Origin of the sequence: Serratia sp. CC22-02 (genome assembly GCF_900182895.1) — a bacterium.
GTDB classification, from domain to species: Bacteria; Pseudomonadota; Gammaproteobacteria; order Enterobacterales; family Enterobacteriaceae; genus Serratia; species Serratia nevei.
This window is the reverse complement of sequence record NZ_FXUD01000008.1, coordinates 174,433-232,103: the sequence shown is the minus strand read 5'-3', so window position 1 is coordinate 232,103 and position 57,671 is coordinate 174,433. Positions and strand designations below refer to the sequence as shown.

Sequence of the window (57,671 nt, the reverse complement as noted above, 5' to 3'; positions counted from 1 at the left end):
CGGTCGGCACCGTCCAGCCGAACCAGCGCCGATCGACGAAGTGATCGATAAACAGGCTGATGGAGCTGCCGCCCTGCTGGGCGAAAGCCCAGAACAGCGTGCCCAGCAGCATCAGCACAACGATCTGCCACAGCCCCCGGCGCTGGCCGGCGTCCGCACGCAGCATAATGCGCGCCACCAGCACCACCGCCGCCACGCATACCAGCCCGAGCAAATAGCCGGCCCAGTCGTGCACAAACAGCAGCGTGAAGAACAGCGGCGATGCCAGCAGCGCCGCCAACAGCCAACCCCAGTGCGGCAAACCCAGGCTTTTGGCGCGCATCAGCGGTGCATTCACGCCGCGGGTATGGCGGAAGTGGCGCCCGCCGAGCAGGAAGATCGCCAGGCCGGCGAACATGCCGATCCCGGCCAACGCAAAGCCGACGTGCCAGCCATAGCGCTCGGCCGCCAACCCGCAGGCGATCGGCGCCAAAATGGAACCGACGTTGCCGGCGGCGTACAGCAGCGAGAAGCCCCCTTCGCGGCGCGAGTCCTGCGCCGGATACAGCTCGCCCAGCAGGCAGCTGATATTGGATTTGAACAGGCCGTAGCCGCAGATGATGATGGCCAGAGCCAGATAGAGCGACTGGGCGGAGACCGCACTCAGGCCGAGCACGATATGCCCCAGCGTCATCAGCGCCGCGCCGGCAATCACCGCGACGCGATTGCCCAGCAGGCGGTCGGCGAGCCAGCCGCCCAAAATAGGAGTGACATAAACTAACGAAGCGTAAGCGCTGTAGAGATCGATGGCGTGGCTGTCGGTATAGCCGAGTTGGTGGGTCAGATAGAGAATCAGTAACGCACGCATGCCGTAAAAGCTGAAATATTCCCAAATTTGTATGGCTACGACATAGTAGATTGCGCGCGGCTGTGAGGGTGTTTTCATGGAGGTCTCCCATCAGTCGGTGAACGACAAAGGGGAAGCGCGAGCGCCTCCCCTGTTATTGGCTGCGGTTATTTCGCCTTCAGCACTTTCACCCGATAACGTCCGTCGGCCTGACGATAGGCGCCGTGAATGTCGGTTTCAAAGCCCGGATAATGCGCGCCGATTTCGCACAGCATCTGCAGGAACTCCAGCACCGGCCGGCTCTCCTCGGTCAGCATTTCGCCCGGCATCACCAGCGGCACGCCCGGTGGGTATGGGAGGATCATATTGGCGTTGACCTTGCCGACCATCTCTTCCAGATAGACTTCTTCCACTTCGCCGTGCAGCTCTTTCTGGAACGCCTGGTACGGGTTCATCACCATGGTTGGCAGCACTTCGAACGCGCGATACATCAGGTCCGGCAGGTTGTGTTGCTCCACCAGGCGGTGAATGTTCTGCGCCAGATCCTGAATGCGCATGTTTTCATAGAAATCAGGCGCTTCCTGATACAGCGAAGGCAGCATGTTTTTCACCCGCAGGTTCAGATCGAACGAGCGTTTGAAGTCGGTCATCGCGCGCAGCAGGCTGAGCGCCTTGGTTTTGTCGATGCCGATGCTGAACAGGAACAGCAGGTTGTACGGCCCGGTTTTCTCGACGATGATGCCGCGTTCGTCGAGGTATTTCGCCACGATGCTGGCCGGGATCCCGAACGGCTGCATCTCGCCTTCCTTGCTCATCCCCGGCGTCAGAATGGTGACCTTGATCGGGTCGAGATACATGTGTTCGTTATCGATGTTCTTGAAGCCGTGCCAGGCGCTGTCGGAGCGCAGCGGCCAGCATTCCGGCTCATCGATATGCTCCGGCTGCCAGACGTCGAAGAACCAGCCGTCGGATTCGACTTTCAGGCGTTTGATCTCTTTGCGGAACTTGATCGCGCGTTCGATAGAGCCGTTGATCAGGCGCTTGCCGGCGTTGCCTTTCATCATCGCCGCGGCGGTTTCGGTCGACGCCACGATGCCATAGTGCGGCGAAGTGGTGGTGTGCATCATGTAGGCTTCGTTGAAGGTCTCTTCGTTGATGTCGCCCTTCACGTGAATCATCGAAGCCTGCGAGAAGGCCGCCAGCAGCTTGTGGGTAGACTGGGTTTCATAGATCACCTTGCCCTCCACACGGCCGCCGCTCATGCCGCACTTGCCTTTATAGATCGGGTGGAAGTTGGTGTAAGGCACCCAGGCGGAATCGAAGTGGATAGACTTCACGTCCAGGGTGTTCTTGATAAAGTCGGTGTTGTACAGCAAGCCGTCATAGGTGGAGTTGGTGATCACCGCGTGCACCGGCCAGGTGGCGTTCGGGGTCTCCTTCACGCGTTTGGCGATGGTGGCGCGCTGGAACTCGCTCTGCGGAATACCGCCGAGGATGCCATAGGCGTTGCGGGTCGGACGGAAGTAGATCGGCGTGATGTCGCTCATCATCATCAGGTGAGTCAGCGACTTGTGGCAGTTACGGTCAATCAGCACCGTGCTGCCCGCCGGCGCCGAGTACATGCCGACGATCTTATTGGCGGTGGAGGTGCCGTTGGTCACCATATAGCTGCGTTCGGCGTTGAACACGCGGGAAATGTACTCTTCCGCTTCTTTGTGCGGGCCGGAGTGATCCAGCAACGATCCCAGTTCGGACACCGAAATCGAGATATCCGACTTCATGGTGTTCGGGCCAAAGAAATCGTAGAAGATACTGCCCACCGGACTTTTCTGGAACGCGGTACCGCCCATGTGGCCCGGCGTACAGAAGGTGTATTTGCCTTCGCGCACGTATTTGAACAGCGCCTTGGTCAACGGCGGCAGGATGGTGTCGATATACTCGTCGGTATTCTGTTTGATCTTGGCGGCGATGTCGGTTGCCGCGCCGAGCGCATATTCGAAGAAGCGCACCTGCATGCGCAGATCGTTCAGGCTGACGTCCAGCGTCGAATAGGTGTTGGCGAACGCGTACAGCGGCATGTACTCGTTCAGCTGGCTGATCTCTTCGCACAGCTCCAGGTTGTATTTGTCCCAGTCGAAGATCACCCCGCACAGACGGGCGTTGTTCTCGATCAGTTTCAGCAGGTCTTCGCGATCGTTAGGGTAAACGATGCGGAAATCCAGACTTTCCAGCGCCTGATGCAGTTCACGGATAGGCTCTTCTTTGAAGTAGACACCCATGTGATTCATGATGGCGATAACGTTCATATGCATTTCTCCTGGCAAAGCAAGCCCCTTCCCGTCGCGGCTGACAGGTCGGAAAGAAAGGGGCTGGGTAAATTCAGTCGGTCAGCGGACGCGAATCAGTGCGCTTTGGCCGTGGTGTTTTCATCGACCGCCGCTGCGTTGGCAGCCTGGCGGGTATTCATTTTCCGGGCGTAGAACATCAGGATAATCAGGCTGATGATAAAGGTGCCGGACAGTTCGAATGAGTTGGCGCCCATCAGCGCGATGAAGCAGAAGCCGCAGCCGCACACCGAAGCGATCAGGCTCAGCAGGTTGCGCACGTTGACCCCTTCGAAGCGGATCAGGTCTACGCAGGAGTAGAAGTAAGGCAGCATGGTCAGCAGCACCGCGATGCCGGTCAGCTCGCCGAACAGGTCGGACGCTTTACCGCCGGCGGAGCTCATCAGGGTGATCAGCACCATCAGCGCGGTCATTTTGCAACCGGCCAGCAGCAGGCCTTTCTTCGGAATGCCGTTTTTATCCAGCTCGCCGTACACTTTCGGGAAGTTGCCGTCGTTGGCGGCACGGACCCCGGCCTGGCCAACCAGCATCATCCACGAACCCAGTGACGTCAGGCAGGCGAAGGCGGTGAAGGCGGAAACCATCGGTGCGGCCCAGTTGCCCATAATCGCCGAGGCGCTGATGGCGAACGGCGCGCCGCTGGCGGCCATTTCAGACGCCGGGAACATACCGCTGATCACCTGGGTGGCAGCGATGTAGATAATGCCCGCCAGGCCGGTGCCGAGCATGGTTGCCAGCGGCACGGTGCGTTTCGGGTTTTTCACCATGCCGGTGCTGACCGCTGCGGATTCCACGCCGATAAACGCCCACAGGCACAGCAGGATACTTTTGATGACCGCATGGCTGTCGGTGGTGCCGGAGGTATTCCAGTTAGCCTGATAGGTGGCGGCGTCAAACCAGTGCCAGCCGACGGTGGCAGTCACGATCACCGGGATCAGCACCAGCACCAGGCCCAGGGTGGTCAAACGGCTGACCCAGGTTCCGCCCAGCATGTTGACGAAGGTGAAGATCCACACGATAGCGATACAGGCGATGCCGGCAGGTACCGGGTTGTTCAGCGCCGGGAAGAAGGTGGAGAGATAAGAAACGGCGGTAATGCCGATGGCCAGGTTACCGATCCAGTTGGCATGGTAATAAAGCACGCCGGTCTGGAAACCGAAGGCCGGGGAAATTTCACCCGCGTAGGCGATAGGGCCGCCCTGCTGCGGGTTTTTGGTGGCGAGGCGGGCATACACATAGGCCAGCGACATCGCCCCGATAATCGAGATCACCCATCCCCAGATGGCGATAGATCCGAGACTCGCCAGGTTGGCGGGCAATAAGGCAATCCCGCTCCCCATCATATTACCGGCGACGACGCCGGTGCAGGCAATAAGCCCTATTTTCTTGGGTGAAGCCATGGTCAGTTTCTCCTGATTTACGTTTCTTATAAGCCACACCCATAAATAAAAGATTTTAATGAGCCGGCTTGATAGTCAGGATGCTAACCATCGGGGGGAATAAAGTCCTAAAGATAAAGTGAGATTACGCTCATGATCATACAAATGATAACCTGAGGTTTTTCATTAACACATCAAGATAAAAAGATAAGCTAAAGAAAAGATAAACATCATTTAAAAACAACAATATGACAAGGTTAATGACGCATAACAAACGGCAAAAAAGAAATAATATCGCGCAGCAAAATAATACATTCACGCAACATGCCTTCACCAATAAATAACGCCGCCATGATTCCCGGAGAATAATGGCGGCGTGATATCGGTTAATTATTGGCGCTGATAGTTATTTAAATAAGGCACCACGTTGGTCAATGACGTCTGGAATACGCCATTGGTGATCCAATGCAATGTGTCTTCGCCGGGGCGAAGATTGAATGCGGTAATATAAGAATCCGCCGCCAAATGGTTCTGCCCCTGCATTTCATACACCTTGCCCAGCAGCACATAATTCAGCCACGACATTTGCAATTCAATCCCCAGATCGATCGCCCGGTGCGCCTCGTCAATGCGCCCCTGTGTCAATGCATCTACCGCCAGAACTTGCTGCATGATTGGCGTGTTTTTCAATTCGGGGATCGTCGCCAGATGGCTGATATCGGCGCGCAATTGCGCCAGGGCCTGGCTGTCGAACGGTTGATAAGAATTACGCAGCAGATCCACCAGCGCCTTTTCGGCCAGCAGGTAATGGAAGTTCGGCGCGCTTTTAATCAGCTCGCTCAGCTGGGCGCTGGCGCGGGTCAACGAATCGGCGTCGCCGTGGATCAGCAACTGGTGCGCCTGGTAGAAACGCTGCAGCAACGGCCCGTTGTCGGGCAGCAGCTGCGCCAGGCGCTGCTCCAGCTGTGGCGGCCAAGGCTGCTTCAGCGCAGCGGACAGGCTGGAGAGGAAGTCGGTCTGGATCTTCAGCTGGTTATCGGCGGTAATAAAGTAACGCTTGTCCAGCATGACTGAGCTGTCGGCGTTATCCACCAGCCGCACGGACAGGAAACACTGCTGGGCGCGGTAGTGGCGCTGATTGACGAACTCGATATACAGCGACTTGCCCGAGTTGCTGGGGCCGGAATAGTTGTAGTTGGTCTGGTCGTGTACCAGGAAGGTCGAGTAGGTGTTCAGCGAATCGGTGATCAGCTCGCTGACGCCCACCACATAAGAGAGCTGCGGCATCCAGTTACTGCAGCTCTCGCCGCCCTGGATGCGAATATCGATATCGCGCGGGTTGAGCAGCACCGGCATGGTGGATACCGGCACGCGCTGCGACAGCGTGGCGATGCCGACAAACGCCACGCAGACGCTGAGCGCCGCCAGAAACGCCAGCCACACCCAGAAGGTCGAGCGACGATAAAAACGCGGCTTCTTTTCGCCGGGCGCGGCAGGCGGTGCGCTTGTCCGGCGCGGCGGCACATACGGCGTCTCGTCTTCCTCGCTGCCGTCTTCCGGCTCATGCATGATCACCGCGATCTGCGGCGCCTGTGCGGGAGCGGGTTGCGTCTCCCCTTCTTCACACCAGATCACCGACGTCGCCAGCTTATACCCGCGCTTGGGCACGGTGATAATGTATTCCGGGCTGTCGCTGTCGCCGTCTTTCAGGTATTTGCGCAGCTCTGAAATACATTGGGTCACCACATGGTTGGTGACGATATTGCGCTTCCAGACGTTGTCGATCAGCTCGTCGCGGCTCAGCACCACGTCGGGATGCCGGGCGAAATAGCACAGCATATCGATCAGGCGCGGTTCCAGCGTTTTTTGGCGTCCGTCGCGGCTGATGGTGTTGTCGGCAGGGGTAACCAGCCACTCCCCGACGCGAAAAGCAGGCTCTTGCATGGCGGAAATAACTCTGTAGGCATGTAGGGCAAGGGCGCGATCATAGCATAACCGTCCCCGGCTGTGGCCGCCGGGAGGCGATTAAGCCGTTAACTCTCGTATAATTCTAACGGTAAACCATCGGGATCGCTGAAAAAGGTAAAACGGGATTGGGTATAAGGATCGACGCGTACCGGTTCGCAGGCGACGCCGGCCGCCTGCAGATGGGCGATGGCCTGGCCAATGTCGTCAACGCTGAACGCCAGATGGCGCAGGCCGCAGGCCTCCGGGCGGCTGACGCGGGCCGGCGGCGAAGGGAAAGAAAACAGCTCGATAGTGTACTGCCCGTTGAGCGCCAGATCGGCTTTCCAGGAGCCGCGCTCCTCGCGGTAGACTTCGCTCAGCAAGGTAAATCCGAGAATGTCGCAGTAAAAATGCTTACTGGCGGCGTAGTCCGCGCCAATGATCGCGATATGGTGTACCTGACGTAACGCCAGCATGGCAGCCTCTCCTGTTCGGTCTGATGAGGCAAGGTATCCGGCGGCGGTGATGACGTCAATGAGAACGCCCGGCATATCTTCCAAACCGCCGGGCGTGTTATGCATTACGGCTGCGGGGCCTTCAACACCTTCACCAAATAGCGCCCGTCCTCCGTCAGTTTGGCGCCGTGGATGTCGGTTTCAAAACCGGGATAGCGTTCGCCGATCGAGCACAGCATCAGCAGAAAGTCGAGCACTGCCCGGCTCTCTTCGGTGATCATTTCCCCCGGCATCACCAGCGGCACGCCCGGCGGATACGGCAGGATCATATTGGCCGCCACCTTGCCCACCAGCTGATCCAACTCACAGGTTTCCACGTTGCCGCGCACCTGCTCCTGGAACATCTGGTGCGGCGTCAGCTTCATTTCCGGCAGCACGTCGAACGCCCGCTGCATCAGGCGCGGCAGATCGTGTTGGCAAATCAGGCGGTGAATGCCGGCGGCCAGATCCTGAATGCGCATGTTGCGGTAGAAATCCGGATCCTCGGCGTACAGATCCGGCAGCATGTTCTTCACCCGCAGGTTGAGATCGTAGGCGCGCTTGAAATCGGTCAGGCCGCGCAGCAGGCTCATCGCCTTGGTTTTGTCGATGCCGATGCTAAACAGGAACAGCAGATTGTACGGCCCGGTCTTCTCCACCACAATGCCGCGCTCGTCGAGGTACTTCGCCACCAGCGCCGCCGGGATCCCCTCCTCCTCCAGCGTACCCAGCTCGTTCATGCCCGGCGTCAGGATCGTCACCTTGATCGGATCGAGGTACATGTGATCGCGATCGGTCTGGCCAAAACCGTGCCAGTTGTCGTCCGGATCCAATGGCCAGCATTGCGCCTCATCGATCTCTTCCGGCTGCCAAATGTCGAAGAACCAACTGTCGCTCTCCTCGCGCAGCCGCTGCACTTCACGGCGAAAATGCAGCGCACGCTCCACCGAGCGGTTGATCAAGCGGCGCCCCGGATTGCCGCGCAGCATGGCGGCGGCGGTTTCCATCGACGCCACGATGCCGTAGTGCGGCGAAGTGGTGGTGTGCATCATGTAGGCTTCGTTGAAGGTGCTCTCGTCGTAATCGCCCTTGATATGAATCATCGAAGCCTGCGAGAAGGCCGCCAGCAGCTTGTGCGTCGATTGGGTTTCGTAAATCACCTTACCGGGCACCCGCTCGCCGCTCATGCCGCTTTTGCCGTCGTAAATCGGATGGAAGTTGGTGTAAGGCACCCAGGCGGAGTCGAAGTGGATCGACGGCACCTCCAGCGTCTGCTTGATGTAGTCGGTGTTGTACAGCAGGCCGTCATAGGTGGAATTGGTGATCACCGCATGCACCGGCCAGGTGGCGTTCGGGGTCTCCTGCACCCGCGCGGCGATGCTTTCGCGGGTAAACTCGCGCTGCGGAATGCCGCCGAGGATGCCGTAGGCGTTGCGCAGCGGGCGCAGATAGATCGGCACGATATCGCTCATCATCAGCAGGTGACACAGCGATTTGTGGCAGTTGCGGTCGATCAGCACCGTGCTGCCGGCCGGCGCCGAATACATGCCGACGATCTTGTTGGCGGTGGAGGTGCCGTTGGTGACCAGATAGCTCTGCTCGGCGTTGAAGGTGCGCGCGATATACTCTTCGGCCTCCAGGTGCGGCCCGGTGTGATCCAGCAGCGAACCAAGCTCGGTAACCGAAATCGAGATGTCGGCCTTCAGGGTATTGGCGCCGAAGAAATCGTAGAACAGGCAGCCCACCGGGCTTTTTTGAAACGCGGTGCCGGCCATGTGGCCCGGCGTGCAGAAGGTGTACTTCCCTTCGCGCACATAGTTGAATAACGCCTTGGTCAGCGGCGGCGTAATGGTGTCGATGTATTCCGCGGTGTACTGCTGGATGCGCTGCGCGATATCATCCGCCGCATTCAGGCCATACTCGAAGAAATAGAGCACCATGCGCATTTCATGCAGGCTGACGTCGAAGGTAGAGTGGGTATTGATAAAGGCATACAGCGGCAGGTATTCGTTCAGCTCGTTGATCTCGCTGCACAGCTCCAGGCTGTAGTCGTCCCAGTCGAAGATCACCCCGCAGATGCGGGCGTTGGCTTCAATCAGCTTCAGCAGGTCGCCGCTGTTTTTGGGGTACACCAGCTGGAATCCCATGGCGGCCAGCGCCGCGTGGAGCTCGCGGATCGGCTCATCTTTGTAGTAGACGCCCGTCGGGCCCATGATGGCGATGATATTCATCGGCAGCTCCTGTCAGTTAACGGCCAAGTCTCTATAACACCACGAAAATCCGGCGGTGTGTAGCCAAAAAAAAACCGCCCGAAGGCGGTTTCTTGCAGCTAAGAACAGAACTCAGCAGTAGCCGTAGTTCATCAGACGCTGGTAGCGGCGGTTGAGCAACTCTTCGTCGTTCAGACCGTCCAGATCTTTCAGATCGGCCAGCAGCTGCGCTTTCAGCGCGGCCGCCATCGCCGGCACGTCACGGTGCGCGGAACCCAGCGGCTCCGGGATCACCGAGTCGATCAGCTTCAGCTCTTTCAGGCGCGGCGCGGTGATGCCCATCGCTTCTGCGGCCAGCGGCGCCTTGTCGGCGCTCTTCCACAGGATGGAAGCACAGCCTTCCGGCGAAATCACCGAGTAGGTGCTGTACTGCAGCATGTTCACCTTATCGCCCACGCCGATCGCCAGCGCGCCGCCGGAGCCGCCTTCGCCGATGACGGTGCAGATGACCGGGATATTCAGACGCGACATCTCACGCAGGTTGCGCGCGATGGCTTCGGACTGGCCGCGCTCTTCCGCTCCCACGCCCGGATAAGCGCCTGGGGTGTCGATAAAGGTGATGAGCGGCATCTTGAAGCGGGCGGCCATTTCCATCAGGCGCAGCGCTTTACGGTAGCCTTCCGGCGCCGGCATGCCGAAGTTGCGGCGGATCTTCTCTTTGGTTTCACGGCCTTTCTGGTGCCCGATGATCATCACCGGGCGGCCATCCAGGCGAGCAATACCGCCGACGATCGCTTTGTCGTCGGCGTAAGCGCGATCGCCCGCCAACTCTTCGAAGTCGGTAAAGATGTGTTTGATATAATCCAGGGTATAAGGACGGCGCGGGTGGCGTGCCAATTGGGCAATCTGCCAAGCCCCAAGATCGGCAAAAATCTTGCGCGTCAGCTCAACGCTCTTTTCACGCAGGCGCTGAACCTCTTCGTCCAGATTAATATCTAATTTTTCGTCTTGACGGCTGACTGCAGTCAGCGAGTCAATTTTCGCTTCCAGCTCTGCAATCGGCTGTTCAAAATCAAGAAAATTCAGACTCATAGCATTCCTATTTTAGTCAAATTCCAAGTCCACCTGCTCATTGCCTACCAACGTCCGCAAGTCGATCAACAAGCGGTCGGTGGGCGTCACGCGCCAGGTTGCGCCAAAACGCAGCTTGGCTCGTGCATCTTCCCGTTGATAGTAGAGATGCACTGGAATCGTCCCCGATCGATGGGGTTCCAACGACTGACGGAGACGGTTCAAAAGCTGGTCATCAATTTGCCTGTCAGTCAGCGAGATAGCAAGCCCGCGAGCGTATTTTTCCCGGGCTTCACTGATGTCCATTACCTCGCGGGCCATCATTTTAAGCCCGCCGCTAAAGTCATCAAAGCTGACCTGTCCACTGGCGATAAGGATACGGTCTTTTTCCAACAAATGCTGGTATTTTTCTAACGCTTCGGTGAATAACATCACTTCCAGGCGGCCCGAACGGTCATCCAATGTACAGATACCGATGCGGTTGCCGCGCTTGGTCACCATCACCCGCGCGGCGACCACCAGCCCGACGGCGGTGGTCATTTTGCCCCGATCCGTCGGGTGCATGTCTTTCAAACGCTGGCCACCGGCGTAACGTTCGATTTCCTTCAGGTACTGGGTGATCGGGTGGCCGGTCAGGTACAGCCCCAGCGTCTCCCGTTCACCGTCCAGCACCACCTGCTCCGGCCAGGGGGCGATATTGGCGTAGGACTGCTCCACCTGCTCCGGCGCCTCCGCCAGCACGCCGAACATATCTACCTGGCCGATAGCTTCGGCTTTCGCATGCTGATCCGCCGCTTTCAACGCGTCGCCGAGCGAATTCATCAGCGCGGCGCGGTGCGGCCCGAGGCGATCGAACGCGCCGGACATGATCAGTTTTTCCAGAATGCGGCGGTTCAGTTTCTTGATGTCGGAGCGCGCGCAGAGATCGAACAGGTCTTTGAAGTACCCCTGTTCGCCGCTGTTGCGCGCCTCGATAATGGCTTCGATCGGCCCTTCGCCCACGCCCTTGATGGCGCCGATGCCGTAAACGATCTCGCCGTCGTCGTTGACGTGGAAGTGATACAGACCGCTGTTGATGTCCGGCGGCAGGATCTTCAGCCCCATGCGCCAGCATTCGTCCACCAGCCCCACCACTTTGTCGGTGTTGTCCATATCGGCGGTCATCACCGCCGCCATAAACTCGGCCGGATAGTGCGCCTTCAGCCACAGCGTCTGATACGACACCAGCGCATAGGCGGCGGAGTGCGATTTGTTAAAGCCGTAACCGGCGAACTTCTCTACCAGGTCGAAGATTTTCACCGACAGTTCGCCGTCGATGCCGCGTGATTTTGCGCCGTCTTCAAAGCCGCCGCGCTGCTTGGCCATTTCGACCGGGTTCTTTTTACCCATCGCACGGCGCAGCATGTCCGCGCCGCCCAGGGTATAGCCGGCCAGCACCTGGGCAATCTGCATCACCTGTTCCTGATACAGGATGATGCCGTAGGTCGGTTCCAGCACCGGCTTGAGCGACTCGTGCTGCCACTGGATATCCGGGTAGGAGATCTCTTCGCGGCCGTGCTTGCGGTCGATGAAGTTATCCACCATGCCCGACTGCAGCGGCCCCGGACGGAACAGCGCCACCAGTGCGATCATGTCTTCGAAGCAGTCGGGCTTCAGACGTTTGATCAGGTCTTTCATGCCGCGCGATTCAAGCTGGAACACCGCCGTGGTTTCCGAGCGCTGCAGCATGTCGAAGCTTTTCTTGTCGTCGAGCGGAATGGCGGCGATATCGATCGGTTCCAGCCCGGTCTTGGCGCGCCGGGCGTTGATCATCTCCAGCGCCCAGTCGATGATAGTCAGGGTACGCAGACCGAGGAAGTCGAACTTCACCAGCCCGGCGTATTCCACATCGTTCTTGTCGAACTGGGTCACCGGATGGTGCCCTTCGGCGTCGCAGTACAGCGGCGCGAAGTCGGTGATTTTGGTCGGCGCGATCACCACGCCCCCGGCGTGTTTACCGGCGTTACGCGTCACCCCTTCCAGCTTGCGCGCCATGTCGATCAGCGCCTTGACCTCTTCGTCGGCCTCGTAAATTTCCGGCAGCTGCGGTTCGGCGGCGAAGGCTTTTTCCAGCGTCATGCCCGGATCCGGCGGCACCAGCTTGGAGATGCGATCAACGAAGCCGTACGGATGCCCCAGCACGCGGCCCACGTCGCGGATAACCGCTTTCGCCGCCATGGTACCGAAGGTGATGATCTGCGATACCGCTTCGCGACCGTACATCTCCGCCACGTGCTCAATTACCTGGTCGCGCTTCTCCATGCAGAAGTCGACGTCGAAGTCGGGCATCGAAACACGTTCCGGGTTCAGGAAGCGTTCGAACAGCAGGTCGAATTCCAACGGATCGAGGTCGGTGATTTTCAACGCATAGGCCACCAGCGAACCGGCACCGGAGCCACGCCCCGGCCCCACCGGCACGTTGTTGTCCTTCGACCACTGGATAAACTCCATCACGATCAGGAAGTAGCCGGGGAACCCCATCTGGTTGATCACCTTCAGCTCGACGTCCAGACGCTCGTCGTATTCCGGGCGGCGCTGCGCGCGCACTTCAGGATCGGGGAACAGGAACTCGAGACGCTCTTCCAGCCCCTCTTTCGATTTAAGTACCAGGAAGTCCTCGGTGCTCATGTCGCCGGTCGGGAACTGCGGCAGGAAGTATTCGCCGAGGCGAATGGTGACGTTGCAGCGCTTGGCGATCTCGACGCTGTTCAGCAGCGCTTCGGGGATGTCGGCGAACAGCTCGCACATCTCGTCTTCGCTGCGCATGTATTGCTGCGGGCTGTAGTTGCGCGGCCGCTTGGGATCGTCCAGCGTAAAACCGTCGTGGATGGCGACGCGAATCTCATGGGCGTCGAAGTCGTCTTCCACCAGGAAGCGTACGTCGTTGGTGGCCACCACCGGCAAACCGCGTTCGGTGGCCAGCGCCACCGCCGCATGCAGGTAGTTCTCTTCGTCCGGGCGGCCGGTGCGGATCAGTTCCAGGTAGTAACAGTCCGGGAAGTGCTGCTGGTAGAAGTCCAGACACTGATCCACCTGCGCCTGGTTGCCGCGCAGCAGAAACTTGCCGACGTCGCCCTGACGCGCGCCGGAGAGCAGAATCAGCCCTTCACGATGTTCAATCAGCCAGTCGCGATCGATGGTCGGGCCGGCGGCCCCGTAGCCACGCTGATAGGCGCGGGAAATCAGCAGCGTCAGGTTCTGGTAGCCTTCGTTGTTGCTGGCCAGCACCGTCAGCTGAGCCAGCTCGTCGCCCAGCTCTTCGCTTTGCACATGAAAATCCGCGCCGATGATCGGTTTGATCCCGGCGCCGTGCGCGCTGCCGTAGAACTTCACCAACCCGCACAGGTTGGTGAAATCGGTGATTGCCAGAGCAGGCATGGCTAACGCGGCGGCTCTTTTCACCAGCGGCGCCGTCTTGGCCAATCCATCAATCATGGAGTAGTCACTGTGGACGCGCAGGTGAATAAAACGAGGTTCGGCCATCTCCAGATACCTGATTGAAGGGGCTCAGCAGGCTGAGCCCGGGTTAATGCTATCGTCGAGCCTGGTCAACCAGGCCCGCAGACTACAGCGCCAGCGCCCTTTTCACCGGCGCGAAGCTGCGGCGGTGATGCTCGGTGGCACCCAGCGCGGCCAGCCGCTCCAGGTGGAGGGCGGTCGGGTAGCCTTTATGCTGCGCGAAACCGTAGTCCGGGAACTCGCTGTCCAGCTCGGCCATTTCACGATCGCGCGTGACCTTTGCCAGAATGGAGGCCGCGCTGATCTCCGCCACGCGGCTGTCGCCCTTCACCACCGCCTGCGAACGCATCGGCAGCTTCGGGCAACGGTTACCGTCGATTAAAACCATGTCCGGCGCGATATGCAACCCGGCCACCGCGCGCTGCATCGCCAGCATGGTGGCGTGCAAAATGTTCAGCTGGTCGATTTCCGCCGGCTCGGCGCGCCCCAGGCTCCAGGAGAGCGCCTTGGCGACGATTTCGTCATACAACGCCAGGCGGCGTTTTTCACTGAGTTTCTTGGAGTCCGCCAGCCCGACGATCGGCTGCGCCGGATCGAGGATCACGGCGGCGGTAACCACCGCGCCAACCAACGGGCCGCGGCCCACTTCGTCCACACCGGCAATCAGCGTGGCAGCGGGATAGATAAAGGGTTCAATCATGCTTTCGCCAGCTCCAACACAGCCTGAGCGGCCTGTTCGTCCGCACCGCAACGGATGCTTTGGTGCAAGGTAAGAAAAGTCTGTTTCAGCGCCTCGGTTTGCGGGCTCTCTTCAAGCAGCGGCATCACGGCGGCGGCCAGTTTGTCCGGCACGCAGTCATGCTGCAGCAGCTCGGTGACGATCTCGCGCCCCGCCAGCAGATTCGGCAGCGAAACGTAAGGCGTTTTCACCAGCTTCTGCGCCAGCCAGAAAGTGAACGGCTTCATGCGATAGCCCACCACCATCGGACACTTGGCCAGCATGCACTCCAGCGCCGCCGTGCCGGACGCCAGCAGCGCCGCGTCGCTGGCAATCATCGCCTCGCGCCCCTGACCGTTCAGCAGGTGTACGGTCAGATCCGGCGCCACTTCCGCCTTGATGCGCTCAAACTGCTCGCGCCGTTTGGCGTTGACCAGCGGCACCACCACTTCCAGCTCGGGATAACGGGTGCGCAGCAACTGCGCGGTTTTGAGGAAGTCGGCGCTCAGCATCTCGACTTCGGCGCCGCGGCTGCCCGGCAACAAGGCCAGACAGCGCGCCTGCGGATCGATGCCAAGCTGAGCGCGCGCCGCCAGCCGATCGGGTTGCAGCGGCATGGCATCTGCCATGGTATGGCCGATAAACCGGCAAGGCACGTTGAAGCGATCGTAAAACGCTTTTTCGAAAGGGAGAAAGGCCAGCACCAGATCGGTGGCTTTGCCAATTTTGAAAACGCGCTTTTGCCGCCAGGCCCACACGGAAGGGCTGACGTAGTGAATGGTGCGGATGCCGCGCTGCTTGAGGCGGCCTTCCAGCGTGATGTTGAAGTCCGGCGCGTCAATGCCGACAAAGACGTCCGGTCGCAGCTCGCCGAAGCGGCGGGTGAGATCCTTGCGGATCTTCAACAGGCGTGGCAAACGCTCGAGCACTTCCACCACGCCCATGACCGCCAGCTCTTCCATTTCGTACCAGGCTTCGCACCCTTCGGCCTGCATCAGCGGGCCGGCGACGCCAACGAAACGCGCGTCGGGGATCTGCGCCTTGAGCGCGCGGATCAAACCGGCGCCGAGAATATCACCGGAGGTTTCTCCGGCGACCAATCCGATAGTCAATGGACGATTCGACATAACTCAGCGAATGATGCCACGGGTGGAACGGGTGAAGAAATCGAGGTACTGCTGCACCACCGGCTGTTCTTTGGCCAGGGCTTCGATTTCCGCTTTCGCTTCATCCAGCGTTTTCTCGCTGCGATACAGGATCTTGTAGGCGTTGCGGATCGCCTGCATTTCATCCTTGTCGAAACCGCGACGCTTCAGGCCGACCGCGTTGACGCCGAACGGCGTCGCGTGGTTACCCTGAGCGATGACGAAAGGAGGCACGTCCTGAGCGACGCCGGAACAACCGCCTACCATCACATGCGCGCCGATAATGCAGAACTGGTGGATCGCCGTCATGCCGCCGATGATGGCGTGATCGTCGATTTCCACGTGCCCCGCCAGCGTGGCATTATTGGCCAACACGCAAGAATTGCCGACCACGCAGTCGTGGGCAACGTGCACGTTGACCATCAGCAGGTTATCGTTGCCCACTTTGGTCAAGCCGGTGCCCTGCGCGGTGCCGCGGTGAATGGTGACGCTTTCGCGGATGCGGTTGCGATCGCCCACTTCAACGCGCGTCGGTTCGCCCGCGTATTTCAGATCCTGATTCACTTCACCGATGGAGGCGAACTGATAAATCTGGTTATCGCAGCCGATCTTGGTAATGCCGTTCACCACCACGTGGGATTTCAGCACCGTGCCGGCGCCGATTTCCACCTGGGAACCGACGTAGCAGAAAGGGCCGATATGCACGTTGGCGCCGATCACGGCGCCTTCTTCGACTATCGCGCTAGGATGGATAAAGGCGGTTTGGTCAATCACGGATTAAGCCTCCCGGCTGCGGGCACACATCATGGTTGCTTCGCAGACAATTTTACCGTCAACGGTCGCCACGCCTTTGAAGCGAGTCAGGCCGCGGCGAGTTTTCTCGAAGGTGACTTCCATGACCATCTGATCCCCTGGCACCACAGGACGCTTGAAGCGTGCTTCGTCGATACCGGCGAAGTAATACAGCTCGCCCGGCTCCAGTTTGCCGACGCTTTTAAACGCCAGGATACCGGTGGCCTGCGCCATGGCTTCCAGGATCAATACGCCTGGGAAAATCGGTTTGCCAGGGAAGTGGCCCTGGAAAAACGGTTCGTTCACCGATACGTTCTTCACCGCACGCAGATATTTGTGCTCTTCAAACTCGAGGACGCGGTCGACCAGCAAGAACGGGTAACGGTGAGGAAGCAGATCCAAAATTTCTGCAATATCCAGAGTATGAGTGTCAGTAGTCAAAATACTCTTCCTGTCTCTAAAAACTGATGGCATCAACAACACGGCCTGCGCTGACCCCAAAAGGAGATCATCATGCAGGCCGCAAATTAACATCTCTTTGCGCTTTTGGTCTCACGACCAACGCGTTTCGTTTTGTACCCGCCAGGGCGGGCGGCAATGATTAGTCTTTTCCGACTTTACGTTCGACAGCTTTCAAGCGCTTGCTGATCTCATCGATATTCATCACCAACGCAGCGGTTTTACGCCAAACCTTGTTAGGCTGCAACGGAATGCCCGAAGAGTATACCCCAGGTTCGGTGATTGGTCGCATAACCATTCCCATTCCGGTAACAACAACCTTGTCGGCAATCTCCATGTGACCGTTGATCACGCTGGCACCGCCGATCTGGCAGTAGCGGCCGATTTTCAGGCTGCCGGCCATGATCACGCCGCCGGCGACGGCGGTATTGTCGCCAATCACGACGTTATGTGCAATCTGGCATTGGTTGTCGATGATAACACCATTCCCGATTTGGGTGTTATCCAAAGCGCCGCGGTCAATGGTGGTGCAAGCGCCGATTTCGACGCGATCGCCGATAATCACCGTGCCCAACTGAGGGATTTTGATCCACTCGCCGCGCTCGTTCGCATAGCCGAAACCGTCCGCGCCGATCACGGTGCCGGACTGGATCAGGCAGCGCTGGCCGATTTCAACCGCATGATAAATCGTGACGTTCGCCCACAGACGCGTTCCCGCGCCGATGCGTGCGTGTTTGCCAATGAAGCAGCCCGGGCCGATAACCACGTTATCGCCCAGCACCGCACCCGACTCGATCACCGCGTTCGCCCCAATGGCGACGTTGTGCCCCAGCTGCGCCTCAGGCGAGATCACCGCGCTTGGCGCGATATCCTGCGCCGGTGCCGGCGTGGTGTCCATCAGCTGCGCCATGCGCGCGTAGGTCAGGTAAGGGTTCTTAACCACCAGCGCCGCAGTACGGCAGTGTGGTAAATCCGCTTCGGTAAGCACCACGGCGCTTGCCTGGCAGGAAGACAGCTGCTCTTGATAGCGGCTGTTTGACAAAAACGTGATTTGGCCAGGCTGTGCCGAATGCATAGAAGCAATGCCGGTGATGACGAGATCGCCATCACCGTGCAATTGTGCATCCAACTGCTGCGCTAAATCAGCCAGTCGAATTGAAAGCATGTGTTATTTAACCTGTTTCAGCACGTCAGCAGTGATATCTTTGGAAGAGTCTGCATAGGCAACGGCGTTGGCGTCGATCACCACGTCATAACCGCCTTTGCTGGCAACAGATTTCACAGCGTCCTGGATACGGCTCAGGATCTTGTTACGCTCTTCCATCTGGCGACGACGGTTGTCCTGCTCGAAAGCCTGCGCTTTCTGAGAGAACTGCTCGCGCTGTGCCATCACGTCTTTTTCCAACTTGCTGCGGTCGCTGGCTTTCATGGTAGCGCCGTCACGCTGCAGACGTTGCATTTTGGTCTGCAGGCTACGTTCCATGTTCTGGAGTTCGCTTGCACGGCCTTTAAACTCGTTTTCCAGCTGTTTAGCGACCGCTTCGCGGGCCGGCAGCTGTTGGAAAATGCTGGAGACGTTAACGACAGCGATCTTATCTGCTGCCTGAACGCCAGCTGAAGCAGCCATTGCTAAACCGAGGCCTGCGGCACACAACCACTTTTTCACTATAAACTCCTTACCATCACCCATTTGTGTCATATGACACTGAAGTACACAATTTGCCAGACTTATCCCACCAAACAATGAGAATCATCTCCCTCTGCCGGCGGGCGCCTGGCCATTGCGATTCTTAATAACTGTTATGCCCAGAGGCGAGACCCGTTACCAGGTCTTACCGATGTTAAACTGGAACTGTTCGGACTTGTCGCCTTCGTATTTCTTGATCGGATTGGCGTAAGAGAACACCAACGGCCCCAGCGGCGACATCCACTGCAGCGCGATACCGGCGGAGGAACGAATATTGCCCGCTTTACTGTAGTCAGGCACGCCGTACATCAGCGTTTCGTCAGTATTCTTCCACTTGGTATCCCACACGGTACCGGCATCGATGAACAGCGACGTCCGCACGGAGTTGGCGTATTTCTCGCTGATGAACGGCGTCGGGGTGATCAGCTCCAGGCTGGCCACCGCCATGGCGTTACCGCCCACCGCGTCATCCGAGCTACAGATGCTCTGACGCGTGGTGGTGCTGCCGGCGTTGAACTGGCACTGGTACGAGTTGGAGTTGTAATACACCGCCTTCGGACCGATGGTGTTCGACTGGAAGCCACGCACGGTGCTTGAACCACCGGCATAGAAGTTCTCATAGAACGGCATTTCCTTGCCGCCCAGCCCATCCGCGTAACCCAGACGGCCACGGCCCAACAGCACCCAGGTGCGATCGTCGTTGATCGGCACGTACTGAACGCTGTCCAGCGTCACCTTGTAGTATTCGTTGTCCGAGCCCGGAATGGTGACCTTGCCGTTCAACGTGGTGCGGTTACCCGACGTCGGGAAGTAGCCGCGGTCCAGGTTGTTGTAGGTCCAGCCCAGGTTCAGGGTAAAGTCGTCCGTCGAGTAGCTGGCGCGGTCAGTCTTGTTCGCATCCACGCCCATCGAGTCGAGATAACGCCACATGGCGATCTGCGGCTGCATGTTCGACAGACCGTTGTGGACGTAGCCCAGGCCGGTACGCAACGAGTTGTTTTCGTTGATCGGGAAGCCCAGCGTGCCGTCGACACCGTAACTCTTGTTGGTGTAGTCCGACAGATCCGCATTATCCGCTTTAAAGTCGTTGTAGAACACGCGGCCGCCCAGGCTCACACCGTCAACGGTGAAGTACGGGTTAGTGACCGACAGTTCAGTATAGGTTTGGTAGTCGTTCTTGGTACCGCTGATGCCGACCGAGTAGCCGGTACCCAACCAGTTGTCCTGCTGCACGCCGGCCTGGAAGCTGACGCCGCTCTCGGTGCCGTAACCGACGCCGAAGTTAAAGGTACCGGTGTTACGCTCTTTCACCTTGTAGGTCACGTCGACCTGATCGGCGGTGCCCGGCACGCGCTGGGTTTCCACGTCAACCGTTTCGAAGTAGCCCAGACGGTTCAGACGCTCTTTACCCTGCTCGACCTGCTCGTTACCCAGCCAGGCGCCTTCCATCTGGCGCATTTCGCGACGCAGTACGGAATCCTTGCTGGTGTCGTTGCCTTCGAACTTGATGCGACGCACGTAGAAGCGGTTGCCCGCGTCGACGTTGACGTGCAGCTTGACGGTTTTATCCGCGTCGTTGATCTCCGGCTGAGTGCCGACGCGCGGGTAGGCGTAACCATAACGGCCCAACATCGTTTTGATGTTGTCTTCCATTTTGGTCACCTTGCTGCCGTTATACAGCTCGCCCGGTTCGATCTTGGTGATCTGAGCAACTTCCGCCGAGTGGCCGGCCAGGTTGCCGTTCACGACAACATCGGAAAGCTTGTATTGATCGCCTTCGGTGATGTTGATGGTGATGTAGATGCCTTTTTTATCCGGCGTCAGGCTCACCTGAGTAGAATCGATGTTGAAGCGGGCATAGCCGCGATCCAGATAGAAGCTGCGCAGGGTTTCGAGATCGCCCGCCAGTTTTTGCTTCTGGTATTTGCGATCGCCGACCAGGTTCCACCACGGCACCTCATCACGCAGCTGGAAGCGCGAGATCAGTTCGTCGTTGGTGAAGGCATGGTTGCCGACGATGTTGATTTGTTGAATCTTGGCGGAGACCCCTTCCGTGAACACCAGCTTCAGGTCGACACGGTTGCGCGGCAGCGGCGTAACCACGGCTTTCACCGAGGCGCTGTATTTACCGACGCTGTAGTAGAAGTCTTCCAGCCCTTTTTCAATGCTGGAGATCGTGGTGCGGTCGAGCGCCTCGCCCACCCGGACGCCGGAGGCTTCCAGGTTCTGCTTAAGCATGTCATCCTTCACCGACTTGTTGCCGGAGAAAGTGATGCTGGCGATGGTAGGACGTTCCTTCACCTGCACGATCAACGTATTACCATCGCGCAGTACGCGCACGTCCTCGAAGTTGCCGGTGGCAAACAAGGCTCGGATGGTATTACTGATGTCATCGTCAGTGACGGTATCGCCGACGCGAACCGGCATGTTGAGTAACGCCGCACCGACGGCGACTCGCTGCAGGCCTTCGAAATGAATATCTTTCACTACGAACCCGTCTGCACCGTATACGGTGGCGCTGCCAAACAGCAGCGACGCTATGAGCAACTTTTTCATCGCCATCGTTGTTATGCGTTCTTCCTAACCTATCCCCGCCCCTAGAGGCGGGAAAAATCATTGAAAAGTGCAAGACCCATCAACAACACCAGCACGATCGAACCTATGCGGTAGCTGTAGTCCTGTACTCGCTCGGAAACCGGCCCACCCTTCAGCTTTTCTATCGCCAGGAAGAGGAGATGCCCACCATCTAACACCGGTAATGGGAACAGGTTGATGATCCCCAGGTTGACGCTAATCAACGCCAGGAACATCAGATAATACACGAACCCGACTCCGGCTGACGCCCCTGCTCCCTGTGCAATCGAGATCGGGCCACTCAGGTTGTTCAGCTTTACATCACCGGTTATTAATTTGCCCAGCATGTTAACCGTCAGCCGCATCAGCTGCCAGGTCTTGTCGCCGGCCTGATACAGCGCCGGGAACGGTCCATACTGGCGAATCGTCTTATACTCGTCCGGCAGCGGCAGCACCTTTGGAATGATGCCTGCAAAACCCACCGATTTGTCTTTTCCCACCGGCTTTGTATCCGGTATCAGCGTCAAAGACAAGGGGGCGCCGTTTCTTTCAATCTCCAAAGCCAGCGGTTGCCCCGGGCCATCGTGGATACGCTTCACCAGCGTCTGCCAACGACCCAACGGCTGACCATCGACTTTAACGATCCTGTCCCCCGCTTGTAAACCCGCCTTTTGCGCCGCCGAGTCAGGCTGCACTTCCGCCAACACGGATTCAATCTGCGGGCCGCGCGGCATAATGCCCAGCGCGACAACGGGATCCTGCTTGTCCGGCTCAAAGTTCCACTGGCGCAAATCCAGGGTTTTGGTCACTACCTGCGAAGAGCCGAATGGCGCAACGCCGACTTCGGTTTGTGCATCGCCAATCTTCGCCACCAGCGCCAGACGAACTGACTCCCAATCAGGCGTTTCGATGCCGTCAACCGACTTTAGTTCCATGCCAGACGAAATTTCGGCCTTGGCGGCGATGGATTGCGGCGCGATTTCGCCGATCACCGGGCGGAAACTCGGCACGCCGATGATGAACACCAGCCAGTAGGCAAGGATAGCAAACAGGAAGTTGGCGATGGGGCCGGCGCTGATGATGGCCGCGCGCTGCCAGACGGTTTTGTTGTTGAAGGCCTGATGGCGCATTTCCGGCGCCACCGACTCCACGCGCTCGTCCAGCATCTTCACGTAGCCGCCGAGCGGAATCAAGGCGATGACGTACTCGGTGCCCTGGCGATCGGTGCGGCGCCACAGCGCGCGACCGAAGCCGATGGAGAAACGTTCAACGCGCACGCCGCAACGGCGGGCAACCCAAAAGTGTCCGAACTCGTGCACGGTTATCAAGATACCGAGCGCAATCAGAAACGCCACCAGGTTCCAAAGCACGCTGACCATCATCCCTCACTTTCCGTCATCGACGGATTAAAACACCAACAGCATCAGGCAGGCAAACACCGGCACCGCCGCGGTCAGGCTGTCGATACGATCCAGTATGCCGCCATGACCGGGGATCAAATGACCGCTGTCCTTGATGCCCGCTTCGCGTTTGAACATGCTTTCGGTCAAATCGCCCAGCACCGAAGCCAGCGCGGCGAGCACCGAACAGGCCAACAGGGTGGTCGGCACCACGTTCAGTGGCGCATAGCGGCCGAACAGCCAGGAGATTACCGCCGACGTCAACAACCCGCCGATCAGCCCTTCCCAGGTTTTGCCCGGTGAGACCTTCGGCGCCAACTTATGCTTGCCGAACAGCTTGCCGAACATGTAGGCGCCGGAATCCGCGCCCCACACCAGCAGCATCACGTACAGCAGCCACCAGGCGCCGGTAAACGGGTTTTGCTCGTAGCCGTACTGGCGCAGCGCCAGCATGCCCCAGAAGAACGGCACGATGGTCAGCAGGCCGAACAGCAGGCGCAGCGGGCGCGAGTTGCGCCAGATAGCGGCCGAGCCGGGGTAGAACAGCACCAGCAGCAGCGCCGCCAGCCACCAGACCAGCGACAGCCACAGCGAGCCGCTCACCTGCGGCACGAATTGATGGTACGCGGGAACGCTGAGCATCATCAGCGCCAGCAGAAAACCGCACAGTATCGCCAGCCAGATGCGCTGCGAACGGGAGGTAAAACCGGCCAGTTGGCCCCACTCCCAGGCTGCTAACATGCACACGACGAGCGTTACCAGAGCAAAGGCCAGCGGCGGCAACAGGAACAGCGCCGCGATAACGATCGGGATTAAAATCAGAGCAGTTATGAGGCGATACTTCAGCAAAAGTTCTCCCTAGGACGCATCGGCGCCGATAGGTGTTGTTCCCCCGAAGCGGCGCTCACGTTGTGCAAATGCATTCAGCGCACCTTCAAAGACAAGTTCATCGAAATCAGGCCAGAGCACATCCGTAAAGTAAAGTTCAGCATAGGCGATTTGCCACAGCAGGAAGTTACTGATGCGATGCTCGCCACCGGTGCGGATAACCAGATCCACCGGCGCCAGGTCGCTCATGCAAACCCGCTCGCTCAATAATTCCTCGCTGATCTGATCCGGGTGCAACTCTCCCACCCGTACCCGTTCGGCCAGCTCCCTTACTCCCTGAATGATATCCCAACGGCCGCCGTAGTTGGCAGCGATATTGAGCGTCAGGCCATCGTTATTTTCCGTCAGCGCTTCAGAGCGGCGGATCCGCTCCTGCAAACGCGAGCTGAACCGGCTGATATCGCCGATCACCCGCAACCTGACGTTATGTTTATGCAGGCTTTTTACTTCACTATCCAGAGCACGGACAAAAAGCTCCATCAGGGCGGAGACTTCCTGCACCGGACGGTTCCAGTTTTCGCTGCTGAAGGCATAAAGCGTGAGCGCATCTAAATGGTGGCTGGCGGCAAAACTGACCGCGCGGCGAACCGATTTCACCCCTGCTTTATGACCGAAGACACGTAACTTGCCCTGACGTTTGGCCCAGCGTCCGTTACCGTCCATGATGATGGCGACATGGCGCGGCCCCGGGGAAGATGGATTAGCCTCTTGTTGGTTTGCGGACGACATAACTCGTACTTATTTCCTCAATAGAAATATAACTGCCTTTCCGGAACATCAGGCCCTTACGCGCAAAAAAAGCCGTGTGCCCGACACGGCTTTCAGCCTGCCCTCGCGATGCCCGGCGCAGCCGGGTCGCCATTGACGCACAGGGCGCCAATCGGGCCATAATTCAACGGTATAACCGCTGACAGGTGGCGCAGACTATACCACCTCAGCGGAGCATGAACAAACGGCCCCGCTGCGGCATACGCGAATTACGAGCAAAATCGGATAATCGCCGTGCTCAACCGCGCAACGCGCGAACGCGCTCCTCGGCGGCGGCGCGCGCCTGGCGGTCAATGTCTAAGACCGCTTCGATGCACGTCGGTTCCTGCAGCGCGAGGCGCTCGACGACCTGCCGGTTGACCGCGGCAATGTCGGTAAAGCGAATCTGCTGCTGCAAAAATGCCGCCACGGCGATTTCATTCGCCGCGTTCAGTGCGGTGGTCGCCGCCTGGCCGGCGTCGAACGCTTCGATCGCCAAATACAGGCAAGGATAGCGCTCGCGCTCCGGTTCGGCGAAGGTCAGCGAACCGATGCGGCAGAAGTCCAGCGCTTCCACGCCGGAGTTTACGCGCTGCGGATACGCCATCGCATGGGCGATCGGCGTGCGCATATCCGGCGTACCCAGCTGCGCCAGCACGCTGCCGTCGGCATAGCGCACCATCGAGTGAATCACCGACTGCGGGTGCAGGATCACTTCCATTTGCTCGGCCGAGGCGTTAAACAGCCAGCGGGCCTCAATGTATTCCAGACCTTTGTTCATCATGGTGGCGGAGTCCACCGAGATCTTGCGGCCCATCGACCAGTTCGGGTGGGCACAGGCTTGATCCGGGGTCATCGCGGCGAACTGCTCCAGCGGCGTGGTGCGGAACGGGCCGCCTGAGCCGGTAAGCACGATGCGCGAAACGCCATGACTGTCCAGGGAAGAGTATCCCAACTGACGCTGAATGCTCTCAGGCAAACTCTGAAAAATCGCGTTGTGTTCGCTGTCGAGCGGCAGCAGCTGCGCCTGGCTTTGCCGCACTGCGTCCATAAACAGACGGCCGCAGGTGACCAGCGACTCCTTGTTGGCCAGCAACACCTGCTTGCCTGCGCGGATCGCCGCCAGCGTCGGCAGCAGCCCTGCGGCGCCGACAATGGCCGCCGTCACTTGATCGACGTCATCCAACGCCGCCAGTTCGCAGGCCGCTTGTTCCCCGGCCAAGACCTCGGTAGCGACGCCGTTTTCCGCCAGAATGGCGCGCAGCTCGCGAGCGGCGCTTTCCTCAGCCATCACGGCGAAGGCGGGCCGGAATTCCATGCATTGCTGCGCCATGACCGCGACGTTGCGGCCGGCCACCAGTGCTTTGATCGCAAAACGGTCGGGATTAGCCCTGACCACGGCCAGGGTGCTGGTCCCTACCGAGCCGGTCGAGCCAAGAATGGTCAGTTGCTTCATGAGTTCACTCTGAATAACTGTCTGATGAGATCGGAGGTGCTCCAGTGTGGAACCTTGGACACCGCTTGTCCATGATCTTTCAGTACGATGAAACGGGATCTGCGCCACAAAAAACAAAGCGCCGCCCAGGCGACGCTTTTTTTCTGCGCGATGCTGATTAGAAATCCATCAGCTCTTTTTCTTTCTCTGCCAGCGCGGCATCGACCAGCTTGATGTAAGCGTCGGTCATTTTCTGAATCTCGTCTTGTGAACGACGTTCTTCGTCTTCGCTGATCTCTTTGTCTTTCAGCAGCGCCTTGACCTTGTCGTTAGCGTCGCGACGCACGTTACGCACCGCTACGCGGCCCTGCTCGGCTTCGCCGCGTACGATCTTGATCAGATCCTTACGACGTTCTTCGGTTAGCGGAGGCAGCGGAACGCGAATGTCAGAGCCGGCGGAAGACGGGTTGAGGCCCAGATCGGAGCTCATGATCGCTTTCTCAACGGCCTGGCTCAGGCTGCGGTCGAACACGTTGATTTTCAGCGTGCGGGAGTCTTCCACGGTCACGTTGGCCAGCTGGCGCAGCGGCGTAGCGGCGCCGTAGTATTCCACCATGATGCCGTCCAGAATGCTTGGAGAAGCGCGGCCGGTGCGGATCTTGCTGATTTGGTTTTTGAATGCTTCTACGCTTTTTTCCATGCGTGAATCAGCATCTTTTCTGATTTCATTAGTCACGTTGCAAACCCTTGGAAGCTGGTTACTTGGCAGGCGATACTCAAGTATAGCCCGTAATCGTACTCGGAGAGCGCGCGGCGCCTGGCGTCACGCGCACCGAAAAAGGGGTGTGAACAGCCTTATTTGCTGATCAGCGTACCTTCATTCTCACCCATCACCACGCGGCGCAGCGCGCCCGGCTTGTTCATGTTGAACACGCGGATCGGCAAGCCGTGATCGCGGGCCAGCGTAAACGCCGCCAGATCCATCACTTTCAGCTCGCGCTCCAGCACGTCCTGATAGGTTAATTGTTCATACAGCGTCGCATCCGGGTTTTTCACCGGATCGGCGGAGTATACGCCATCCACTTTGGTGGCTTTCAGCACCACGTCCGCTTCGATCTCGATACCGCGCAGGCAAGCGGCGGAATCGGTGGTGAAGAACGGGTTGCCGGTACCGGCGGAGAAGATCACCACGCGGTTGTTGCGCAGCAGGCTGATAGCCTCTGCCCAGCTGTAATTGTCACATACGCCGTTCAGCGGGATCGCCGACATCAGGCGGGCGTTCACATAGGCACGGTGCAGTGCATCACGCATAGCCAGGCCGTTCATCACGGTAGCCAGCATTCCCATGTGGTCGCCCACTACGCGGTTCATGCCGGCTTGCGCCAGGCCCGCGCCGCGGAACAGGTTCCCGCCGCCAATAACTACACCGACCTGAATTCCCAGTTCGACCAGCTCTTTCACTTCCTGAGCCATGCGATCCAAAACGCTGGCGTCGATACCAAAACCTTCTGCACCTTGCAGGGCTTCGCCACTCAGTTTAAGCAGAATACGCTGATATACGGGTTTTGCATTGGTTGCCATGGTGTTCTGTCCTAAGAAGCAGTATTAGTATTGGGGATTTCAGCCGATGAAATGCGCCTGAGGTGAGAATCACGCTGCAGGGCCTGCCACCGGTGTAATTCTGGCTGGATAGTATGGAACCGCCAGACGGCGGTTCCATCGACAGTCATTAAGACTGTTTGCTCATCGCGGCAACTTCAGCAGCGAAGTCGGTTTCGACTTTCTCGATGCCTTCGCCCACTTCGAAGCGAATGAAGTTGGTCACGTCAGCGTTGTGCTCTTTCAGCACCTGAGCAACGGATTTGCTCGGATCCATAACGAAAGGCTGACCGGTCAGAGAAACTTCGCCGGTGAATTTCTTCATGCGGCCTTCAACCATTTTCTCTGCGATTTCTTTCGGCTTGCCGGACTGCATGGCGATGTCCAGCTGAACCTGGTACTCTTTTTCTACCACTTCAGCAGACACGTCTTCTGGCTTCACGAACTCTGGCTTGCTTGCCGCAATGTGCATTGCGATTTGCTTAACCAGCTCTTCGTCAGCGCCTTTAGCCGCAACCAGTACGCCGATACGCGCGCCGTGCAGGTAGCTGCCCAGCACTTCGCCTTCCAGGGAAGCAACGCGACGAATGTTGATGTTTTCGCCGATTTTTGCCACCAGCGCTACGCGCTCTTCTTCGAACTGTGCTTTCAGCACGTCAACGTCAGTGATTTTGCCGGCCATAGCGGCATCCAGCACTTTGTCGGCGAACGCCTGGAAACCGGCGTCTTTTGCTACGAAGTCAGTCTGGCAGTTAACTTCCAGAATGATGCCGTAGTTGCCTTCGATCTTGGTTTTGATCACGCCGTCAGCAGCCACGTTGCCTGCTTTTTTAGCGGCTTTGATCGCACCGGACTTACGCATGTTTTCGATTGCCAGTTCGATGTCGCCGTTGGATTCAACCAGCGCCTTCTTGCAATCCATCATGCCAGCGCCGGTACGCTCGCGCAGTTCTTTTACCAGGGCAGCGGTAATATCAGCCATTTATTTTTCCTCGGTTATCTCGCGTGGAGACAGTTCTCATTCAGATAAGCAAAGGGGGCCTTTACAGGCCCCCCTAACCAACATATGTCAATACCTGGTTAATAAGGGCTCAGTGACGAGCTTGCCTTATTATTCAGCTTCTACGAAGCCTTCTTCCGCCTGAACGGCCAGATCTTGAGAACGACCTTCACGCACAGCGGCAGCAACGGCAGTCAGGTACAGGTTTACTGCACGGATTGCGTCGTCGTTACCAGGGATGATGAAGTCAACGCCGTCTGGGTTGGAGTTGGTATCAACGATAGAGAATACCGGGATACCCAGGTTGTTGGCTTCTTTGATCGCGATGTGCTCGTGATCGGCATCGATAACGAACAGTGCGTCTGGCAGACCGCCCATATCTTTGATACCGCCCAGGGAGTTTTCCAGCTTGGCCAGTTCACGAGTGCGCATCAGCGCTTCTTTCTTGGTCAGCTTGTCCAGGGTGCCGTCTTGAGACTGGATTTCCAGATCTTTCAAACGCTTGATGGACTGACGAACGGTTTTCCAGTTAGTCAGCATGCCGCCCAACCAGCGGTGGTTCACGAAGAACTGGTCACAGCTGTTAGCAGCGTCTTTTACCGCTTCGCTTGCTGCGCGCTTGGTACCAACGAACAGGATCTTGCCTTTACGGGAAGAGATCTTGCTCAGTTCAGCCAGAGCGGCGTTGAACATTGGTACAGTCTGCTCCAGGTTGATGATGTGAACCTTGTTACGAGCGCCGAAGATGAAAGGCTTCATTTTCGGGTTCCAGTAACGGGTCTGGTGACCGAAGTGAACACCAGCCTTGAGCATGTCGCGCATGGAAACAGTTGCCATGATTAAACCTCTATAGATTAATTGGGGTTATGCCTCCACGTATCCCATAACGCCGACCCTGGCGGCGACAAGTCACCTCAGGGCACCCCGGCGGATGTGCCGATACGTGTGTGTTATTTACACAAAATGAGTGCAGTTAAAGTATTTTCGGCCAATTCCTGCCAGGTCACAAGAACCAAGTCGCGGATCGCCGGCGCGCTTTATACCATAAACCCGCTGCAGACACCAACTTTTGTTGCTTTGCGCCGGGCATCGGGAAATGAAATTTGGCAGCCTCCGGCCGGGCTGATACCATAAGTCACTGCTTCTTATTGTCGACGATAACGACACCTGCGGACGAATTTCATGGCAATCTCAATTAAAACACCTGATGACATCCAAAAAATGCGCGTGGCCGGCCGCCTGGCCGCCGAAGTGCTGGAAATCATCGAGCCGCACGTCAAACCTGGCGTGACCACCGGCGAACTGGACCGTATCTGTCACGAGTACATCACCAACGAGCAGCAGGCCATTTCCGCCTGCCTCGGCTACCACGGCTTCCCGAAATCCGTGTGCATCTCGGTGAACGAAGTGGTGTGCCACGGCATCCCGAGCGATGACAAAACGCTGAAGGACGGCGACATCGTCAACATCGACGTGACCGTAATTAAAGACGGTTTCCACGGCGACACCTCGAAGATGTTCATCGTCGGCAAACCGACCATTCTGGGCGAGCGCCTGTGCCGCGTCACTCAGGAAAGCCTGTATCTGGCGCTGAAGATGGTCAAGCCGGGCATCCGCCTGCGCACCCTGGGCAAGGCTATCCAGCAATTCGTCGAGGCCGAGAAGTTCTCCGTGGTGCGCGAGTACTGCGGCCACGGCATCGGCGAAGTGTTCCACGAAGAGCCGCAGGTGCTGCACTATGATGCCGATGACGGCGGCGTGGTCCTGCAGGCGGGCATGGCCTTCACCATCGAACCGATGGTCAACGCCGGTGACTACCGCATCCGCACCATGAAAGACGGCTGGACGGTAAAAACCAAAGATCGCAGCTTGTCGGCGCAGTATGAGCATACTATTGTGGTCACTGATAACGGCTGCGAGATAATGACGTTGCGCAAGGATGACACCATCCCCAACATCATTACGCACGAGATGTAAGCACCGCGGCGAACGCCGCGTGCAGAATATCACCAGGCCGGCTTTTGCCGGCCTTTTTTATGGGCTGCGCACTATGTCTGACAATCTCCTTCAACAAGCGGCCCCGGCCGTGCCGATGCCGCCCGCCTCCCCCAGCACCTACGGCAACGACGAGCTCACCTGTCCGGTGCTGAAACAGCGGCTGGAGCAGTTCCAGCTGTGGCTGGCGGCAGCGTTCGACGCCGGTGCCAGCGCCGAAAGCCTAGTGGCGGCGCGCAGCGACTTCATCGATCGCCTGCTGCGCCGGCTGTGGACCTTCTACGGCTTCGAAGATATCCCGGAAACTGCGCTGGTGGCGGTCGGCGGCTACGGTCGCGGCGAGCTGCACCCGCTGTCGGACATCGACGTGTTGGTGCTCAGCCAGCGCCGGCTGACGGAACAACAGTCGCAGCGAGTCGGCGAATTCATCACCCTGCTGTGGGATCTCAAGCTGGAAGTGGGCCACAGCGTGCGCACCCTGGAAGAATGTCTGCTGGAGGGATTGGCGGACCTGACCGTGGCCACCAACCTGATCGAGTCGCGCATGATCTGCGGCGACGTCGCGCTGTTCCTGCAGATGCAAAAACATATCTTCAGCGACGGCTTCTGGCCCTCGCCGCAGTTTTTCCACGCCAAGGTCAACGAACAGCAGGAGCGCCACCAGCGCTACCACGGCACCAGCTATAACCTGGAGCCGGATATCAAAAGCAGCCCTGGCGGCCTGCGCGACATCCACACCCTGCTGTGGGTGGCGCGGCGCCACTTCGGCGCCACCTCGCTGGACGAAATGGTCGGCTTCGGTTTCCTCACCCAGGCCGAGCGCAACGAGCTGAACGAGTGCCAGAGCTTCCTGTGGCGCATCCGTTTCGCATTGCATCTGGTGCTGCCGCGTTACGACAACCGCCTGCTGTTCGATCGCCAGCTCAGCGTGGCGCAGCTGCTGCGCTATGAAGGCGAAGGCAACGAGCCGGTCGAACGCATGATGAAAGACTTCTACCGCATGACGCGGCGCGTCAGCGAGCTGAACCACATGCTGCTGCAGCTGTTCGACGAAGCCATCCTGGCGCTGGACGCCACCGAGAAGCCGCGCCCGCTGAACGACGATTTCCAGCTGCGTGGCGATCTGATCGATCTGCGCGACGAAACGCTGTTTATCCGCGAGCCGCAGGCCATCATGCGCATGTTCTACCTGATGGTGCGCAACCGCGAGATCAAGGGCATTTATTCCACCACCGTGCGCCAGCTGCGCCACGCACGCCGCCATCTGAAACAGCCGCTGTGCACCATTCCGGAAGCGCGCGATCTGTTTATGGCCATTCTGCGCCATCCCGGCGCGGTCTCGCGCGCGCTGGTGCCGATGCACCGTCACAGCGTGCTGTGGGCCTATATGCCGCAGTGGGGCAAGATCGTCGGCCAGATGCAGTTCGACCTGTTCCACGCCTATACCGTCGATGAACACACCATCCGCGTGCTGCAAAAGCTGGAGAGCTTCGCCGATGCGCAAACCCGGCCACGCCATCCGCTGTGCGTAGAGCTGTACCCTCGCCTGCCGCACCCGGAATTATTACTGTTAGCGGCGCTGTTCCACGATATCGCCAAAGGGCGCGGCGGCGATCACTCGATCCTCGGCGCGGAAGACGTGGTGGAGTTCGCCGAACTGCACGGCCTTAACTCGCGCGAAACCCAACTGGTGGCCTGGCTGGTTCGCTGGCACCTGCTGATGTCGGTCACCGCGCAGCGCCGCGATATCCAGGATCCGACGGTGATCCAGCAGTTCAGCAGCGAAGTGCAGAGCGAAACCCGCCTGCGTTACCTGGTGTGCCTGACGGTGGCGGATATCTGCGCCACCAACGAAACCCTGTGGAACAGTTGGAAACAGAGCCTGTTGCGCGAGCTGTACTTCGCCACCGAGAAGCAGCTGCGCCGCGGCATGCAGAACAGCCCGGATCTGCGCGAACGCGTGCGCCATCACCGCCTGCAGGCGCTGGCGCTGCTGCGCATGGACAACATCGACGAAGAGGCGCTGCACCGCATCTGGAGCCGCTGCCGCGCCGATTATTTCCTGCGCCACTCGCCGAATCAGCTGGCCTGGCACGCCCGTCACCTGCTGGCCCACGACTCCACCCAGCCGCTGGTGCTGGTCAGCCGGCAGGCGACGCGCGGCGGCACCGAGATATTTATCTGGAGCCCGGATCGCCCCTACCTGTTCGCCGCCGTCGCCGGCGAGATGGATCGCCGCAACCTGAGCGTGCACGACGCGCAGATCTTCACCAACCGCGACGGCATGGCGATGGACACCTTTATCGTGCTGGAGCCGGACGGCAGCCCGCTGGCGCAGGATCGCCACGCGGCGATCCGCCAGGCCTTGCTGCAGGCCATCACCCAGCGGGAGTACCAGCCGCCGCGCGTGCGCCGGCCTTCTTCCAAGCTGCGTCATTTCAGCGTGCCGACCGAGGTGACCTTCCTGCCGACCCACACCGATCGCCGCAGCTACCTGGAGCTGATCGCGCTTGACCAGCCCGGCCTGCTGGCGCGGGTGGGCGAAGTGTTCGCCGACCTGGGGCTGTCGCTGCACGGCGCGCGCATTACCACCATCGGCGAGCGGGTCGAGGACTTGTTTATCCTGGCCGACGGCGAGCGACGCGCGCTCGATCAGGAAACGCGCAGAAAGTTGGAGCAACGGTTGACAGAGGCCCTCACCCCAAACGATAAAATGTGATACAAGTAACTTTTTACCGACAACATCAGGAAAGAGAACAGCATGCAGCAATTACAGAACGTTATTGAAAGCGCCTTCGAGCGCCGTGCGGACATCACCCCGGCGAACGTAGACACCGTAACGCGCGAAGCGGTAAACCAGGTGATCGGCCTGCTGGACAGCGGCGCCTTGCGCGTCGCCGAGAAGATCGACGGTCAATGGGTCACCCATCAGTGGCTGAAGAAAGCCGTGCTGCTCTCTTTCCGCATCAACGACAACAAGGTGATGGACGGCGCGGAAACCCGCTACTACGACAAGGTGCCGATGAAGTTCGCCGACTACGACGAAGCGCGCTTCCAGAAGGAAGGTTTCCGCGTCGTGCCGCCGGCCACCGTGCGCCAGGGCGCGTTCATCGCGCGCAACACCGTGCTGATGCCGTCTTACGTTAACATCGGCGCCTACGTCGACGAAGGCACCATGGTCGACACCTGGGCCACCGTCGGTTCTTGCGCGCAGATCGGCAAAAACGTTCACCTGTCCGGCGGCGTCGGCATCGGCGGCGTGCTGGAGCCGCTGCAGGCCAACCCGACCATCATCGAAGACAACTGCTTCATCGGCGCGCGCTCCGAAGTGGTGGAAGGCGTGATCGTGGAAGAAGGCTCGGTGATTTCGATGGGCGTATACCTCGGCCAGAGCACTCGCATCTATGACCGCGAGACCGGCGAAATCCATTACGGCCGCGTACCGGCGGGTTCGGTGGTGGTTTCCGGCAACCTGCCTTCGAAAGACGGTTCTTACAGCCTGTACTGCGCGGTGATCGTCAAGAAAGTCGACGCCAAAACGCGCGGTAAAGTCGGCATTAATGAGTTATTGCGCACTATCGACTAAATTGAAATAGCGGGTGATTCACCCGCTATTTTTTTGTCTGCGTTTCGCTGGCAGTCACAGTCGCAGATCTCGCTTTCCGCCATAATTGCAGTCGTGGAATATAACGATCACATCTAAAGAGGGCGCAGTATGTACGATAACTTGAAGAGTTTGGGCATCAATCAACCGGAAGACGTCGATCGCTATAGCCTGCGTCAAGAGGCCAACAACGACATCCTCAAGATCTATTTCCGCAAGGACAAGGGCGAGTTCTTCGCCAAGAGCGTGAAGTTCAAGTACCCGCGCCAGCGTAAAACCGTGGTGGCGGACAACGCCGGCCAGGGCTACAAGGAAATTCACGAGATCAACCCGAACCTGCGCTACGTGATCGACGAACTGGATCAGCTGTGCCAGCGCGATCAGGTGGAAGTGGATCTGAAGCGTAAAATCCTCGACGACCTGCGCCATCTCGAAGGCGTGGTGTCGCACAAGATTGCCGAGATCGAAGCCGATCTGGAAAAACTCACCCGCGGCAAATAATGCGGATCGGTTGACCCGCATCATCGCCAAGGCGCCCTTTCGCGGCGCCTTTTTACTTTACGATTGCAGCAGCGTGCCCCACTGCTCGACCCACGGGCAGGCGGCCACTTCCGGCTCCGGCTGTTCCATCGCATCGATCTCCAGCACTTCGCTCACACGGGTGGCGCCCTGCTCTTGCAGCAGCGCGTCGAACGCGCGCCCGGCGCCGCAGAAGTTGTCATAGCTGCTGTCGCCGAGGGCGATCAGCCCATAGCGCAGCTCCGGCTGGTAGCCGACCTGATCGCGAATGGCGTGGAACAGCGGCGCGATGCTATCCGGCAGATCGCCCTGCCCGGTGGTGGAGGTGATCACCAGCGCGTAGTGCTGACGATAAAACTGCCAGGCCTCCAGCGTGCCCTCTTCGAACAGTTTGACCTCATGGCCCTGCTCGCTGAGGATGTTTTGCGCCTCTTCCGCCACCAGCAGCGAATTGCCGTAGACCGTTCCCACGAAGATACCAACCTGAGCCATGGCTCCTACTCCCTTCATTACCTTTAAAAATTGTCAGCTATCCTGACCGTTAGCCGCGCTAAACTCAACCCCGGCAAGTTCAGGGAATACCCCCGCCCAGCCGAACTGTGCCATCACCCCTTGCCAGTCTTCGTCCCAGCGCGCCGTCACCCGCAGCGGCTCGCCGGTCATCGGGTGCGTCAGCTGCAGATGACTGGCGTGCAGCATCAGGCGCGGGCAGCCGAAATGCTGCGCCATACCGCGGTTCTGCCGCAGATCGCCGTGCTTGCTGTCACCGATGATCGGATGGCGAAGATGCGCCATGTGGCGCCGCAGCTGGTGCTTGCGGCCGGTTTCCGGCTGCAGCTCCACCAGGCTGTAGCGCGCGCTGTCGTAGCGGCCGACGGCCACCGGCATCTCTACCTGCGCCAGCGGCCGGTAGTGCGTCACCGCCGGCTGCGGTCCCTTATCGGCATCGGCATGTTTATCGGCGATTTTGTCCAGCTCAGCCGTCAGCGGGTAGTCGAGGGTCGCCCCCTCCTGCACGTAGCCGCGCACCACCGCATGGTAGGTTTTCTGCACCTGATGCTGCTCGAACTGCTGCGACAGCAGGCGCGCCACCTCGCTGGAGAGCGCCATCAGCAGCACGCCGGAAGTCGGGCGATCGAGACGGTGCACGGTAAAGACGTGCTGCCCGAGCTGATCGCGCACCGTCTGCATCATAAAGCGAGTTTCATGACGGTCCAGCCAACTGCGGTGCACCAACCAGCCCGACGGCTTGTTCACCGCCACCAGGTGTTCATCCTGATACAAAATCTCAATCACATCGCTTTCCCAGGTAAATAGCCGTTTCGGGCGCGAGTATAACAGGCGTGCGGCTCAGCGCTAGTTCACCCATTCGATGGTCACCAGGCGCGTATCGGCGCGGCCGCGATCGTCCACCGCCCGAATGCGGTAGCGCCCGTTGTTGATCGGCCGCCAGTCGATCGGCTTTTTGCTGGCGCTGCTGCCGAGATAGATATCGTCGACGAACCAGTACACCGTCTTGCTGTCGGCGTCCGTCACCGCGTTGAAGGCGATTTTATCTCGCCCCTGCTGCGACTGGCGCAGGGTATAGGTGGTGTTTTTCAGCGGCGAAGTGATGCGCGGCGCGTTGCCGCCGACGGCGACGCCGTTGTCCTTGCAGCGGTTGACCGGCGGCGCCCGCTTCGGCAGCCCGGCCTGGGCGAACACGTTGGCCAAATCGGAAGGCCAGAACTCAAAGATTTCGGTGCGGGTCTGCGCCGCGTCATACGGCGGGCAGACGACCTCGCCGCTGTGAATATCCAGCACCACCGGCCGATAGACGCTGTCGACCTTGATCGGCGATTTGCCGGGAATAAACCAGGTCTTGCCCTTCTGCTGGCACCACGGCGTGGGCAGATCGCCGCTGGCGAGACAGATCTCCACCCGCCGCAGCCGTTGGGGGAACGGGTGCTTCGGTTCACGCAGGCCAGGATAGCTGGCGTTGACGCTGTCGATGATGTTGAAGAACAGCGGCGCTGCCGCCTCGGCGCCGACCAACGCATTGTTGCCGCGCCCGTCGAAGTTGCCTTCCCACACCACCAGCACGTAAGGGCCGAAAATCCCGACGCTCCAGGCGTCGCGAAAACCCCAGGAGGTGCCGGTCTTCCAGTACACCGGCAGTGAAGAAGAACGTTGCGCCAGCGTATCGCCCGGCCGCCGATGCTGGCGCAGCATATCCAGCGTAATGAAACTGGCCTCCTCGCTCAGCAGCCGAACCGGCGTCGATTCGGCCTCGTTCAGCTGCATACGCAGCGGCCGCAGCTCGCCACGGTTCGCCAACAGCGCATACAGCTTCGCCAACTCCTGCGCCGTCACCTCGCCGCCGCCCAGCACCAGCGACAACCCGTAGTGGCTCTCACTGGCCATATTGGCCACGCCGGTCAGACGCAAAAACTGATAAAAGGTCGGCTGGCGCAGCTGCGAGGCGACATACACTGCCGGGATGTTGCGGCTGAAATTCAGCGCATCGGTGGCGGTCACCGGGCCGAGAAAGCGCCGGTCGAAGTTTTCCGGCGCATAGGCGCCGAACGACGAAGGCACGTCTTTCAGGATGGTCATCGGATGCAGCACGCCCTGCTCCATGCCCAGCGCGTAGATAAACGGCTTCAGCGTCGAACCCGGTGAGCGCTTGGCGTTGGTACCGTTTACCTGCCCCTGGATCGGCCGATTGTAATAGTCCGCCGATCCCACCAGCGCACGCACCCCCATATCGCGGCTGTCCACCAGCAGCACCGCGGCGTTTTGGATGCCGCGGCTGCGGTTGCGGGCGATAAACGCGTTGACCTGCCGCTCGACCAGCCGCTGCAACCCGGCGTCCAGCGTGGTATCGACGCGCGTATCGCGCTGCACCAGTTGCTGCGTCTGCAGCCGTAGCTGCTCGATAAAGTGCGGCGCGATATAGGGCACTTGCTCAGGCTGCCGCAGCGTCAGCGGCAGGCGGAACAGCGTTTGCTGGCTGGCGTCGGTGGGGTAAACCCGCTGCCAGCGCTGGAACAGACGGTTGCGCGCCTGCGTCAATGCAGCGCCGAGCACGCCGGTTTTCGGCTCCAGACGGTAGCTGGGCGACTGCGGCAGCACCGCCAGCGTCAGCGCCTCCGGCAGGGTCAAATCCTTCGGCGACTTGGCGAAATAGATCAGGCTGGCAGCGCCGATGCTTTCGATGTTGCGGCCGTAGGGGGCGTAATTCAGGTAGGCTTCCAGGATATCGTGCTTGGAGTAGCTGAGCTCCAGCTGCACCGCGCGCAGCACCTGCAGCAGCTTGCCGCCCGGCGTGCGGGTGTTGAGATGCCAGCGCATGCGCGCCAGCTGCATGCTGATGGTCGACCCGCCCTGCATTTTGCCGCCGGCGACATAGCTGCGCCAGAAGCCACGCATCAGGCTAACGGGGTTAAAGCCGGGGTTGTAGTAGAACCAGCGGTCTTCGTGCAGCAGCAGCCCACGCACCGCCAGCGGCGACACCTGCTCCAGCGGGGTCCACAGCCGGTAGCGGTCGTCGTTGGCCAACGTGATACGCAGCAGCGCGCCGTGCCTGTCGTAATAGACGGAAGACTGCGGCAGCCCCTGCCACAGGGGCGGATGCGGCCACAGCCGAATCGCGGTCAGCAGCAGCGCCAGTAAAAACGCCGCCATCAAGCCGTTTTGCAGCACGCGCCCGGTCAGGATCTTCATACGTTATCACCGCCCCGGCGCCAGACGCTGGCCTGGCGCCGGATCCGGCCTAGTCGTTGCCCGCCGGCACCACCACCAGCTTGCCACCGCCGGCCGACATCGCCTGTACTTCACGGTCGTACATGGCTTCGCCATAGGCCGGTGGAATAATAAAGCTGCCGGTATTGGTGGCCTTGATCTGATAGACGAACTCCTGCACCTCGGTGCCGGCGCTGCCGTAGATAATCACCCGATCTTCACGGATATCGCTGTAATCCGGCGCCCAGGTGGAGCCGGTAGCGGCCAGCGGCGACTGCCAACCGCCGCGGCCTTCGCTCTCCTCGCCGGCATCGGCCGGTTCCGGCGGCGTCTGCTGCACCACTTCGAACCCGCCCGGCAGCAGATCGACGATCGCCAGGTTGCTCTGCCCCTCTTTCGAGTTGGCGCGCACCTTCAGATGGACGTTGATCTTCTGCCCCAGCGTCACCTGCGTTACCGGTTTGCCCTGTTCGTCGGTGTAATCGCGAACGATCTCAATCCCGCGCGACAGCGCTTTTTGCGACGCATTCAGATCGTAACCGGCCTGCGTCACCACATACCAGGCCGGCGCATTGCCGCCGTTGGTGAAGCGTACCGCGGTAGCATCGGCGTTGAACTGCCCCTGCACGAACAACCCCTGCAGCTCACTGATGCGCTGCGGCTCGCCGCCGGCTTTGCCTACCTGCACGATGCCCAAGGCATCCGCATTGGCGGATTGCGCCGCCACCTGGGCCGAATAGCTTTCCAGCGCCAGAATGCTCATCGCGGAAGAGTAGGTGGTGTAACGCTCTTCTTTCAGCGCCTTGACCATATTCTCCAGCACCTGCGGCGGGATCGACGCCACTTTCTCCGGGAAGTGACGGGTAATCAGATACAGCCGAGTCGCATCCTGCACCAGCGGATCGAAATAATTCTGCGTCCACCAGGCACTGTCATACGCCTTGCTCAGCTGCTGCCAGCTCGGTTGCAGCAACGCGGCGGCTTCGTCGTCCATCTTCAACAGACGGTAGGAAGAAGCCAGATACAGCGCGCTCAGATCGGTTTTCCACCCTTCGCCATAGCGTTTTTGCAGCGTATCCTGCACCGCCGCCAGCGAGTTGGTGGTCACTTCGCCCTGCAGCGTCAGCAGGTAAACCGCCCAGCTGCGCAGGCGCAGCAGATACAGATCGTCGAATCCGCTGGCCGCCAGCTCGCGCAATGCGCCGTTGGCCTCGTCCAGCATGCCTTCCGGCAGGGCGTAGCCCGCCGCTTTGGCTTCGAGCAGATACTGCACCACATAAGGCGTGACGAAAGGATCGGCATCCGGCGACGAACGCCAGGCGCCGATCGCCCCGCTGTCGTTCTGGCGCGCGCGCAGCACGCCAAGCAGGTTGCGCAGCTGCTTGCTGACTTCCGCCTGGCTCAGGCTGCTTTTCATCTCTGGGTGGCGGCTCTGCAGCATCAGCGGAATGGAGCGGCTGACGATCTGCTCGGAACAGTAATACGGGTAATCCGCCAGGTATTGCGCCAGCCCGCTGGTCAGCACCAGCGGCGAATTCGACACCGCCGCCCGGCGCTGCGCGAAAGCGTCGAACATCTGGCGCAGGCCATCGACATTCTGGCTGCTGCCGCTCATGCGCCCCATCACCGACTGGGTGCGGTACGGCGCCGCCGGCCGCACCGAGGTGCTGACGGTGCGGCGGCTGGCCTGGTCGCCGTAACGGGCGTCGAACACCAGCGGTGCATCGCCCAGCGCGGATTTGGCGCGCAGACGGAAAGTGATCACACCCTCGCGTTTTTCCGCCAGCGTCAGGCTTTGCGTCGCGTTGCCCACCACCTCCAACTGCGGCGGCGGCGTCAACAGAACGTTGATGGCCACCGACTGGCCGTTCAACCCTTCGAGGTTGTTGCTGACGCCCACGCTGACGTCGAACTCGTCGCCCGGCGCCACCATCGCCGGCACGTTCGGCGTCATGATGAAGTTGTCGCGCACCGTGGCGGCGGTTTGCGCCTTGCCGATTTTCTCCGGCGTCACCGAAATCGCCATCACGCGGATCTTGCCGTTAAAGTAGTCCGGCACCGGGTAGACGAACTGCTTCTCGCCGCTGACCTCGGTAATGCCGGACCAATAGGCCACCGGCTTGTCGCGTTTGCGCTTGAACGGGTTGAGGTTGAGATCCAGCCCTTCGCCCGCGTCGCCGCCCGGCGCCGCGGTCAGCGCCATCAGCTTGCTGAACTCCGGCAGGATCAGGTCGAGGATCTGCGAGCTGCTCACGTTCAGTTCACGCTTGCTGAAGAAGAACTCCAGCGGATCCTTCAGGCGGTAGCGCGCCACCTGCAGAATGCCCTCATCGACGGCAAACAGCGCCACCTGCTGCGGCGCGTCGGTCTTGACCGTCATCGTCAGGTTTTCACCCGGCTTGATGACTTCCGGCGCCGTCACCTCGAGGCTGTTTTGCCGCGCCTGGGTACTGATCTTGAACGGCATCACGCCATAGCTCAGCGGGCTCATGAAGATTTCACTGGAGTTGATGTCGCGCACGAACTGCACGTTGATGTAGCCGTTGCCCTCCATGCCGGCCGGCACGCGGATCTTCTGCACCGAGCTGGTGGTATCGGTGTGGAACCACTGCCAGGCGTAAACCTTGTCCTTCTCGATGGTGATCAAGCCGCTACCGGTATAAGGCGCGTTGATCGCCACCTCGATCTCCTCGCCCGGCTGATATTCCGCCTGGTTCAGTTTCAGCTTCAGTTCGGCGTTGCGATCCAGCGAACGGCTCAGGTTGGCGTTGCCGGCCACGCTGTAGGCGACGCGATTGAGCGTTTTGCCCTGCGCATCTTCAATCACCAGCACGAAGTCGCCCGGCTTATCGGTCGCCAGCCGCAGATCCGCGCCCTGCTCGCTCAGCGCCAGCGGCTGTTCCGACAGCTGCACTTCCTTCATCTTCGACTGGTATTTGTAAACGCCCGAATCCTGTTTGGTCAGCACCGAGATGTATTTCTGCTCGATCAACACCTGCTTCAGGTTCGGCATGGCGATCTGCTGCAGATTCGGATCGATGGCGATCACGTTCAGATGCCGCTCCGCGTCGCGGTTGATGTAGCCCAGATCGCCGTCCGCCTTCACCCCAATCAGGTAATCGTAAGGCGAAACCAGCGTGCGGGCGGTAGCCGCCACCGAGCGCCCGCCGCCGGCGACGAACGCCTCCGACAGCAGCTGCAGCTGATAGGTGGCGTCGGCGTAGGATTTCAGATCGAGCGGGATTTCGGCCGCGCCGTGCTCATCGGTGGTGCGATCTTCCAGCTCGGTTTCGAACCCGTCGCTGTTTTGCCGGTTTTCATAGAACGCATAATCCGGGAAGCGATCGAAGCTCGGATACATCGGCCGCAGCGTCAGCCTGGTGGTCACGCGGCGATCCTGCGCCGGGGTACCGAACAGGTTCTGCACATCGATGCTGGCCTTCAGCTCGGACGGTTTGACCCAGCCTTGCTGGCGATTCGGCGTCAGCGCCAGCTTCACTTTCAGCTGATCCGGCTCGAACTCCTTCACATTGACCGCGGTATGGCCGAGCAGCGTGGAGGTATCGTTGTTTTTGCCGATCAGATACAGATAGACGTTCCACTCGCCGGTGGGCGAGTTTTCATCGGTGGTATAGCTCAGCTCGTTGAAACCGCTGGCGCCCAGCGTCAGCGGCACGGTGGTCATCAGCTTGTCGCGCGGATCGCGGACTTCGGCGCGCACCGGCACGCCGGCCAGGCCAACGCGCCAGTCGGCGGCGCGGGTGATCAGGCCAATATTGAAAGTATCCCCCGGTCGATAAACGCCGCGATCGGAGAACAGATAGCTGCCGAGCGTGCGCGGATCGGTCGGCGTTTGTTCACCGGCGACGTCGAAGCGCGAGAAGTCCAGCCCACGATCGTTATAGCTGCCGGTCGGCAGGAAGGAGACATCCCCTTCCTTTTCCACCAGGAACATCACCGGCTGGCGCTCGTTGGTGTACACGTCGAGCGCCGGGAAACGCACGTGGCCGTCGGCCCCGGTGGTTTGGCTGAGCAGCGTCACGCCGTTTTTGGCCACTACCGACACGTTGGCGCCGCTGACCGGCGCGCCGCTTTGAATCGACTGCACGAAGACGTCGCGCGTCTTATCCTGCGAGCTCTTGGCGACGATGCCCAGATCGGTCACCACCACAAAGCGCGAATCGCCGACGTCGGGCTGATCATCTCCGGTGCTCTCGTCCGGTTCCTGTTCTGGCTCGGCACCCGCCTCTTCCGCCGCCGGTTTCCGGTTCGGCTGCCATTCAGACAGCGTCAGCAGGAACACCCCGCGATGCGAACTGGCGTTGGTGGAGAGATAACGGGAGAGATCGATGCCCTGATAGTTCACTTCCCCCGGTCGCTCGTTATTGAGCGCCGTCTGGTATTTGAAATGCTCGGTGAAATACTCATCATTGAGCCGGTTGAATTCCGTGGACGAATATTCCCGGCTTTTGAAGGAGACGATGTGCTGCAGCTGGCTCGGGATCACCCGCTTGATGTCCAGCCGCAGGCCCGCCACGTTGCGCGCCGCCACGCTGATCTGTTTGTCGCCGTTGACCGACAGCAGCGAGCCTGCGGACATGAACTGCAGCGATTTCGGGAACTCCGGCACTTCGACCACCCGATAAACCTTCTTCGGCATTTTGTAACCGCCGACGGAGACCAGTTGGTTGTCTATCTCGATCAGCACGAAGCGGTGCGCCGGAGCTTCAAAGCGGAAGCTGAACTCCGGCTGGTAGGCCTCTTCCGCCTCGTTAAGCGTCAAAGGCAATGCCGTCGCCTGCGCCAGCACGTTTTTACCGACGCTGTCGACCGTCCATTGATAGAAATCTTCGGCATCGTTGGCGGTCTCGGCATCGCTCGGATCGTGCTGCGGCAGCAGCCAGGCTTTGGTGGCCCGCGCCAGCTCTTTATCCTTCACCGCATCGCTGAAGCCGACCACCAGCGCACGCTGCCCTTGGCCGCCATCGGTATCCACAACCTGGGCACTGGCGTCGCTCAGCGCCAGGCTGTACAGCGTCGGGACTTTAACCCAGTTGCTTTTCGCCTCTTCGACCGCATTGCCGGCCGCCGTCGATTTGACGCCCTTGCCGACGGTCAGATGCACAGCGCCGCCCTGATCCAGCGCCTGCAGCGGCTCGGAATGCACCCAGGCGTTCAGTTTTTTCTCGTCATAGACCAGAGAGAAGTTCAACTTTTTCTCGGAGGAAGTGCTGCCTTCTTTCAACCCCAGCGAAATCTGTTTTTCAAAGCTGGCGACGTCGACCGGCGCGTTGAACTTCAGATTGAAAATCGCGCTGCGTTTCTGCGCATCTTGCGGATCGCGGTAATACTCAGCCTGCCCCAGGCGGTAATCGAACGCGGGCACGGTGAAGGCATAGCGGGTTTTGGCCAGTTTGATCTGCGGTGCCAGCAGGGTGGCGGGCTCAAGGGTCACGTCATACTTCGCGCCCATCGGCAGCGGCTTTTTCGGCGTGAACAGCAGCGTCGACTCATTGCTCCATGCCCACTGCCCTTCCGCCGTCGGCTTCAGAGTGATGCCGGCGCTCACGGTTTTACCCACTGCGGCGATCGGCGCGACCGACCCGCTGAAGGTCAGGCTCACCGTTTGCGGCGCCTGCCGGGCGGCGGCGTAATCTATCGGCTCGGGGTTGGCAAGCGATGCGCTGACCTCCTGAACCACCATCGGTGCAGGTTCGATAGGCTGAGGCCGGTTTTGCCACCAGTGCCAGCCGTAAAATGCGCCGCCTGCGGCGCCAGCCAACAGCAACAGGCCTAAACCGATCGCTTTCGGGTGTTTATCCACGCCGCTTTCGAGCCGCAAAAAACCGCGCGGCAGCGCAGCCCACCAGGCCGGCGCACGCCAGCTGAGGTTGCCGACCAGCGGTCTCAGCAACCGCCCCAACAGCGACAACGCCCCACCCAGCAGACGACAAACGCCCTTAACCAGGGTAAAAGGCAAACGCAGGATAAACCTTAATAAATCCATTATTGCAGCACCTCATCATCCTAATGCAGCCCCCGGTCAACCGCCGCGGTTCAACCGAGCCGAAAGACGCCGTCGGCTCTCCTGCCCGGCATCCGCGCGAGTACTCTACACTGCCGGGCGGCAAAAATCTGCGCGCCGCCGGCGAATTACGGCTCTTTATTCAACATCAAATCCAGCTGTTGCAGCAGCACCAGCAGCGGCAGGCTGCTCGGTTCACGATCTTTCAACGCCTCTTCGAAATAAGGCGTGATGGCGAAGCGCGTCGGCAGCGGCGCTTCGGCATCCAGCAACGCATACATGCGCGGCAAGAACACCCACTGCAGCCAGGCTTCGGCCGACATGCTATCGATGCAGAACGGCTCGGTGCTGGAGAAAGCCTCATGATCAGGCGGCGCGGCCTGCCACAGCGCCAGATCGCGCATGGATTGTTCAATCGCCTGCAAACTGCGGCGCACCTGGTTATGTATACTCATCTGCATTCCCGATCTCTTGTCATCATGGTATTCAGCGCGCTGGCTGAAAGGCGGCAAAGCATAGCATTTTTATAGCCCAAATTCGGCGCGCCTGAGACAGCTCACCGTTTTTATCTGGTGGCGTTCGCCGCCGCGCGGCACAATAGGCCCACCGAATTCACCACACAGATAAAGATTCATGTCCGTAATAACAGAGAAAAAAAACCACGCGACGCCCGGTAAGGCCATGCTGGCTTCGGTCACCGGTTATGCCATGGACGGGTTTGACCTGCTGATCCTCGGCTTTATGCTGCCGGCCATCAGCATCGAATTGGGATTAACCTCATCGGCCGCCGGTTCACTGGTCACCTGGACGCTGATCGGCGCGGTGCTGGGCGGCGTGATTTTCGGCCACCTCAGCGATCGTTTCGGCCGTATCCGGGTGCTCACGATCACCATCCTGATGTTTTCCCTGTTCACCGGCCTGTGTGCCGTGGCGCAAGGGTATTGGGATCTGCTGGCCTATCGCACCCTGGCGGGCATCGGGCTGGGCGGCGAATTCGGCATCGGCATGGCGCTGATCGCCGAAGCCTGGCCGGCGGAGAAGCGCAACCGCGCTTCGGCTTACGTCGGCATGGGCTGGCAATTGGGCGTGCTGGCGGCCGCCTTCCTGACGCCGCTGCTGCTGGAGCATATCGGCTGGCGCGGCATGTTTTTGGTCGGCCTGCTGCCGGCGCTGGCGTCATTCCTGATCCGCCGTACCCTGGGCGAGCCGGAAGCATTCGTGCGGCAGAAAGATGCCGGGCAACCGCTCTCCTTCCTGCAGCGTTTGCGCCTGCTGTTTAAGGATCGCGCCACCAGCAGGGCCAGCATCGGCATCTTCATTCTCTGTTCGGTGCAGAACTTCGGTTACTACGGCCTGATGATCTGGATGCCGACTTACCTGGCGAAAAACTTTGGCTTCTCGCTCACCAAGTCCGGCCTGTGGACGGCGGTGACGGTGGTCGGCATGACGTTCGGCATCTGGCTGTTTGGCATGCTGGCCGACCGCTTCGCCCGCTGGAAGATCTTCGTGCTTTATCAGATCGGTGCCGTGGTGATGGTGATCGGTTACGCCCAGTTGAGCGACCCGACGCTGATGCTGTTCGCCGGCGCCGTGATGGGCATGTTCGTCAACGGCATGATCGGCGGCTACGGCGCGTTGATTTCCGATACCTATCCGGTGCAGGCGCGCGCCACCGCGCAGAACATCCTGTTCAATCTGGGGCGCGGCGTCGGCGGCCTGGGGCCATTGGTGATCGGTGCGCTGGTGACGCAGGTGTCGTTTACCGCGGCCATCAGCCTGCTGGCGGCAATTTACCTGCTGGATATCTACGCCACGCTGTTCCTGCTGCCGAAAAAACAGAGCGCAGGCGATACGCTGGGCGCGATTGGTTAACGCTGAAGAGGGATTAAGGCGGGGCGCACGCGCAGCGGGATAAAACAAAAAGTTGGGGGCACTGCGTTAACAGTGCCCCCGGTTCGTTTTATAGCTATCCCGCTACACAGCGTGCTCCCTGCTCAATCCTTGAAAACTTTTCCTGCGGCCATCCTGACCAAGTGGTCCTTGCATCATCCTGCAGCATCGTCCTGACGCGGTTCCTCAGCCTTCCTGACCCGCCGACAGTCCTGTGCCGGCTCTCAATCTCCGTCCTGGAGGTGTCCCTGGTTTCTATCCTGAAACATCCTGGGCATCTCCTGACACCATCCTTCGCTCTTGCCTGAGCGCATCCCTTTCTTCTTCCTGAAGCTGCATCATCCTGATGCTTTCCTGCTCCGCCGGTTCCGTTCCGGTAACGATAAGATCGCTTAAATTCCCCGGAATCACAAGGGTTTGGGAGGTGTCTCACACTAAATTAAGACTAAGAGTTATCCTAAAGAAATTCTAACCAATTGATCTGGATAACAATAATCTCATAGCCTGGAGAAAGGCGGGAAAAATTAAGAGCGATCTCTCACAGGCCGTGTGAGAGATCTCTCACACGGGCGACGGCGAATCCGTCGCGATTCAGTCCAACACCGGGCGCAGCGCATCGAGGAAATTCCCCAGCGTCGCCGCCAGCAGGGTGCGCTTATCGCTGCCGAATTGTTCCAGCACCACGTTGCCGCTGACGTTGCACAACGACACCATCGTCATCTCGGATTCGGTGGTCGCCAGGAACAGCGTTGGCGACAGCTTGAGACGTTTTTGCGTCACCAGATGGCCGATCAGGTTCTCCTGCAGGCGGATAAAATCCTCTTCGCTCCAGACCTGCAGCAGGCTCAGGCGATGCTCGCCGAACTGCGCGCTCATGTCACCGGCGTATTGCTGCGTGTAGAAGCGGTGCGCATCCGGCTGCAAACGCAGCTCCAGCGCGGTTTCTACCTTTTCCAGCGTCGCCGCCGGTTCGAAAGGCCGCGGCAACCACAGCACTTCGTCCTCGCGGTTCTCCACGATGCAGGGCGACGGCACGCCGTACAGCGCCTGGCTGGCCGGCGCGTGGCCGCGCTCTTGCTGCCACAACTCGACATAACGTTGAGTGAATTCACGCAGAGCGTGCGATACATCATGGTCCATATTCTTTCTCGCATACGTTAAACTGACGGCCATTGTACCTATCTCTGACCGAGGTGACAGCAGATGTCCTCATATCAAGACCACCAGGCCCTGTCGGGGCTGACGCTGGGCAAACCCACCGCCTACCGCGATCGCTACGACGCCACGCTGCTGCAGGCGGTGCCGCGCAGCATGAACCGCGAGCCGCTGGGCCTGTATCCCGATAACCTGCCCTTCCACGGTGCGGACATCTGGACGCTGTACGAACTCTCCTGGCTGAACGCCAACGGCTTGCCGCAGGTGGCGGTCGGTGAAATCAGCCTCAACGCCGACAGCCTGAACCTGATCGAATCGAAAAGCTTCAAGCTGTACCTCAACAGCTTCAACCAAACCCCGTTCGCCGATTGGGAAACGGTGCGCAGCACCCTGCAGCGCGATCTGTCCGCCTGCGCCCAGGGCGAAGTCAGCGTCACCCTGTTCAGCGTCGAGCAGTTGGAAGGCACGCCGATCGCCCGCCTGGCCGGCGACTGCATCGACCAGCAGGATATCCGCATCGACAATTATGAGTTCAATGCCGACTACCTGCTGAACGCCGCCGGAAAAGAGGTGGTGGAAGAGCGCTTGGTCAGCCACCTGCTGAAGTCCAATTGCCTGATCACCCATCAACCGGACTGGGGCTCGGTGCAGATAAGCTACCGCGGCGGCAAGATCGATCGCGAAGCGCTGCTGCGCTATCTGGTTTCCTTCCGCCACCACAACGAATTCCACGAGCAGTGCGTCGAGCGCATCTTTAACGATCTGATGCGCTATTGCCGGCCGCAAAGCCTAACGGTCTACGCTCGTTATACCCGCCGCGGCGGGCTGGATATCAACCCGTGGCGCAGCAACGTCGAATTCGCCCCCGAGCACGGCCGCCTGGCGCGCCAATAAGTGCGAAACATTGCTCAACAACTGAGCTAACGAGCGGTTTGTGTTGGTAAAAGCACAGGGACGGCGGTAAGGTTAAAACGAGGCTGCGGCCGGGCAGAGCGCCCGCTTCGCCGCAGCACGCCAACCATAAAGAGATGCTGTTTTGCTGCGTATGGATTACTACCGCCCCGCACCGGGTGCAAAGGAGTTACCTTGATTACACACATCAGCCCGCTTGGCTCTATGGATTTATTGTCGCAGCTGGAAGTAGACATGCTGAAGCGCACCGCCAGCAGCGACCTGTACCGCCTGTTCCGCAACTGTTCGCTGGCCGTGTTGAACTCCGGCAGCCAAACCGACAACAGCAAGCAGCTGCTGTCGCGCTATGAAACCTTCGACATCAACGTGCTGCGCCGCGAGCGCGGGGTGAAGCTGGAGCTGGTCAATCCGCCGGAAGAGGCGTTCGTCGACGGCCGCATCATCCGCTCGCTGCAGGCCAACCTGTTCGCCGTGCTGCGCGACATCCTGTTCGTGCATGGCCAAATCGCCAGCGCCGGCCGCTTCCAGCACCTGAACCTGGAAAACTCGGCCCACATCACCAACCTGGTGTTCTCGATCCTGCGCAATGCACGCACGCTGCATCTGGATGAAGATCCCAATATGGTGGTGTGCTGGGGCGGCCACTCGATCAACGAAAACGAATACCTGTACGCGCGCAAGGTCGGCAGCCAGCTGGGCCTGCGCGAGCTGAACATCTGCACCGGCTGCGGGCCGGGCGCCATGGAAGCGCCGATGAAAGGCGCCGCGGTCGGTCACGCGCAGCAGCGTTACCGCAACAGCCGCTTCATCGGCATGACCGAGCCGTCGATCATCGCCGCCGAGCCGCCTAACCCGCTGGTCAACGAGCTGGTGATCATGCCGGACATCGAAAAACGCCTGGAAGCCTTCGTGCGTATCGCACACGGCATCATCATCTTCCCGGGCGGCGTCGGCACCGCCGAAGAGCTGCTGTACCTGCTGGGTATCCTGATGAACCCGGAGAACAGCGAACAGGTGCTGCCGCTGATCCTGACCGGGCCGAAAGAGAGCGCCGACTACTTCCGCGTGCTGGACGAGTTCATCATGAACACGCTGGGCGACGAAGCGCGCCGCCATTACACCATCATCATCGACGATCCGGCGGAAGTGGCGCGGCAGATGAAGCAAGCCATGCCGCTGGTGAAGGAAAACCGCCGCAACACCGGCGACGCCTACAGCTTCAACTGGTCGATCCGCATCGCGCCGGATCTGCAGCTGCCGTTCGAGCCGACCCATGAGAACATGGCGAACCTCAATCTGTATCCGAACCAGCCGCCGGAGCAATTGGCCGCCGCGCTGCGCCGCGCGTTCTCCGGCATTGTGGCCGGCAACGTGAAGGAAAATGGCATCCATGCCATCGAGCAGTTCGGCCCGTACAAACTGCACGGTGAACCGCAGATGATGAAGCAGATGGACAGCCTGCTGCAGGGCTTTGTCGCCCAGCACCGCATGAAGCTGCCGGGCAGCGCCTATGTGCCCTGCTACGAAATCGTAGCCTGACCCTCAATCCCGGGCGGCGTAACAGCCGCCCTGTTTTTTCTGACCTTACCGCCCATGATGATACACCTACTGATTGTCGACGCCCTGAACCTCATCCGCCGCATTCACGCCGTGCAGGGCTCCCCTTGCGTCAACGCCTGCCGCCACGCGCTGCAGCAGCTGATCCAACACAGCCGCCCAACCCATGCAGTGGCGGTCTTCGACGAGGACGATCGCCGCGACAGCTGGCGCCACCAAATTCTGCCGGACTACAAGGCCGGGCGCTCGCCGATGCCGGAAAACCTGCAGCAGGAGATGCCGCAGCTGCGCGAGGCCTTCGCCGAACTGGGCGTCGCCAGCTGGCATTCTCCCGGCAACGAGGCGGACGATCTGGCGGCCACTCTGGCGGCGAAGGTCGCCGGCGGCGGCCACCAGGTGACCATCGTCTCCACCGACAAAGGCTACTGCCAGCTGCTGGCGCCGAACGTGCAGATCCGCGATTACTTCCAGAAACGCTGGCTGGACATGCCCTTCGTGCAGCAAGAATTCGGCGTACAGCCGCAGCAGCTGCCGGACTATTGGGGGCTGGCGGGGATCGGCAGCAGCAAGATCCCCGGCGTGGCCGGCATCGGGCCGAAAACCGCCGTGCTGCTGTTGCAGCAGTCGGGCAGCCTGGATGGGCTCTATCAGCACCTGGAGCAGGTGCCGGAGAAATGGCGCGGCAAGCTGGAGCAACACCGCGAGCTGGCCTACGTCAGCAAACAGGTCGCCACGCTGCGCACCGATCTGTCGCTGGACGGCAACCTGCAGCAGCTGCGCCTGCCGATATAATAAGGGCGCTGCAAGCAGCGCCCTTCATAAGGCTTAACGCGATTAATCGCGCTCGTCGCGCCGGCCCGGCACCGCCGACCACATGCGGCGCACGTGTACGGTGATCTCTTCGCGGTCGTGATACAGCTGCTTGGCGTGCACTTCGACGCTGATGCCAGCGGCGCCCAGCGCTTCGCGGATGCTCGTCAGGTTTTGCGACACTTCCTCATAGCGCTTTTTCATCGGCAGCTTGAGGTTAAAAATAGCTTCACGGCACCAGCCTTTCACCAGCCACTGAATCATCAGGCTGGTCACCTTCGCCGGTTTCTCCACCATGTCGCACACCAGCCAGTAGATCTTGCTGCTGTTCGGCTCGAACTTGAAGCCGTCGGCGCGGTGGTGCGTCACCTGGCCGGTTTCCATCAGGCTCGGCGCCATCGGGCCGTTATCCACCGAATGCACCATCATGCTGCGTTTCACCAGCTGATAGGTCCAGCCGCCCGGGCAGGCGCCCAGATCGACCGCGTGCATGCCGCTGGCCAGGCGTTCGTCCCACTCGTCGGCGGGGATAAACACGTGGAACGCTTCTTCCAGCTTCAGCGTCGACCGGCTCGGCGCATCGGCCGGGAAACGCAGACGCGGAATGCCCATGTAGAACGGCGAGTTGTTGTTGCTGTAGGAGTAACCAACGTAGCAGCAGCCCGGCGCGATGAAGAACACGTGCACCACCGGGCGAGTCGGGTTCTCGCGCGCCATCAGCACCTTCTGCTCGCGCATCGCGCCGCGCAGCGGCACCGTCAGCTTGCGGCAGAACTTCATCAGCTCTTTGCTTTCGTTGGTGTCCGGCACTTCCACCCGCAGCTCACCGCCGCGGTCAACCACGCCGATCAGCATGCCGACGATCGGCGATACCCGATCTTCCGGCGGCAGATCGCGCAGCAGCTCACCCACCACGATCATCTGGCGGGCGAAAATCAGTTCGCGGAACGGAATTTCCCGCGCCAGGCGGTCGGCATCGTCCGGCTGATAGCATTCGAACAGCACGTAACCGCTGTGCTCTTTTACCCGCGCAAAGCCGTAAATCTCCAGCTGGGCGGCTTTGTCGGTGATCTCCGCCGCACACTCTTTTTCAAAGCCGGGACGGCAGTACAACGCAATCTTATTCATGGCGCTCGGCCTTTTTCCTCAGACGCAAAGCGCCAATCAACATCAATATCCAGCCGATCAGGAAGCACACGCCGCCAACCGGCGTGATATAAACCCAGACCTTCAGGTGCGACAGCGCCAGGCAATAGAGGCTGCCGCTGAACAACACGGTGCCGAACGCCAACAGCGCTCCGCTCCAGTAAAACCACAGGCTCACGCGGCGCTGCATCGCGACCGCCAGCGCCAGGATGGCCAGGGTGTGGAATCCCTGATATTCCAGCCCGGTGCGGATCCAGGCCATTTCGTTGGCGCCGAGCGTACCGCTTAGCACATGCGCGCCGAATGCGCCCAACGCGACAAACACAAAGCCGCTGATAGCGGCGAAAACCAGCATGGAACGGCTGCTCATCGTGATCTATCCCATTAAAAATCACCGGCCGCGGCAAGGCGGCGGCCGGCCTTATTGTTCGTAGCGGAAGCGGAACTTCTCTTGTTCGCTGGCGGCACGCGCCAGGATCCACTGCCGGAAGGCGGCTATTTTACCCAGTTCTGCCTGGCTGTCATGACATACCAGATAAAAAGCGTTTTTACTGACCAGCACATCGTTGAACGGGCACACCAGGCGACCGGCTTCAATCTCGGTTTGCGCCATCACGTTGTTCACCAGCGCCACGCCCTGGCCGTGTACCGCCGCCTGCACCACCATGGCGCTGTGGCTGAAGATAGGCCCCTGCTGCACGTTGATGTGCTGCAACCCCAGTTGGCGCGTATAGGCTAGCCAGTCGCGGCGCGAAACGTCGTGCAGCAGCGTATGATAAGCCAGATCCTCGGCGGTTTTCAGCGGATGATCGCCGGTCAGCAGGCTAGGCGAACACACCGGCAGCAGATATTCCGCATACAGGCGCTCGGCACGCAGCCCCGGCCAGTTGCCACGGCCGTAGAAAATCGCCACGTCAACGTCGTCCGCCAGCTTGTCTTCTTCGCGGTCCACCGCCTGGATGCGCACGTCGATCCCCGGATAAGCTGAGTTAAAGCCGGACAGGCGCGGCACCAGCCACTGAATGGCGAAGCTCGGCGGCAGACTGACGGTCAATGCCCCCTTGGCGCTGCGCGCCTGCAGCTTGCGCGTCGCCTCGTTGATCGAAGAGAAGATCTCCTTGATATCAAGGTAGTAACTTTGCCCCTCTTCGGTCAGCAGCAGCGAGCGGTTGCGCCGGCGAAACAGCTTCAGCCCGAGGAAGTCCTCCAGCGACTTGATCTGGTGGCTCACCGCGGCCTGGGTCACGAACAGCTCTTCCGCCGCCTTGGTGAAACTCAGGTGGCGAGCGGCCGCATCGAACACGCGCAGCGCATTGAGGGGAGGTAAGCGTTTAGACATTAAATTAGCTACTTTTGTGTAACATTAATCCGAATGATTCGGTGCCGAAAATCGGGCGGCTTTGCGTGGCAAGCCATCGGTAAACGCTAACGGCGTATTGCCATTAGTTTTTTTAATCCGAGCCATTATAATTTGTCCGTTGAGGATGCGCCAGCAAATACCTATAGTGGCGGCACTTCCCGGGCCGGAACGAAAAGGGAGTGGGTGTCGAGGACGCCGATGAACTTTTGGCTTGTGGTTGTGATGTTGTGTTTGCAAATTGTCCGGCGATTCCGGACATGGTAGCTAGGCTACTGTTTTTTCACTTCCTGTACATTTACCCTGTCTGTCCATAGTGATTTTATGCAGCACCGCAAAACTTGCGGTGCTTTTTTTTGCCTGACGGTTACTGGTTGCTTTCAACCATCTCTTTCACATCGGCGCGGTTGATCTGCTGCTCGACGCCGTTGGCGTCTTTATAGCTGATCATGCCGGTGTCGTTGTCCACTTTAGGCTTGCCGTCAGCGACAATGGTGCGTCCGTCATTGGTATGCATCACGTAGTTGCTGGAACAGGCGGCCAGGGTGAACGTAAGCATCAGAGCAGAGAGAACTGCGGCTGTTTTCTTCATTGAGGACTCCTTTGTAGTTTTAAATGCTGGTAAATACCTTTTATCTGTATAGATGCGATTAATTAGCGCACATTTAATAGCATAACAAACTTTCCCAATTTTGCCAGGCGATAAGTCCTAATAGGCAGGATCGCTTGTCTCCGGCGGCAAAATAGGACAGGATCACCCATCGACTCAAGCCAGTGACAATCAGGGTATGACGCCTTTTAACCCCAGCCTTTTTCGCCAACAGTTTCCCGCGCTCGCGCAGGACGGCATCTATCTGGACAGCGCCGCCACCGCGTTGAAACCGCAGGCGGTGATCGACGCCACGCAGCAATTTTATCGCGATGACGCCGCCACCGTGCACCGCAGCCAGCATCGGGCAGCGCAGGATCTGACCGCCCGTTTCGAACGAGCGCGCGTCCAGGTAGCGCAGCTGATCAATGCGCCGTCGGCCGACGACATCGTCTGGACGCGCGGCACCACCGAGGCGATCAACCTGGTGGCGCAGAGCTACCTGCGTCCGCGCCTGCAGCCGGGCGATGAAATCCTGGTAAGTGAAGCGGAACACCACGCCAACCTGATCCCCTGGCTGATGGTGGCAGAGCAAACCGGCGCGCGGGTGGTGAAACTGCCGATCGGCGCCGATCGGTTGCCGGATTTGACGCAGCTGCCCGCCCTGCTCAACGACAACACCCGCCTGTTGGCGCTGGGGCAAATGTCCAACGTCACCGGCGGCTGCCCGGATCTGGCGCCGGCGATCGCACAGGCGCATGCCGCCGGCGCACGCGTGATGATCGACGGCGCTCAGGGCGTGGTTCACGGCCCGGCCGACGTACAGCGGCTCGACATCGATTTCTACGCCTTCTCCGGCCACAAGCTGTATGGCCCGACCGGCATCGGCGCGCTGTACGGCAAAGCCGAGCTGCTGGCGCAGATGGCGCCGTGGCAAGGCGGCGGCAAGATGCTGACCCAGGCGTCGTTCGACGGTTTTACCCCGCAAAAACCGCCGCACTGCTTCGAAGCCGGCACGCCGAACATCGCCGGCGTGCTGGGGTTGGCCGCGGCGCTCACCTGGCTCAACGAGCAGGACATGGCGGCGGCGGAGCGCTACAGCCGCGAGCTGGCGGACCAGGCGGAACAGCGGTTGGCGCAGCTACCGGGCTTTCGCAGCTTCCGCAGCTCCGGCTCCAGCCTGCTGGCGTTCGATATCGCCGGCGTACACCACAGCGACATCGTCACGCTGTTGGCGGAGCAAGGCATTGCGCTGCGCGCCGGCCAACACTGCGCGCAGCCGCTGATGGCGGCGTTAGGCGTCAGCGGCACGCTGCGCGCATCGTTCGCCCCCTACAATACGCAACAGGACGTCGATACGCTGGTCAGCGCGTTGACTCACGCCCTCGATCTGCTGGCCGACTGACTTGATTCCCGGAGACGCTATGCTCGCCCCCCATCCTTTTGGCCGAGAGGTCACCGCCGAAGCGTTGATCGCCGCCTTCAGCACGCTGAAACAGTGGGAAGACCGCTACCGCCAGCTGATTATGCTCGCGAAACGGCTGCCGCCGCTGCCGGAGGCCTTGCGCAGTGAAGAAATAGCGTTGAGCGGGTGTGAAAACCGCGTCTGGTTGGGGCACCAGTTGCTGGAAGACGGCACGCTGCACTTCTATGGCGACAGCGAAGGCCGCATCGTGCGCGGCCTGTTGGCGGTGCTGCTGACCGAAGTGGAAGGGAAAACGCCGCAGCAGATCGCCGCATTGGATCCGCTGGCGCTGTTCGACCGCCTGGCATTGCGCGCGCAACTGAGCGCCACCCGCGCCAGCGGCCTGGCGGCGTTGGCCGCCGCCGTAAAGGCCATCGCCGCCCGTTACGCCTGACGCGCCGCCTTCGCCACCATCTTTTTCAGCGCGTGCGACACGGCGACGAAGCCGAAGGTCGCGGTGACCATGGTCGCCGCGCCGAATCCCGCGCTGCAATCCATTCTTTTCGGCCCTTCCGCCGTACTGCGCGAAGCGCACACCGAACCGTCCGGCTGCGGGTAAACCAGCGGCTCGCTGGAGAAGACGCAGTCGATGCCCAGCTTGCCCTTGCCGTTTTTCACCACGTTGAAATCGTGCTTCAGCCGCTCGCGCAGTTTGGCGGCCAGCGGATCCTGGATGGTTTTCGCCAGATCGGCCACTTCGATCTTGGTCGGGTCAATCTGCCCGCCGGCGCCGCCGGTAGTCACCACCGGGATCTTGAAGCGGCGGCAGTATGACAGCAACGCCGCCTTCGGCCGCACGCTGTCGATCGCGTCGATGACGTAGCTGAAGTTATGGTCCAGCAGCTCGGCGACGTTGTCCGGGGTGATGAAATCGTCGATGCAGGTCACCCGGCATTCCGGGTTAATCGCCAGGATACGCTCCGCCATCACCTCGGTTTTCGATTGCCCGACGTGTTGGCGCAACGCGTGGATCTGGCGGTTGGTATTGGTGACGCAAACATCATCCATGTCGATCAGGGTGATGGCGCCGATGCCGGTGCGCGCCAGTGCCTCAGCCGCCCAGGAACCCACGCCGCCGATGCCGATCACGCAGACGTGCGCCTGCGCGAACACCGCCAACGCCTGCTGGCCGTACAACCGCGCCGTGCCGCCGAAACGCTGCAGATAGGCTTCCGAATAAGCTGTGCTCATAACGCTTTAATTACCTTCGTAATGCAAATGATAAGGGCCGGAAAATCCGGCCCTTGCGGGTCACTCTTTTCACGCCGTATGCGTTTACCGGGTGGCCAGCAACGAACCGCTGCCGTTTGACTGATTGGCGCTGAACAGCTGGCCACCGCCGTTGTTCTTCAGCACCCAGACGCGGCCATAGTGGTTGTAGTACCCCGCCGAGTGGCCGGCTTCCGGCCCGATGCCCTGATACATGTCAAAGTGCTGGCCCTTGATGGCGCCGCCCACGTCGAGCGCGACCATCAGGCGCATCTCGTATTTTCCCGTGAATTTACCCTTGTTGTCCAGCAGCGGCACTTCGGCCAGCAGCGTGGTGCCTGCCGGGATCAGCGACCGGTCGGAGGCTACCGAGGCTTTGGCGATCAGCGGCACCGCGCTGGCGCCCTTCACCGGCGCAAAAGCTTCCGGGCGGAAGAACACGAACGACGGATTCTGCTCCAGCAGCTCACGCACCTCTGCGGCGCTGTGGGTATCCGCCCACTGACGGATCGCCTGCATCGACATGTCCGCCTTGGCCACTTCGCCGCGATCGATCAGCACCTTGCCGATGCTGCGATAGGCGTGGCCGTTCTTGCCGCCGTAGCCGAAGAACACCAGCGGCTGGCCGTTGCCGTAGTCGACGTAGCCACTGCCCTGGACTTCCATCATGAAGTTGTCCATCAGCGAGTTGGTGTAAGCGATGATATAGCGATCGTCAAGCGCGCCGGAATAGATGCCCGCGCGATCCGGCAAGCGGCCTCTGCCCTTCGGCGGCATGCGGTACAGCGGATAGCGGAACTCGCCCTGTTGGGTATAGCGCGCCTGCACCACCGGCGTGTAGTAGCCGGTAAACTGCACGTTGCCGTAATTGTCGACGCCTTCCATCTGGTAAGCGCTGAGGCCGTACTGGCTCAGCATGCGCGTGTCGGCGCCGGACGCCATCCAGCTTTGCACCGCCTGATAGGTGCTGTTGTTGCGGTTAAACAGCGAAGGCGATGCGTACTTGATCTCCATCAGCTGATCCGAGTAGTCCTTGGCGTTGACCGGCGAACCTTTGGCGTTGGGCTGATTGACCAGCTCCAGCGATTGATCCAGACGGCCGTCTTTATATTGCTGACCCCGATCGGTCGGCTTGGACGAACAGCCCGCCAACACCGCCACCATCAACCCGCCCAGCAGGTATTTGCCCCAACGTCCTTTCATCGCGCACACTCTCAAACTGATATGATCTACCGGCTGAACGATAACAAACGCTCATTGATAAAGGAATCGCTGCAAATAAAAAAAGCCGCACGGAGGATGGTGATGAAAAAGAAGGCAAATTGCGGGCAAATCCAGCAGAAAAACGGGTTTAGGCCAATAAAATGCAAAAAGGGTTTGCAACAAAACGCACGGAGAGTATAGTGCGCATCCATCGGACGCGGGGTGGAGCAGCCTGGTAGCTCGTCGGGCTCATAACCCGAAGGTCGTCGGTTCAAATCCGGCCCCCGCAACCAACCGA

General features: G+C 59.9%; 45 protein-coding genes and 1 tRNA gene (1 of these 46 running past the window's edge). 11 read left to right on the top strand and 35 right to left on the bottom strand.

Translation table 11 applies throughout. From position 1 onward, the window contains the following. From dtpD to rpsB, 23 genes are all read right to left on the bottom strand, one after another. Positions 1 to 925, bottom strand: partial view of a dipeptide permease DtpD gene (dtpD, locus tag QOL81_RS22285; RefSeq protein WP_033635723.1) — the 5' portion only. It extends 527 nt beyond the left edge of the window; 925 of the gene's 1,452 nt are visible here — the first part of the coding sequence; its start codon is at positions 923 to 925; its stop codon lies off the left edge, out of view. A 68-nt stretch (positions 926 to 993) separates the two neighbouring features. After that, the gene (gene cadA, locus QOL81_RS22280; RefSeq protein ID WP_033649815.1) at positions 994 to 3,132 is read right to left on the bottom strand and encodes a lysine decarboxylase CadA; all 2,139 of its coding nucleotides are present in this window, start codon (positions 3,130 to 3,132) and stop codon (positions 994 to 996) included. A gap of 95 nt (positions 3,133 to 3,227) precedes the next feature. Further along, a complete protein-coding gene (gene cadB, locus QOL81_RS22275) occupies positions 3,228 to 4,571 on the bottom strand; it encodes a cadaverine/lysine antiporter (protein ID WP_033649814.1) in 1,344 nt (447 codons plus the stop codon). A 369-nt stretch (positions 4,572 to 4,940) separates the two neighbouring features. Further along, positions 4,941 to 6,494 carry a lysine decarboxylation/transport transcriptional activator CadC gene (cadC, locus tag QOL81_RS22270; protein WP_060429307.1) on the bottom strand — a complete coding sequence of 518 codons (1,554 nt, stop codon included), beginning with the start codon at positions 6,492 to 6,494 and terminating at the stop codon, positions 4,941 to 4,943. An 89-nt stretch (positions 6,495 to 6,583) separates the two neighbouring features. Then, complete coding sequence (locus QOL81_RS22265) at positions 6,584 to 6,973, bottom strand: VOC family protein (RefSeq protein ID WP_060388405.1); 390 nt, start codon at positions 6,971 to 6,973, stop codon at positions 6,584 to 6,586. 104 nt (positions 6,974 to 7,077) lie between these two features. After that, positions 7,078 to 9,222 (bottom strand): lysine decarboxylase LdcC, encoded by a 2,145-nt coding sequence (locus QOL81_RS22260; protein ID WP_060441361.1) that lies wholly within the window; start codon positions 9,220 to 9,222, stop codon positions 7,078 to 7,080. A 111-nt stretch (positions 9,223 to 9,333) separates the two neighbouring features. Next, positions 9,334 to 10,293: an acetyl-CoA carboxylase carboxyl transferase subunit alpha gene (gene accA, locus QOL81_RS22255; RefSeq protein WP_019455765.1), complete on the bottom strand. Its 960-nt coding sequence runs from the start codon at positions 10,291 to 10,293 to the stop codon at positions 9,334 to 9,336. 12 nt (positions 10,294 to 10,305) lie between these two features. After that, complete coding sequence (gene dnaE, locus QOL81_RS22250) at positions 10,306 to 13,794, bottom strand: DNA polymerase III subunit alpha (RefSeq protein WP_019455764.1); 3,489 nt, start codon at positions 13,792 to 13,794, stop codon at positions 10,306 to 10,308. Positions 13,795 to 13,876: 82 nt separating this feature from the next. Beyond that, on the bottom strand, positions 13,877 to 14,470 hold the full coding sequence (gene rnhB, locus QOL81_RS22245; RefSeq protein WP_033654126.1) for a ribonuclease HII: 594 nt from the start codon (positions 14,468 to 14,470) through the stop codon (positions 13,877 to 13,879). Then, a complete protein-coding gene (gene lpxB, locus QOL81_RS22240; RefSeq protein ID WP_033635734.1) occupies positions 14,467 to 15,615 on the bottom strand; it encodes a lipid-A-disaccharide synthase in 1,149 nt (382 codons plus the stop codon). Before lpxB ends, rnhB begins: the two co-directional genes overlap by 4 nt. Positions 15,616 to 15,618: 3 nt before the next feature. After that, the gene (gene lpxA, locus QOL81_RS22235; protein WP_025304029.1) at positions 15,619 to 16,407 is read right to left on the bottom strand and encodes an acyl-ACP--UDP-N-acetylglucosamine O-acyltransferase; all 789 of its coding nucleotides are present in this window, start codon (positions 16,405 to 16,407) and stop codon (positions 15,619 to 15,621) included. Between the two features lie 3 nt (positions 16,408 to 16,410). Next, positions 16,411 to 16,866, bottom strand: a complete 456-nt coding sequence (gene fabZ / locus QOL81_RS22230; protein WP_004931962.1) for a 3-hydroxyacyl-ACP dehydratase FabZ — start codon at positions 16,864 to 16,866, stop codon at positions 16,411 to 16,413. A gap of 160 nt (positions 16,867 to 17,026) precedes the next feature. Beyond that, the gene (gene lpxD, locus QOL81_RS22225; protein WP_060441358.1) at positions 17,027 to 18,049 is read right to left on the bottom strand and encodes a UDP-3-O-(3-hydroxymyristoyl)glucosamine N-acyltransferase; all 1,023 of its coding nucleotides are present in this window, start codon (positions 18,047 to 18,049) and stop codon (positions 17,027 to 17,029) included. Positions 18,050 to 18,052: 3 nt separating this feature from the next. Then, positions 18,053 to 18,550 carry a molecular chaperone Skp gene (gene skp / locus QOL81_RS22220; protein ID WP_004931958.1) on the bottom strand — a complete coding sequence of 166 codons (498 nt, stop codon included), beginning with the start codon at positions 18,548 to 18,550 and terminating at the stop codon, positions 18,053 to 18,055. Positions 18,551 to 18,706: 156 nt separating this feature from the next. Beyond that, positions 18,707 to 21,133: an outer membrane protein assembly factor BamA gene (gene bamA / locus QOL81_RS22215; protein WP_060423070.1), complete on the bottom strand. Its 2,427-nt coding sequence runs from the start codon at positions 21,131 to 21,133 to the stop codon at positions 18,707 to 18,709. 35 nt (positions 21,134 to 21,168) lie between these two features. Further along, complete coding sequence (gene rseP, locus QOL81_RS22210; protein WP_070913929.1) at positions 21,169 to 22,524, bottom strand: sigma E protease regulator RseP; 1,356 nt, start codon at positions 22,522 to 22,524, stop codon at positions 21,169 to 21,171. A 27-nt stretch (positions 22,525 to 22,551) separates the two neighbouring features. Then, a complete protein-coding gene (cdsA, locus tag QOL81_RS22205) occupies positions 22,552 to 23,394 on the bottom strand; it encodes a phosphatidate cytidylyltransferase (protein WP_169318714.1) in 843 nt (280 codons plus the stop codon). Positions 23,395 to 23,403: 9 nt separating this feature from the next. Continuing rightward, a complete protein-coding gene (ispU, locus tag QOL81_RS22200) occupies positions 23,404 to 24,162 on the bottom strand; it encodes a (2E,6E)-farnesyl-diphosphate-specific ditrans,polycis-undecaprenyl-diphosphate synthase (protein ID WP_049198255.1) in 759 nt (252 codons plus the stop codon). Positions 24,163 to 24,439: 277 nt separating this feature from the next. Beyond that, positions 24,440 to 25,636 carry a 1-deoxy-D-xylulose-5-phosphate reductoisomerase gene (ispC, locus tag QOL81_RS22195; protein WP_169318715.1) on the bottom strand — a complete coding sequence of 399 codons (1,197 nt, stop codon included), beginning with the start codon at positions 25,634 to 25,636 and terminating at the stop codon, positions 24,440 to 24,442. Positions 25,637 to 25,793: 157 nt separating this feature from the next. Beyond that, on the bottom strand, positions 25,794 to 26,351 hold the full coding sequence (frr, locus tag QOL81_RS22190) for a ribosome recycling factor (protein WP_004931943.1): 558 nt from the start codon (positions 26,349 to 26,351) through the stop codon (positions 25,794 to 25,796). A 119-nt stretch (positions 26,352 to 26,470) separates the two neighbouring features. Further along, positions 26,471 to 27,196 (bottom strand): UMP kinase, encoded by a 726-nt coding sequence (pyrH, locus tag QOL81_RS22185; RefSeq protein ID WP_004931940.1) that lies wholly within the window; start codon positions 27,194 to 27,196, stop codon positions 26,471 to 26,473. Positions 27,197 to 27,344: 148 nt separating this feature from the next. After that, positions 27,345 to 28,196, bottom strand: coding sequence for a translation elongation factor Ts (gene tsf, locus QOL81_RS22180; protein WP_033635739.1), 852 nt, complete (start codon positions 28,194 to 28,196; stop codon positions 27,345 to 27,347). A 129-nt stretch (positions 28,197 to 28,325) separates the two neighbouring features. Beyond that, entirely contained in the window at positions 28,326 to 29,051 is a 726-nt protein-coding gene (gene rpsB / locus QOL81_RS22175) for a 30S ribosomal protein S2 (protein WP_016929891.1), read from the bottom strand. A 345-nt stretch (positions 29,052 to 29,396) separates the two neighbouring features. Between rpsB and map the strand changes: the two genes are divergently transcribed. The 4 genes from map to QOL81_RS22155 all read left to right on the top strand — a co-directional run bounded on the left by map (position 29,397) and on the right by QOL81_RS22155 (position 34,314). Then, complete coding sequence (map, locus tag QOL81_RS22170; RefSeq protein WP_004931936.1) at positions 29,397 to 30,191, top strand: type I methionyl aminopeptidase; 795 nt, start codon at positions 29,397 to 29,399, stop codon at positions 30,189 to 30,191. 73 nt (positions 30,192 to 30,264) lie between these two features. Continuing rightward, on the top strand, positions 30,265 to 32,928 hold the full coding sequence (gene glnD, locus QOL81_RS22165) for a bifunctional uridylyltransferase/uridylyl-removing protein GlnD (RefSeq protein WP_047730854.1): 2,664 nt from the start codon (positions 30,265 to 30,267) through the stop codon (positions 32,926 to 32,928). A 42-nt stretch (positions 32,929 to 32,970) separates the two neighbouring features. Next, a complete protein-coding gene (gene dapD / locus QOL81_RS22160) occupies positions 32,971 to 33,795 on the top strand; it encodes a 2,3,4,5-tetrahydropyridine-2,6-dicarboxylate N-succinyltransferase (protein ID WP_004931932.1) in 825 nt (274 codons plus the stop codon). Between the two features lie 129 nt (positions 33,796 to 33,924). Further along, positions 33,925 to 34,314, top strand: a complete 390-nt coding sequence (locus tag QOL81_RS22155) for a DUF3461 family protein (protein WP_004931929.1) — start codon at positions 33,925 to 33,927, stop codon at positions 34,312 to 34,314. Positions 34,315 to 34,371: 57 nt separating this feature from the next. Here the strand turns inward: QOL81_RS22155 and QOL81_RS22150 are convergent, their stop codons facing one another. From QOL81_RS22150 to QOL81_RS22130, 5 genes are all read right to left on the bottom strand, one after another. Beyond that, entirely contained in the window at positions 34,372 to 34,824 is a 453-nt protein-coding gene (locus tag QOL81_RS22150; protein ID WP_033654121.1) for a flavodoxin, read from the bottom strand. Positions 34,825 to 34,857: 33 nt separating this feature from the next. Continuing rightward, positions 34,858 to 35,628, bottom strand: a complete 771-nt coding sequence (truC, locus tag QOL81_RS22145; protein ID WP_060423062.1) for a tRNA pseudouridine(65) synthase TruC — start codon at positions 35,626 to 35,628, stop codon at positions 34,858 to 34,860. 60 nt (positions 35,629 to 35,688) lie between these two features. Next, entirely contained in the window at positions 35,689 to 38,037 is a 2,349-nt protein-coding gene (gene pbpC, locus QOL81_RS22140; protein WP_197658930.1) for a penicillin-binding protein 1C, read from the bottom strand. A gap of 49 nt (positions 38,038 to 38,086) precedes the next feature. Beyond that, positions 38,087 to 44,062, bottom strand: coding sequence for an alpha-2-macroglobulin (locus QOL81_RS22135; RefSeq protein ID WP_283440033.1), 5,976 nt, complete (start codon positions 44,060 to 44,062; stop codon positions 38,087 to 38,089). Between the two features lie 146 nt (positions 44,063 to 44,208). Further along, the gene (locus QOL81_RS22130; RefSeq protein WP_033638567.1) at positions 44,209 to 44,535 is read right to left on the bottom strand and encodes a YqcC family protein; all 327 of its coding nucleotides are present in this window, start codon (positions 44,533 to 44,535) and stop codon (positions 44,209 to 44,211) included. Between the two features lie 178 nt (positions 44,536 to 44,713). Between QOL81_RS22130 and QOL81_RS22125 the strand changes: the two genes are divergently transcribed. Next, on the top strand, positions 44,714 to 45,952 hold the full coding sequence (locus QOL81_RS22125) for an MFS transporter (RefSeq protein ID WP_060423053.1): 1,239 nt from the start codon (positions 44,714 to 44,716) through the stop codon (positions 45,950 to 45,952). Positions 45,953 to 46,561: 609 nt separating this feature from the next. On the opposite strand, the gene syd is transcribed toward QOL81_RS22125, so the two are convergent. Next, entirely contained in the window at positions 46,562 to 47,110 is a 549-nt protein-coding gene (syd, locus tag QOL81_RS22120) for a SecY-interacting protein (protein WP_038878762.1), read from the bottom strand. A gap of 63 nt (positions 47,111 to 47,173) precedes the next feature. On the opposite strand from syd, the gene queF reads away from it, so the two are divergent. From queF to xni, 3 genes are all read left to right on the top strand, one after another. After that, positions 47,174 to 48,019 (top strand): NADPH-dependent 7-cyano-7-deazaguanine reductase QueF, encoded by an 846-nt coding sequence (gene queF / locus QOL81_RS22115; RefSeq protein WP_070913916.1) that lies wholly within the window; start codon positions 47,174 to 47,176, stop codon positions 48,017 to 48,019. A 192-nt stretch (positions 48,020 to 48,211) separates the two neighbouring features. After that, positions 48,212 to 49,576: a nucleotide 5'-monophosphate nucleosidase PpnN gene (gene ppnN, locus QOL81_RS22110; RefSeq protein WP_038878760.1), complete on the top strand. Its 1,365-nt coding sequence runs from the start codon at positions 48,212 to 48,214 to the stop codon at positions 49,574 to 49,576. Between the two features lie 54 nt (positions 49,577 to 49,630). Next, the gene (gene xni / locus QOL81_RS22105; RefSeq protein WP_070913915.1) at positions 49,631 to 50,386 is read left to right on the top strand and encodes a flap endonuclease Xni; all 756 of its coding nucleotides are present in this window, start codon (positions 49,631 to 49,633) and stop codon (positions 50,384 to 50,386) included. Positions 50,387 to 50,428: 42 nt separating this feature from the next. Here the strand turns inward: xni and rlmM are convergent, their stop codons facing one another. The 4 genes from rlmM to QOL81_RS22085 all read right to left on the bottom strand — a co-directional run bounded on the left by rlmM (position 50,429) and on the right by QOL81_RS22085 (position 53,499). Further along, positions 50,429 to 51,532 carry a 23S rRNA (cytidine(2498)-2'-O)-methyltransferase RlmM gene (gene rlmM / locus QOL81_RS22100; RefSeq protein WP_047729979.1) on the bottom strand — a complete coding sequence of 368 codons (1,104 nt, stop codon included), beginning with the start codon at positions 51,530 to 51,532 and terminating at the stop codon, positions 50,429 to 50,431. Continuing rightward, positions 51,525 to 51,920: a DUF423 domain-containing protein gene (locus tag QOL81_RS22095; protein WP_004931896.1), complete on the bottom strand. Its 396-nt coding sequence runs from the start codon at positions 51,918 to 51,920 to the stop codon at positions 51,525 to 51,527. Before QOL81_RS22095 ends, rlmM begins: the two co-directional genes overlap by 8 nt. 51 nt (positions 51,921 to 51,971) lie before the next feature. Continuing rightward, entirely contained in the window at positions 51,972 to 52,889 is a 918-nt protein-coding gene (locus QOL81_RS22090; protein ID WP_025304049.1) for a transcriptional regulator GcvA, read from the bottom strand. A gap of 385 nt (positions 52,890 to 53,274) precedes the next feature. Next, positions 53,275 to 53,499, bottom strand: coding sequence for a YgdI/YgdR family lipoprotein (locus QOL81_RS22085; protein ID WP_025304050.1), 225 nt, complete (start codon positions 53,497 to 53,499; stop codon positions 53,275 to 53,277). A 196-nt stretch (positions 53,500 to 53,695) separates the two neighbouring features. Here QOL81_RS22085 and csdA point away from each other — a divergent pair, with 196 nt between their 5' ends. Together csdA and csdE are read left to right on the top strand one after the other, a co-directional pair. Then, positions 53,696 to 54,901: a cysteine desulfurase CsdA gene (gene csdA, locus QOL81_RS22080; RefSeq protein WP_060423041.1), complete on the top strand. Its 1,206-nt coding sequence runs from the start codon at positions 53,696 to 53,698 to the stop codon at positions 54,899 to 54,901. Between the two features lie 19 nt (positions 54,902 to 54,920). Then, a complete protein-coding gene (gene csdE, locus QOL81_RS22075) occupies positions 54,921 to 55,355 on the top strand; it encodes a cysteine desulfurase sulfur acceptor subunit CsdE (protein ID WP_283440032.1) in 435 nt (144 codons plus the stop codon). Here csdE and tcdA read toward each other — a convergent pair. Together tcdA and mltA are read right to left on the bottom strand one after the other, a co-directional pair. Then, on the bottom strand, positions 55,346 to 56,152 hold the full coding sequence (tcdA, locus tag QOL81_RS22070) for a tRNA cyclic N6-threonylcarbamoyladenosine(37) synthase TcdA (protein WP_004931886.1): 807 nt from the start codon (positions 56,150 to 56,152) through the stop codon (positions 55,346 to 55,348). The genes csdE and tcdA overlap by 10 nt on opposite strands. A gap of 84 nt (positions 56,153 to 56,236) precedes the next feature. After that, a complete protein-coding gene (gene mltA, locus QOL81_RS22065) occupies positions 56,237 to 57,373 on the bottom strand; it encodes a murein transglycosylase A (protein ID WP_201966088.1) in 1,137 nt (378 codons plus the stop codon). A 216-nt stretch (positions 57,374 to 57,589) separates the two neighbouring features. Between mltA and QOL81_RS22060 the strand changes: the two genes are divergently transcribed. Beyond that, a tRNA-Met gene (locus tag QOL81_RS22060) sits at positions 57,590 to 57,666 on the top strand. Positions 57,667 to 57,671 lie beyond the last annotated feature (5 nt).

Coding starts and splice junctions, on each gene's coding strand:
- bamA (WP_060423070.1), bottom strand. CDS start 21,133: ATGGCGATGAAAAAGTTGCTCATAGCGTCGCTGCTGTTTGGCAGCGCC.
- QOL81_RS22090 (WP_025304049.1), bottom strand. CDS start 52,889: ATGTCTAAACGCTTACCTCCCCTCAATGCGCTGCGCGTGTTCGATGCG.
- map (WP_004931936.1), top strand. CDS start 29,397: ATGGCAATCTCAATTAAAACACCTGATGACATCCAAAAAATGCGCGTG.
- rlmM (WP_047729979.1), bottom strand. CDS start 51,532: ATGAATAAGATTGCGTTGTACTGCCGTCCCGGCTTTGAAAAAGAGTGT.
- dnaE (WP_019455764.1), bottom strand. CDS start 13,794: ATGGCCGAACCTCGTTTTATTCACCTGCGCGTCCACAGTGACTACTCC.
- QOL81_RS22135 (WP_283440033.1), bottom strand. CDS start 44,062: ATGGATTTATTAAGGTTTATCCTGCGTTTGCCTTTTACCCTGGTTAAG.
- tsf (WP_033635739.1), bottom strand. CDS start 28,196: ATGGCTGATATTACCGCTGCCCTGGTAAAAGAACTGCGCGAGCGTACC.
- lpxB (WP_033635734.1), bottom strand. CDS start 15,615: ATGTCGAATCGTCCATTGACTATCGGATTGGTCGCCGGAGAAACCTCC.
- QOL81_RS22155 (WP_004931929.1), top strand. CDS start 33,925: ATGTACGATAACTTGAAGAGTTTGGGCATCAATCAACCGGAAGACGTC.
- syd (WP_038878762.1), bottom strand. CDS start 47,110: ATGGACCATGATGTATCGCACGCTCTGCGTGAATTCACTCAACGTTAT.
- QOL81_RS22130 (WP_033638567.1), bottom strand. CDS start 44,535: ATGAGTATACATAACCAGGTGCGCCGCAGTTTGCAGGCGATTGAACAA.
- QOL81_RS22150 (WP_033654121.1), bottom strand. CDS start 34,824: ATGGCTCAGGTTGGTATCTTCGTGGGAACGGTCTACGGCAATTCGCTG.
- QOL81_RS22260 (WP_060441361.1), bottom strand. CDS start 9,222: ATGAATATCATCGCCATCATGGGCCCGACGGGCGTCTACTACAAAGAT.
- lpxD (WP_060441358.1), bottom strand. CDS start 18,049: ATGCTTTCAATTCGACTGGCTGATTTAGCGCAGCAGTTGGATGCACAA.
- rnhB (WP_033654126.1), bottom strand. CDS start 14,470: ATGATTGAACCCTTTATCTATCCCGCTGCCACGCTGATTGCCGGTGTG.
- csdE (WP_283440032.1), top strand. CDS start 54,921: ATGCTCGCCCCCCATCCTTTTGGCCGAGAGGTCACCGCCGAAGCGTTG.
- accA (WP_019455765.1), bottom strand. CDS start 10,293: ATGAGTCTGAATTTTCTTGATTTTGAACAGCCGATTGCAGAGCTGGAA.
- ispC (WP_169318715.1), bottom strand. CDS start 25,636: ATGAAGCAACTGACCATTCTTGGCTCGACCGGCTCGGTAGGGACCAGC.
- QOL81_RS22125 (WP_060423053.1), top strand. CDS start 44,714: ATGTCCGTAATAACAGAGAAAAAAAACCACGCGACGCCCGGTAAGGCC.
- QOL81_RS22265 (WP_060388405.1), bottom strand. CDS start 6,973: ATGCTGGCGTTACGTCAGGTACACCATATCGCGATCATTGGCGCGGAC.
- xni (WP_070913915.1), top strand. CDS start 49,631: ATGATGATACACCTACTGATTGTCGACGCCCTGAACCTCATCCGCCGC.
- pyrH (WP_004931940.1), bottom strand. CDS start 27,196: ATGGCAACCAATGCAAAACCCGTATATCAGCGTATTCTGCTTAAACTG.
- tcdA (WP_004931886.1), bottom strand. CDS start 56,152: ATGAGCACAGCTTATTCGGAAGCCTATCTGCAGCGTTTCGGCGGCACG.
- glnD (WP_047730854.1), top strand. CDS start 30,265: ATGTCTGACAATCTCCTTCAACAAGCGGCCCCGGCCGTGCCGATGCCG.
- rpsB (WP_016929891.1), bottom strand. CDS start 29,051: ATGGCAACTGTTTCCATGCGCGACATGCTCAAGGCTGGTGTTCACTTC.
- csdA (WP_060423041.1), top strand. CDS start 53,696: ATGACGCCTTTTAACCCCAGCCTTTTTCGCCAACAGTTTCCCGCGCTC.
- QOL81_RS22095 (WP_004931896.1), bottom strand. CDS start 51,920: ATGAGCAGCCGTTCCATGCTGGTTTTCGCCGCTATCAGCGGCTTTGTG.
- queF (WP_070913916.1), top strand. CDS start 47,174: ATGTCCTCATATCAAGACCACCAGGCCCTGTCGGGGCTGACGCTGGGC.
- cadB (WP_033649814.1), bottom strand. CDS start 4,571: ATGGCTTCACCCAAGAAAATAGGGCTTATTGCCTGCACCGGCGTCGTC.
- pbpC (WP_197658930.1), bottom strand. CDS start 38,037: ATGAAGATCCTGACCGGGCGCGTGCTGCAAAACGGCTTGATGGCGGCG.
- QOL81_RS22085 (WP_025304050.1), bottom strand. CDS start 53,499: ATGAAGAAAACAGCCGCAGTTCTCTCTGCTCTGATGCTTACGTTCACC.
- dapD (WP_004931932.1), top strand. CDS start 32,971: ATGCAGCAATTACAGAACGTTATTGAAAGCGCCTTCGAGCGCCGTGCG.
- cadA (WP_033649815.1), bottom strand. CDS start 3,132: ATGAACGTTATCGCCATCATGAATCACATGGGTGTCTACTTCAAAGAA.
- mltA (WP_201966088.1), bottom strand. CDS start 57,373: ATGAAAGGACGTTGGGGCAAATACCTGCTGGGCGGGTTGATGGTGGCG.
- rseP (WP_070913929.1), bottom strand. CDS start 22,524: ATGGTCAGCGTGCTTTGGAACCTGGTGGCGTTTCTGATTGCGCTCGGT.
- ispU (WP_049198255.1), bottom strand. CDS start 24,162: ATGTCGTCCGCAAACCAACAAGAGGCTAATCCATCTTCCCCGGGGCCG.
- cadC (WP_060429307.1), bottom strand. CDS start 6,494: ATGCAAGAGCCTGCTTTTCGCGTCGGGGAGTGGCTGGTTACCCCTGCC.